General features: G+C 73.6%; 52 protein-coding genes and 1 tRNA gene (2 of these 53 cut by a window edge). 21 read left to right on the top strand and 32 right to left on the bottom strand.

What is annotated here, in order from left to right; genetic code table 11:
- From BJP25_RS29335 to BJP25_RS29360, 6 genes are all read left to right on the top strand, one after another.
- Positions 1–1,076, top strand: partial view of an NAD(P)/FAD-dependent oxidoreductase gene (locus tag BJP25_RS29335; protein WP_075978226.1) — the 3' portion only. The gene continues 250 nt to the left of window position 1, outside the view; 1,076 of the gene's 1,326 nt are visible here — the last part of the coding sequence; its start codon lies beyond the left edge, outside the window; its stop codon occupies positions 1,074–1,076.
- 90 nt (positions 1,077–1,166) lie between these two features.
- Positions 1,167–1,243, top strand: a tRNA-Leu gene (locus BJP25_RS29340).
- A 290-nt stretch (positions 1,244–1,533) separates the two neighbouring features.
- Positions 1,534–2,292 (top strand): MerR family transcriptional regulator, encoded by a 759-nt coding sequence (locus BJP25_RS29345; protein WP_075978227.1) that lies wholly within the window; start codon positions 1,534–1,536, stop codon positions 2,290–2,292.
- A 73-nt stretch (positions 2,293–2,365) separates the two neighbouring features.
- Positions 2,366–4,135, top strand: coding sequence for an SDR family oxidoreductase (locus BJP25_RS29350; protein WP_084794679.1), 1,770 nt, complete (start codon positions 2,366–2,368; stop codon positions 4,133–4,135).
- Between the two features lie 12 nt (positions 4,136–4,147).
- Positions 4,148–5,005 carry a metal-dependent hydrolase gene (locus tag BJP25_RS29355; protein WP_075978228.1) on the top strand — a complete coding sequence of 286 codons (858 nt, stop codon included), beginning with the start codon at positions 4,148–4,150 and terminating at the stop codon, positions 5,003–5,005.
- Positions 5,002–5,961 (top strand): PDR/VanB family oxidoreductase, encoded by a 960-nt coding sequence (locus tag BJP25_RS29360; RefSeq protein WP_075978229.1) that lies wholly within the window; start codon positions 5,002–5,004, stop codon positions 5,959–5,961. The genes BJP25_RS29355 and BJP25_RS29360 overlap by 4 nt, the downstream gene beginning before the upstream one ends.
- A 34-nt stretch (positions 5,962–5,995) precedes the next feature.
- Here the strand turns inward: BJP25_RS29360 and BJP25_RS29365 are convergent, their stop codons facing one another.
- From BJP25_RS29365 to BJP25_RS29385, 5 genes are all read right to left on the bottom strand, one after another.
- Complete coding sequence (locus tag BJP25_RS29365) at positions 5,996–6,394, bottom strand: hypothetical protein (protein WP_075978230.1); 399 nt, start codon at positions 6,392–6,394, stop codon at positions 5,996–5,998.
- 106 nt (positions 6,395–6,500) lie between these two features.
- A complete protein-coding gene (locus tag BJP25_RS29370; protein ID WP_075978231.1) occupies positions 6,501–7,448 on the bottom strand; it encodes a coiled-coil domain-containing protein in 948 nt (315 codons plus the stop codon).
- 150 nt (positions 7,449–7,598) lie between these two features.
- Positions 7,599–9,578 carry an SDR family oxidoreductase gene (locus BJP25_RS29375; protein ID WP_075978232.1) on the bottom strand — a complete coding sequence of 660 codons (1,980 nt, stop codon included), beginning with the start codon at positions 9,576–9,578 and terminating at the stop codon, positions 7,599–7,601.
- Between the two features lie 122 nt (positions 9,579–9,700).
- Positions 9,701–10,399, bottom strand: coding sequence for a class F sortase (locus BJP25_RS29380; RefSeq protein ID WP_233158328.1), 699 nt, complete (start codon positions 10,397–10,399; stop codon positions 9,701–9,703).
- A gap of 69 nt (positions 10,400–10,468) precedes the next feature.
- Complete coding sequence (locus BJP25_RS29385) at positions 10,469–11,923, bottom strand: SpaA isopeptide-forming pilin-related protein (protein WP_075978234.1); 1,455 nt, start codon at positions 11,921–11,923, stop codon at positions 10,469–10,471.
- A gap of 430 nt (positions 11,924–12,353) precedes the next feature.
- Between BJP25_RS29385 and BJP25_RS29390 the strand changes: the two genes are divergently transcribed.
- On the top strand, positions 12,354–13,160 hold the full coding sequence (locus BJP25_RS29390; RefSeq protein WP_075978235.1) for a Bax inhibitor-1/YccA family protein: 807 nt from the start codon (positions 12,354–12,356) through the stop codon (positions 13,158–13,160).
- Positions 13,161–13,556: 396 nt separating this feature from the next.
- Here BJP25_RS29390 and BJP25_RS29395 read toward each other — a convergent pair whose 3' ends face one another.
- Positions 13,557–14,777, bottom strand: coding sequence for an acetyl-CoA C-acetyltransferase (locus tag BJP25_RS29395; protein WP_075978236.1), 1,221 nt, complete (start codon positions 14,775–14,777; stop codon positions 13,557–13,559).
- A 95-nt stretch (positions 14,778–14,872) separates the two neighbouring features.
- Positions 14,873–15,688 (bottom strand): SGNH/GDSL hydrolase family protein, encoded by an 816-nt coding sequence (locus tag BJP25_RS29400; RefSeq protein ID WP_075978237.1) that lies wholly within the window; start codon positions 15,686–15,688, stop codon positions 14,873–14,875.
- Positions 15,689–15,843: 155 nt separating this feature from the next.
- Here BJP25_RS29400 and BJP25_RS29405 point away from each other — a divergent pair, with 155 nt between their 5' ends.
- The 3 genes from BJP25_RS29405 (at position 15,844) to BJP25_RS29415 (ending at position 19,890) form a co-directional block, all read left to right on the top strand.
- The gene (locus BJP25_RS29405) at positions 15,844–17,220 is read left to right on the top strand and encodes a cystathionine beta-synthase (RefSeq protein WP_075978238.1); all 1,377 of its coding nucleotides are present in this window, start codon (positions 15,844–15,846) and stop codon (positions 17,218–17,220) included.
- 130 nt (positions 17,221–17,350) lie between these two features.
- On the top strand, positions 17,351–18,601 hold the full coding sequence (locus BJP25_RS35135; protein ID WP_075978239.1) for a hypothetical protein: 1,251 nt from the start codon (positions 17,351–17,353) through the stop codon (positions 18,599–18,601).
- Positions 18,602–18,732: 131 nt separating this feature from the next.
- Positions 18,733–19,890 carry a cystathionine gamma-synthase gene (locus BJP25_RS29415; RefSeq protein WP_075978240.1) on the top strand — a complete coding sequence of 386 codons (1,158 nt, stop codon included), beginning with the start codon at positions 18,733–18,735 and terminating at the stop codon, positions 19,888–19,890.
- A gap of 796 nt (positions 19,891–20,686) precedes the next feature.
- Here the strand turns inward: BJP25_RS29415 and BJP25_RS29420 are convergent.
- Positions 20,687–20,965: a hypothetical protein gene (locus tag BJP25_RS29420; RefSeq protein WP_075978241.1), complete on the bottom strand. Its 279-nt coding sequence runs from the start codon at positions 20,963–20,965 to the stop codon at positions 20,687–20,689.
- A gap of 275 nt (positions 20,966–21,240) precedes the next feature.
- Positions 21,241–22,410 carry a 4-hydroxyphenylpyruvate dioxygenase gene (gene hppD, locus BJP25_RS29425; RefSeq protein ID WP_075978242.1) on the bottom strand — a complete coding sequence of 390 codons (1,170 nt, stop codon included), beginning with the start codon at positions 22,408–22,410 and terminating at the stop codon, positions 21,241–21,243.
- A gap of 158 nt (positions 22,411–22,568) precedes the next feature.
- Between hppD and BJP25_RS29430 the strand changes: the two genes are divergently transcribed.
- Entirely contained in the window at positions 22,569–23,027 is a 459-nt protein-coding gene (locus BJP25_RS29430) for an Lrp/AsnC family transcriptional regulator (RefSeq protein WP_456318649.1), read from the top strand.
- Between the two features lie 64 nt (positions 23,028–23,091).
- On the opposite strand, the gene greA is transcribed toward BJP25_RS29430, so the two are convergent.
- Positions 23,092–23,586, bottom strand: a complete 495-nt coding sequence (gene greA / locus BJP25_RS29435; RefSeq protein WP_075978244.1) for a transcription elongation factor GreA — start codon at positions 23,584–23,586, stop codon at positions 23,092–23,094.
- Between the two features lie 155 nt (positions 23,587–23,741).
- Complete coding sequence (locus BJP25_RS29440) at positions 23,742–24,182, bottom strand: DUF4307 domain-containing protein (protein WP_075978245.1); 441 nt, start codon at positions 24,180–24,182, stop codon at positions 23,742–23,744.
- A 120-nt stretch (positions 24,183–24,302) separates the two neighbouring features.
- Between BJP25_RS29440 and mca the strand changes: the two genes are divergently transcribed.
- Together mca and BJP25_RS29450 are read left to right on the top strand one after the other, a co-directional pair.
- The gene (gene mca, locus BJP25_RS29445) at positions 24,303–25,184 is read left to right on the top strand and encodes a mycothiol conjugate amidase Mca (RefSeq protein WP_075978246.1); all 882 of its coding nucleotides are present in this window, start codon (positions 24,303–24,305) and stop codon (positions 25,182–25,184) included.
- Positions 25,181–25,504: a hypothetical protein gene (locus BJP25_RS29450; protein ID WP_408607231.1), complete on the top strand. Its 324-nt coding sequence runs from the start codon at positions 25,181–25,183 to the stop codon at positions 25,502–25,504. The genes mca and BJP25_RS29450 overlap by 4 nt, the downstream gene beginning before the upstream one ends.
- 40 nt (positions 25,505–25,544) lie before the next feature.
- Here BJP25_RS29450 and BJP25_RS29455 read toward each other — a convergent pair whose 3' ends face one another.
- Both BJP25_RS29455 and BJP25_RS29460 read right to left on the bottom strand, forming a co-directional pair.
- The gene (locus BJP25_RS29455; RefSeq protein WP_075978247.1) at positions 25,545–28,052 is read right to left on the bottom strand and encodes a polynucleotide kinase-phosphatase; all 2,508 of its coding nucleotides are present in this window, start codon (positions 28,050–28,052) and stop codon (positions 25,545–25,547) included.
- Positions 28,052–29,434, bottom strand: a complete 1,383-nt coding sequence (locus tag BJP25_RS29460) for a 3' terminal RNA ribose 2'-O-methyltransferase Hen1 (protein ID WP_075978248.1) — start codon at positions 29,432–29,434, stop codon at positions 28,052–28,054. Before BJP25_RS29460 ends, BJP25_RS29455 begins: the two co-directional genes overlap by 1 nt.
- 57 nt (positions 29,435–29,491) lie before the next feature.
- Here BJP25_RS29460 and BJP25_RS29465 point away from each other — a divergent pair, with 57 nt between their 5' ends.
- The gene (locus BJP25_RS29465) at positions 29,492–31,477 is read left to right on the top strand and encodes a thioredoxin domain-containing protein (protein WP_075978249.1); all 1,986 of its coding nucleotides are present in this window, start codon (positions 29,492–29,494) and stop codon (positions 31,475–31,477) included.
- Here BJP25_RS29465 and BJP25_RS29470 read toward each other — a convergent pair.
- Entirely contained in the window at positions 31,428–32,318 is an 891-nt protein-coding gene (locus BJP25_RS29470) for a class I SAM-dependent methyltransferase (protein ID WP_075978250.1), read from the bottom strand. The two genes, BJP25_RS29465 and BJP25_RS29470, sit on opposite strands and share 50 nt — an antisense overlap.
- Positions 32,319–32,430: 112 nt before the next feature.
- Between BJP25_RS29470 and BJP25_RS29475 the strand changes: the two genes are divergently transcribed.
- Both BJP25_RS29475 and BJP25_RS29480 read left to right on the top strand, forming a co-directional pair.
- Entirely contained in the window at positions 32,431–32,964 is a 534-nt protein-coding gene (locus BJP25_RS29475; protein WP_143219370.1) for a hypothetical protein, read from the top strand.
- Between the two features lie 91 nt (positions 32,965–33,055).
- Positions 33,056–33,595: a GNAT family N-acetyltransferase gene (locus tag BJP25_RS29480; protein WP_075978252.1), complete on the top strand. Its 540-nt coding sequence runs from the start codon at positions 33,056–33,058 to the stop codon at positions 33,593–33,595.
- 46 nt (positions 33,596–33,641) lie between these two features.
- Here BJP25_RS29480 and trhA read toward each other — a convergent pair whose 3' ends face one another.
- Positions 33,642–34,313 carry a PAQR family membrane homeostasis protein TrhA gene (trhA, locus tag BJP25_RS29485; protein WP_269844589.1) on the bottom strand — a complete coding sequence of 224 codons (672 nt, stop codon included), beginning with the start codon at positions 34,311–34,313 and terminating at the stop codon, positions 33,642–33,644.
- Positions 34,314–34,382: 69 nt separating this feature from the next.
- A complete protein-coding gene (locus tag BJP25_RS29490; protein ID WP_075978253.1) occupies positions 34,383–34,811 on the bottom strand; it encodes a CoA-binding protein in 429 nt (142 codons plus the stop codon).
- Positions 34,812–34,869: 58 nt separating this feature from the next.
- Here BJP25_RS29490 and BJP25_RS29495 point away from each other — a divergent pair, with 58 nt between their 5' ends.
- Positions 34,870–35,649 (top strand): isoprenyl transferase, encoded by a 780-nt coding sequence (locus BJP25_RS29495; RefSeq protein WP_075978254.1) that lies wholly within the window; start codon positions 34,870–34,872, stop codon positions 35,647–35,649.
- Between the two features lie 69 nt (positions 35,650–35,718).
- Here BJP25_RS29495 and BJP25_RS29500 read toward each other — a convergent pair whose 3' ends face one another.
- The gene (locus BJP25_RS29500; protein WP_075978255.1) at positions 35,719–35,997 is read right to left on the bottom strand and encodes a hypothetical protein; all 279 of its coding nucleotides are present in this window, start codon (positions 35,995–35,997) and stop codon (positions 35,719–35,721) included.
- Positions 35,998–36,639: 642 nt separating this feature from the next.
- Between BJP25_RS29500 and BJP25_RS29505 the strand changes: the two genes are divergently transcribed.
- On the top strand, positions 36,640–37,986 hold the full coding sequence (locus BJP25_RS29505; protein ID WP_143219371.1) for a PhoH family protein: 1,347 nt from the start codon (positions 36,640–36,642) through the stop codon (positions 37,984–37,986).
- A 126-nt stretch (positions 37,987–38,112) separates the two neighbouring features.
- The gene (locus tag BJP25_RS29510; protein ID WP_075978257.1) at positions 38,113–38,973 is read left to right on the top strand and encodes an SGNH/GDSL hydrolase family protein; all 861 of its coding nucleotides are present in this window, start codon (positions 38,113–38,115) and stop codon (positions 38,971–38,973) included.
- A gap of 504 nt (positions 38,974–39,477) precedes the next feature.
- On the opposite strand, the gene BJP25_RS29515 is transcribed toward BJP25_RS29510, so the two are convergent.
- The 8 genes from BJP25_RS29515 to BJP25_RS29550 form a co-directional block, all read right to left on the bottom strand.
- Positions 39,478–40,281: an ABC transporter permease gene (locus BJP25_RS29515; RefSeq protein WP_075978258.1), complete on the bottom strand. Its 804-nt coding sequence runs from the start codon at positions 40,279–40,281 to the stop codon at positions 39,478–39,480.
- Positions 40,278–41,336 carry an ABC transporter ATP-binding protein gene (locus BJP25_RS29520; RefSeq protein ID WP_075978259.1) on the bottom strand — a complete coding sequence of 353 codons (1,059 nt, stop codon included), beginning with the start codon at positions 41,334–41,336 and terminating at the stop codon, positions 40,278–40,280. The genes BJP25_RS29515 and BJP25_RS29520 overlap by 4 nt, the downstream gene beginning before the upstream one ends.
- Before the next feature lie 116 nt (positions 41,337–41,452).
- Positions 41,453–42,880 (bottom strand): GMP reductase, encoded by a 1,428-nt coding sequence (gene guaB1, locus BJP25_RS29525; protein WP_075978260.1) that lies wholly within the window; start codon positions 42,878–42,880, stop codon positions 41,453–41,455.
- 54 nt (positions 42,881–42,934) lie between these two features.
- Positions 42,935–44,455 carry an ATP-dependent DNA ligase gene (locus BJP25_RS29530; protein WP_075978532.1) on the bottom strand — a complete coding sequence of 507 codons (1,521 nt, stop codon included), beginning with the start codon at positions 44,453–44,455 and terminating at the stop codon, positions 42,935–42,937.
- A gap of 58 nt (positions 44,456–44,513) precedes the next feature.
- A complete protein-coding gene (locus BJP25_RS29535; RefSeq protein ID WP_075978261.1) occupies positions 44,514–45,134 on the bottom strand; it encodes a VC0807 family protein in 621 nt (206 codons plus the stop codon).
- Positions 45,131–45,757: a TetR/AcrR family transcriptional regulator gene (locus BJP25_RS29540; RefSeq protein ID WP_075978262.1), complete on the bottom strand. Its 627-nt coding sequence runs from the start codon at positions 45,755–45,757 to the stop codon at positions 45,131–45,133. The genes BJP25_RS29535 and BJP25_RS29540 overlap by 4 nt, the downstream gene beginning before the upstream one ends.
- 103 nt (positions 45,758–45,860) lie before the next feature.
- Positions 45,861–48,206 carry a M4 family metallopeptidase gene (locus BJP25_RS29545; protein ID WP_075978263.1) on the bottom strand — a complete coding sequence of 782 codons (2,346 nt, stop codon included), beginning with the start codon at positions 48,204–48,206 and terminating at the stop codon, positions 45,861–45,863.
- Positions 48,207–48,459: 253 nt separating this feature from the next.
- Positions 48,460–49,848, bottom strand: a complete 1,389-nt coding sequence (locus BJP25_RS29550; RefSeq protein WP_075978264.1) for a class II fumarate hydratase — start codon at positions 49,846–49,848, stop codon at positions 48,460–48,462.
- A gap of 99 nt (positions 49,849–49,947) precedes the next feature.
- On the opposite strand from BJP25_RS29550, the gene BJP25_RS29555 reads away from it, so the two are divergent.
- Positions 49,948–50,934, top strand: a complete 987-nt coding sequence (locus BJP25_RS29555; RefSeq protein WP_075978265.1) for an NAD(P)/FAD-dependent oxidoreductase — start codon at positions 49,948–49,950, stop codon at positions 50,932–50,934.
- A gap of 37 nt (positions 50,935–50,971) precedes the next feature.
- Here BJP25_RS29555 and BJP25_RS29560 read toward each other — a convergent pair whose 3' ends face one another.
- Both BJP25_RS29560 and glpX read right to left on the bottom strand, forming a co-directional pair.
- Entirely contained in the window at positions 50,972–51,616 is a 645-nt protein-coding gene (locus BJP25_RS29560) for a L,D-transpeptidase (RefSeq protein ID WP_075978266.1), read from the bottom strand.
- 156 nt (positions 51,617–51,772) lie between these two features.
- A complete protein-coding gene (glpX, locus tag BJP25_RS29565) occupies positions 51,773–52,831 on the bottom strand; it encodes a class II fructose-bisphosphatase (protein WP_075978267.1) in 1,059 nt (352 codons plus the stop codon).
- Between the two features lie 102 nt (positions 52,832–52,933).
- On the opposite strand from glpX, the gene BJP25_RS29570 reads away from it, so the two are divergent.
- Complete coding sequence (locus BJP25_RS29570; protein WP_143219372.1) at positions 52,934–53,527, top strand: DUF4245 domain-containing protein; 594 nt, start codon at positions 52,934–52,936, stop codon at positions 53,525–53,527.
- 137 nt (positions 53,528–53,664) lie between these two features.
- Here BJP25_RS29570 and BJP25_RS29575 read toward each other — a convergent pair whose 3' ends face one another.
- The 5 genes from BJP25_RS29575 to BJP25_RS29595 all read right to left on the bottom strand — a co-directional run.
- A complete protein-coding gene (locus BJP25_RS29575) occupies positions 53,665–54,345 on the bottom strand; it encodes a TetR/AcrR family transcriptional regulator (RefSeq protein WP_233158330.1) in 681 nt (226 codons plus the stop codon).
- Positions 54,346–54,438: 93 nt separating this feature from the next.
- Complete coding sequence (locus BJP25_RS29580) at positions 54,439–54,645, bottom strand: exodeoxyribonuclease VII small subunit (RefSeq protein ID WP_075978269.1); 207 nt, start codon at positions 54,643–54,645, stop codon at positions 54,439–54,441.
- The gene (locus BJP25_RS29585; protein ID WP_084794688.1) at positions 54,642–55,019 is read right to left on the bottom strand and encodes a hypothetical protein; all 378 of its coding nucleotides are present in this window, start codon (positions 55,017–55,019) and stop codon (positions 54,642–54,644) included. The genes BJP25_RS29580 and BJP25_RS29585 overlap by 4 nt, the downstream gene beginning before the upstream one ends.
- On the bottom strand, positions 55,019–56,284 hold the full coding sequence (gene xseA / locus BJP25_RS29590) for an exodeoxyribonuclease VII large subunit (RefSeq protein ID WP_075978271.1): 1,266 nt from the start codon (positions 56,282–56,284) through the stop codon (positions 55,019–55,021). Before xseA ends, BJP25_RS29585 begins: the two co-directional genes overlap by 1 nt.
- Positions 56,281–56,499: the final stretch of a lipid droplet-associated protein gene (locus BJP25_RS29595; RefSeq protein WP_075978272.1), read on the bottom strand. It continues 531 nt past the right edge of the window; only the last 219 of its 750 coding nucleotides appear in the window; the start codon falls outside the window, past its right edge; the stop codon is at positions 56,281–56,283. The genes xseA and BJP25_RS29595 overlap by 4 nt, the downstream gene beginning before the upstream one ends.

Raw genomic sequence — 56,499 nt, forward strand, 5'->3', positions numbered from 1 at the left:
TCACCGGCATCGAGCACGCCCGCAAGGTCGTCACGATCGAGGCGCCCGACGGCCACGTCGAGGAGCTCGGCTACGACGTGCTGGTCGTGGCGCTGGGCTCGGTCGCCCGGCTGCTGCCCATCCCCGGCCTGGTCGAGCACGGCATCACCTTCCGCACCATCGGTGAGGCCATCTACCTGCGCAACCACGTGATGAGCAAGCTCGACGAGGCCGACTCCACGCTGGACCCCGAGCTGCGCAAGCGGCTGCTGACCTTCACCTTCGTCGGCGGCGGCTTCGCGGGCATCGAGGCGCTGGCCGAGCTGGAGGACATGGCCCGCTTCGCCACCCAGTACTACAAGAACGTCGCCCCCGAGGACCTGCGCTTCGTCATGGTCGAGGCCGCGGGCCGGATCCTGCCCGAGGTGCGCGAGAGCCTGGGCGTCTACACGGTGCTGGAGCTGGAGAAGCGCGGCATCGAGGTCTACCTGTCGACGCTGGCCAAGTCGTTCGAGGGCGGGCGCGTGGTGCTCTCCGACGGCACCGAGTTCGACAGCGACACCATCGTCTGGACCGCGGGCGTGAAGTCCAACCCGGTGCTCGCGGGCTCGGACCTGCCGCTGACCAAGCAGGGCCGCCTGCGCGCCACCGCCGCCATGCGCGTGGAGGGCCTGCCCGACGCGTGGACCGCCGGTGACTGCGCCGCGGTGCCCGACCTGTCGCGCACCAAGGACGACCCGGGCGCCATCTGCGCCCCCAACGCCCAGAACGCGGTGCGCCAGGCCAGGCTGCTGGCCAAGAACATCGTCACCGCGCTGCGCGGCGGCGAGCCCAAGGACTACTACCACAAGAACATCGGCTCGGTGGCCAGCCTGGGCCTGCACCACGGCGTCGGCGACGTCTTCAACGTCAAGGCCAAGGGCTTCGTGGCCTGGGCGATGCACCGCGCCTACCACGTCAAGGCGATGCCGACCTTCAACCGCAAGGTCCGGATCACCATCGACTGGTTAACGGGGGGCCTGTTCCGGCGCGAGGTGATCTCCATGGGCCAGATCAACGACCCCAAGGCCGAGTTCGCCAGGGTTTCCAAGGCCTGATTCGGCGGAACGGCCCATCGCGGTGGGCCAGCCGGGCGGAATCGCGCCAATCCGGTCCCGATCGCCTTTATCGCGCCATAGGCTGCGTTCGCCCCCGTAGCCCAACAGGCAGAGGCAGCCCCCTTAAAAGGGGTGGAGTGCCGGTTCGAATCCGGTCGGGGGCACCAGACCTGGGCGTTGCACGCACAGTCATCCCACGTCACGCACCGCACGACGGCAGCGGCGCGGACCGCTCGGCGGGTCCGCGCCGCTGCCGTGTGCGGGCCTTGTGTGCAGGTCACCGCCTATTGGTGAACTGACGTGAAAAAATGTCCTGAACCGGCCACGGTCGCTATTCCGGTTGCGCAGAGCGATATCGTGCGAGCGGGGTGTGCCTGTGAATCGGCGTCCGCCGAACAGCCCGCCCGGCCATTCCCCGACCCGGCGGGCCCGCGCGGGCGTTGGCTAAGGTGCTGCGGTGGCTGAGTACCGCATCGACGAGCTGGCCAGGGCGGCGGGCACCTCGGTCCGCAACGTCCGGGTGTACCAGGACCGCGAGCTGCTGGAGCCGCCGGTGCGCCGCGGCCGCACGGCCATCTACGGCGACGGGCACCTGTCCCGGCTGCGGCTGGTGCTCAACATGCTCGACCGCGGCTACGCCTTCGCCCAGATCAAGGAAATGCTCGACGCCTGGCGCCGCGGCCACAGCCTCGCCGACGTGCTGGGCCTGGAGGAGGCCACCGGCGCCGCCTGGTCGCACGAGGCCCCCGCGGTGGTGCCGATGCGCGAGCTGGTGCGGATGTTCGGCACCCAGCTCACCCCGGCCAACATCCGCCGCGCCCTGGACCTGGGCATCCTGGAGCGGCGCGGCGCCCAGTTCGTCGCGCCCAGCCCCCGGCTGCTGCAGGCCGGGCACGAGCTGGTGCGGCTGGACGTGCCGCTGGCCGAGGCGCTGGCCCTGGCCGCCGAGCTCCAGTCCGAGACCGACCGGATCACCGGGCTGCTGGTCGGGGTGGTGCGCAAGTACGTGCTGGACCCCAAGGGCGCGGACTGGCTGCCCTCCGGCGAGGAGCTGCCGCACTACGCCGACGTGATCTCCCGGCTGCACCCGCTGGTGATGTCGGCGCTGTCGGCCGCGGTCGACCGCTCCGCGCGCCGGGTGATCCCGGAGATCATGGGCGACCGGCTCATCGCCCTGGCCGAGCGCGCGGCGGAGCGGCCGCCCCTTGAACCTTGACAACGCACGTTGTAACGTTCCGCCCTGACGTGTAACGCCGTTCACATCCGGTCGAGGACGCCCAGGAGCCGCCGTGCGCACCCACCCCACCCCCCTGCCCAGCGGCAGCCGCGACCGGGTCGTGCACCGCGACGGGGTGGACCTGTTCACCGTCGAGCAGGGCGACCCCGGCGACCCCACCGTGCTGCTCGTGCACGGCTACCCCGACACCCACGCCATGTGGGACGAGGTCGCCGACCTGCTGGCCGAGGACCACCACGTCGTCCGCTACGACACCCGCGGCGCGGGCCGCTCCACCGCCCCCCGCGGCCTGGCCGCCTACCGGCTGGCCGAGCTGGCCGAGGACCTGTTCGCCGTCGTCGACGCGGTCAGCCCGCACGCCCCCGTGCACGTCGTGGCCCACGACTGGGGCTCCATCCAGGCCTGGGAGGCCGTCACCGACCGGCGCGCGGCCACCCGCCTGGCCTCCTTCACCTCGATCTCCGGGCCGTGCCTGGACCACGTCGGCCACTGGCTGCGCCGCCGGTTCACCGCCCCCACCCCGCGCAACCTCCGCCAAGCCCTCGGGCAGCTGCTGCACTCCTGGTACATCTACGCCTTCCACGTGCCCGTGCTGCCCGGCCTGCTCTGGCGCACCGTCCTCGGACCCCGCTGGGGCGGCCTGCTCCAGCGGGTCGAGGGCGTGCCCCGGCGCCCCGGCCACCCCGCCCCCAGCATCTCCCGCGACGCGGCCAACGGCGTCGCCCTCTACCGCGCCAACGTCTTCCCCCGCCTCGGCGCGCCCCGGGCGCGCACCGCCCAGGTCCCGGTGCAGGTGGTCGTGCCCACCCGCGACCGCTACGTCACCCCGCAGCTCGCGGAGGACCTGGAGCGCTGGGTGCCCCGGCTGTGGCGGCGCACCGCGCAGGCGGGCCACTGGTTCCCCGCCACCCACCCCGCCGCCGTCGCCCGCATGGTCGAGGAGTTCACCGACCACGTCGACGGCGCCCCGATGACCCGCGGCCTCCAGCGCGCCCGGCACGGCTCCCCGGACACCGGGTTCGGCAACCGGCTCGTCGTGGTCACCGGCGCGGGCCGGGGCATCGGGCGGGCCACCGCCGCCGCCTTCGCCGCCCGCGGCGCGGAGGTCGTCGTCGCCGACATCGACCTCGACGCCGCCGAGCGCACCGCCGCCGAGATCGGCCCCGCCGCCTACGCCTACCACCTCGACGTGGCCGACGAGGCCGCCGTCGCCGCCTTCGCCGAGGAGGTCGAGGGCGAGCACGGCGTGCCCGACGTCCTGGTCAACAACGCGGGCATCGGCGTCGCCGGGCCGTTCCTGGCCACCTCCGGCGCCGACTGGCGGCGCGTGGTGGACGTCAACCTGCTCGGCGTGGTCAACGGCTGCCGGGCCTTCGGCGCCCTGATGGCCCAGCGCGGCGAGGGCGGCCACATCGTCAACCTGTCCTCGGCCGCCGCCTTCGCCCACTCCCGCTCGCTGCCCGCCTACTCCGCCACCAAGGCCGCCGTGCTGGCGCTGTCGGAGTCGCTGCGCGCCGACCTGGCCCGCGACGGCATCGGCGTCACCGCGATCTGCCCCGGCGTCGTGGCCACCGACATCACCGCCACCACCCGGTTCACCGGCGTGGACGAGGTGGAGCAGCAGCGCCTGCGGCACAAGGCCACCGCCGCCTACGCCCGCCGCGGCTTCGGCCCCGAGAAGGTCGCCGAGGAGATCGTGCGCGCCGTCGAGCGCAACGCCGCGGTCGTCCCGGTGACCCCGGAGGCCAAGGTCGCGCGCGTCGTGTCCCGGTTCGCCCCCGGCCTGGCGCGCGCGCTGGGCCGGGTCGACGTCGTGCGCTGAGAGGGGAACCCCGTGCTGCCCGAACCCGCCCCCGTGCTCGCCGCCAGGGACGTCGCCTTCGACTGGACCGCGGTGCCCCTGCACTGGGTGCCCGGCGAACCGCTGGTCACGCACGTGATGAACACCCTGCACCTGGTGCTGCCCGAGGGCGAGCGCTGGTTCGTCGAGGTGTTCGGCCACGCCCTGCCGCACATCCGCGACGACGCGCTGCGCGCCGACGTCCTGGGCTTCATCGGCCAGGAGGCCGTGCACGCCGAGGCCCACCAGGGCGCCGCCGACCACCTCGCCGCGCAGGGCGTGGACCCGGAGCCGTTCGTGGCCCAGGTGCGCTGGTTGTTCCGCGTCCTGCTGGGCGACCGCGACCTGCCCGCCCCGGTCGCCCACCAGTGGCTGCTGGAGCGGCTGGCGATCATCGCCGCGATCGAGCACTTCACCGCCGTGCTGGGCCGCTGGGTGCTGCGCGCCCCGCTGGACCGCGCGGGCGCCGACCCCACCATGCTCGACCTGCTGCGCTGGCACGGCGCCGAGGAGGTCGAGCACCGCTCGGTCGCCTTCGACCTCTACCAGCACCTCGACGGCCGCCCGCTGCGCCGGGTGCGGGCCATGGCGGTCGCGGGCCCGGTGCTGCTGTGGCTGTTCGCCCGCTCGGCCCGCTGGCTCATGGCCCAGGATCCGACCCGCCCCGGCCGCCCGACCTGGCGCGCCGCCCGCCGGGCCGCCCGCCTCGGCCTGCTGCCCGACCTGGGTGAGCTGCTGGTCGCGGGCCTGCGGTACCTGCCGCGCTCCTACCACCCGGCCGACGACGGCAGCACCGACGAGGCCACCGCCTACCTCGCCACGTCCCCCGCGGCCCGCGCGGCGGCCCGATGACCCCGCCGGACCTCTACGGCCGCCCCCGCCCGGACCGCATGTACCGGTTGCTCGAACCGGTGGTGGCCGCGCACCTGTGGCTGAGCAGGCGCGGCGTCCGCGGCTTCCGCCCGCCGCGCCCGGTCGACCGCGACCTGCCCGTGCGCGTGGTCGACCGCCGCGCGGAGGCCGACGGCGTCGTCTCGCTCCGCTTCGCCGCCCGGCGCGGCGCGCTGCCCCCGTGGCGCCCCGGTTGCCACGTCGACGTCGTGCTCCCCTCGGGCCAGGTCCGCCAGTACTCCCTGTGCGGCGACCCGGGCGAGGACACCTACCGCATCGCGGTCCGGTTGGTGGGCGCGGGATCCCGGGAGGTCCACACCGCCCTGGGCGTGGGCACCGACCTGGTGCTGCGCGGCCCCCGCACGGCCTTCCCCCTGGTCGGCCCGGGCCCGTTCCTGTTCATCGCCGGGGGCATCGGCATCACCCCGCTGCTGCCCATGCTGCGCACCACCGCCGACTGGCGCCTGCTGTACGCGGGCCGCAGCCGCGCCACCATGCCCTTCCTCGACGAACTGGCCCAGCACGGCCCCCGGGTGCGGGTCATCGAGGGCCAACCGGACGTCCCCGCCCTGCTGGCGGGCGTGGCACCCCACACCCAGGTCTACGCCTGCGGCCCGCCCCCGCTGGTCGACGCCGTCCGCGCCGCCTGGCCCGGCCCCCTGCACTCCGAGCGCTTCTCCCCGCCACCCCTGGTCGACGCGGAACCCTTCACCGTCCGCCTGGGCCGGTCGGGCCCGGTCATCCCGGTCTCCGGAACGGAAACGGCGCTGACGGCCGTGCTGCGCGAACGCCCGCTGCGCTACTCGTGCAGGCAGGGCTTCTGCGGCACCTGCCGGGTCGGCGTCCTCGACTCCGATGTGGACTCGATGCTGCTGTGCACCGACCGCCCCGCGGGCGAGACCACCCTGGACCTGTAGCCGCCGCAACTCCCGGGGGCCGGTGTCCCGGGGGCTACTGCCGCGCCCGCAGGTGCACCGGCCGCAGCGCCGTCCCGATCAGCACGGCCAGGCTCCCGCACACCGCGTTCCACAACCCGGCCTGCAAGTCCCCCAGCGGCATCACGGCCTTGGCCTGCAACACCCACCCGTACACCACCACGACCAGGAGCACGGCCCCCAGGAACGCCATGCCCTTGGACGTGAACATCCCCGACACCGCGAGCAGCGCCGCGATCACCACCGGCACCACCATCGACCCGATGAACACGGCGGTGTCCCCGTCGATCCCCCGGAACAGGTCCAGCAACGGCAACCCCGGGGCCGTCCGCCCGTCGACCCAGGGCAGCACCAGCCCGAACCCCACCCCGACCAACCCGGCCAACACCACGACCCAAGCCACCACGATGCGCACACCGGGATGCTACGGCTCCCGCAGACCCCGGTGTGGATGAAATCCCACGCCCTCGACCCCGCTGCTCCCGGTGCCGTCGGGGCCCAGCGTCAGGGTGGGGTGGACGTCAGCGGGACGGCTCCGGGTGCGGACGCGCCGCGCCGCCGGGGGAGGGCTTGCCGCCAGGGGAGGGCTGGCCGGTGTTGGGGCCGGGGCCCGCTGGGCCGGGGGTCGGCGCGCCGGGGGCGTCGAAGGAGAACTCGCCCTCGGCCTCCAGGGGTTCGAGCAGGGTGACGCTGCGGGTGAGCAGGTCGTTGGTGCCGCGCAGGCGGTCGGCGAGCTGCTCGCGCAGGGCGGTGAGGCGCTCGACGACGCTGGTGGCGTGGGCGATCCGCTTGTCGGCCTCGTCCTGGGCCTCGGTGACGATGCGCTCGGCCTCCTGCTCGGCGGCGGCGCGCTGGGTGGTGATCTCCTCGTCGAGCGCCGCGCGGCGCTGGGCCTGCTGGTCCTGGAACTGCTGCTCCAGCCGCTGGCGCTCGCGCTCGGCGCGGTCGTCGACCTCCTTCTGCCGGGCGTCGGCCTGCCGGGTCATCTCGTCGACCTTGGCGCGGGCCTGGTCCATGACCACCTGGTGCGCGGCGTGGATCTCGGTGTGCTGGGCCTCCAGGTCCGCGATCAACCGCCGGTACCGCTCGGCCAGCGCCTGCGAGGCCTCCTCCGCCGACGCCCACGCCGTCTCGGCCGCGGCCTGCGCCCGCGCGGTGACCTCCCCGGCCTGCGCCTTGGCGACCACCACCGCCCGCGCCGCCCGCTCGGCGGCGTTGGGCGCGCTGGCCGCCGCGGCCGCGGTGCCGATCTTGTCCAGCCGCTGGGTCAGCGCGTCGATCTCCCGCCGCGCCAGCTCCAGCTGCCCGGACAGCTCCGCCACCTCGCCCTGGGCCTCCCGCAGCTGCGCCGAGGTCCGCTCCGTCCCCGCCTCCGCCGCCCGCACGTACTCGCGCACCTGGGCCCGGTCGAACCCGTTGCGCACGACGGTGAACCCCGGGTCGGAGTCGTGTCCCTGCTGGAAGGCCATGGGCAAGACGGTACCCGTGCGCGGGGGGTGCTGTGCGCGGGGTGAGCTTCACCCGACGAGGTGACGGCAGGGGCCCCGGAGGCACCAGTCCGACAGGGGTGTCCTGGCTGGTCCAGGGCCTCGCCCCGACCGCCCAGACCGCCCCGACCGCTACCAGTGGAAGCCGTTGGTGAGGCGGGCGAGGGCCTTGGCGGCGGCGGTGAGGTTGCGCTCGCCCTTGCCGAGGCGCGGGGTGGGGGTGGGGGCGCCCGCGGCGGCGGTGGAGTCGGGGAAGAGGCGGTAGGCCTGGTGGGCGATGGCGTCGACGAGGGTGGGGGTGAGGGCGTAGGCGAGCTGGATGGCCTGGCCGGTGGGGGTGCCGATGTGCTTGGGGCGGTCGAGCAGGGCGCGCAGGACCAGGTCGGCGGCCTGCTCGGGGGTCTTGGCGGGGAAGGCGTCGTAGAGCTTGGTGGGGGTGATCATGGGAGTGCGCACCAGGGGCATGTGCACGGTGGTGAAGGTGACGCCCGCGCCGTGGGTCTCGGTGGCGACGATCTTGCTGAAGTGGTCGAGGGCGGCCTTGGAGGCCACGTAGGCCGAGAACCGGGGCGCGATGCCCTGCACGCCGATGGACGACACGTTGACGACGTGGCCGAAGCGGCGCTCGGTCATGTGCGGCAGCAGGGCCAGGATCAGCCGCACGGCGCCGAAGTAGTTGATGGCCATGGCGCGCTCGTAGTCGTGCATGCGGTCGTAGGACAGCCGCACCGAGCGCCGGATGGACCGGCCCGCGTTGTTGACCAGCATGTCCACCGAGGGCTGCTCGCGCAGCATCGCCGCCACGACCTCGGCCACCGAGTCGTCGTCGGTGAGGTCGCAGGGGTAGGCGTGCGCCTCGCCGCCCGCCGCCGCGATCTCCGCCCGGACCTGCTCCAGCTCCGCCTCGCGGCGGGCCACCAGCAGCGGGATCCCGCCCGCCGCCGCGACCCGCAGCGCGGTGGCCCGGCCGATCCCCGACGACGCTCCGGTGATCACCACCCGCCGCCCGCGCAGCCCCTCGCCGCGGCCCGCGCGGAACGGGTCGAGGTGCTCGGCCCAGTACGTCCACAGCACCGGCGCGTAGTCCGCCAGCTCCGGCACCTCGATGCCCGACCCGGACAGCGCCCGCCGGGTGGCGGTGGAGTCGAACACCGGGTTGAACGTCAGGGTCGACAGCAGCACCGGCGGGATGCCCAACCGGTCGAGCACCGCGTCGAAGCCCAGCGACACCCCCGGCACGTTCTCCGCCGCGCGGGCCAGCGCCAGCAGCGGCGCGCTCACCCCGCGCGGCAGCGACACCCTGGCCCGCGGCGCGCCCGCGGGCCGGGCGAAGGCGTTGTAGACCTCCATCGCGGACTGCGGGCGCGGCGACACCAGGTGGAACACCCGCCGGTCCAGCCCCGGCTCGTGCACCAGGTGCGCCATGGCCTTGGCGACGTAGTCGACCGGCACCACGTTGGTGTCCCCGATGTCGGGGAAGGCCAGCGGCAGCGCGCGCAGGCCGCGCAGCCTCGCCAGCGCGGGCAGCAGGTAGTACGGGCCGTCGACCTTGTCCATCTCGCCGGTCTTGGAGTGCCCCACCACGACCGCGGGCCGGTACACCCGCCAGGGCACCCCGCCCTGGGACCGCACGATGCGCTCGGACTCGAACTTGGTGCGGTGGTAGGGCGTCACCAGCTTCTGGCCCGCGTCGAACATGTCCTCGGTGAACCGGCCGCGGTAGTCGCCCGCCACCGCCACCGACGACACGTGGTGCAGGCACCCCGCCCGCAGCGCCGTGGCCGCCTGCACGACGTTGCGCGTGCCCTCGACGTTGGCCAGCACGCTGGCCTCGTCGTCGGCGGTGACGTCGTAGAGGGCGGCCAGGTGCACCACGTGGTCCACCCCGGCCAGCTCGGCGCGGTCGGCGTCGGTCAGGCCCAGTTCCGGCTCGGCGATGTCGCCGACGAGCAGCCGCACCCGCTCCGAGCCCGCCCACGCCCGCTCGGCCCGCTCCAGCGAGGACGCCCGCACGAGCAGCCACACCCGGGGGTCGCCGCCCCTGGCCAGCAGCTCCCGGACGAGGTGTCGCCCGATCAGCCCGGTGCCCCCGGTGACCAGGTAGGTCGTCATCGTCCCCGCCCCCTCCGCTCGACGTCGGGTTCGAGGATGTCACCGACCGCCGACGACCGCGAACGGTTGTCCACAGGCCCCAATGATGGCTTGGGCAGTGGCGGGCTCGGGCAGCGGCGGGCTCAGGCGGGGACGGCGGTGACGACCAGGTTCGACTCGTAGCCGTCGTGCCCGCCGACCCAGCGCCCACCGCAGGTCACCAGCACCAACCGGTGCGGCCCGGTCTGGCCGAACAGCTCCTCGGCGCGCTGCGGCAGCCCCTCCTTGCGCACCTCGTCGACCTTGGCGATCCGGTAGGCGTAGGTGCGCCCGTCCGCGCCGACCACCGACACCGCGTCACCGACCTTGGCCGCCCACAGCTCCGCGAACGGGCCCACCTGCCCGCGCCAGTTGACGTGCCCGGCGAGCACGGTCGCCCCGGTGCCGGAGTCCAGGCCTGCGCCCCACCAGGTCGCCTCGCGCAGCGAGGTCGGCACCGGCAGCGTCGCGTCCGGGCCGAGCTCCTGGCGCACCAGGGTCGCGGTGCCGCCGTGCGCGAGCCGCACGGTGCCCGGCTTCTGCCCGGCGGGCTGGCGCGCGGGCGGGGCGGCGGGCGCCTGGAGCGTCGTCGCGGGGGCCGCGGGCGAGGGCTGCGCGGCCGGGGGCTGCGCTGCCGGGGGAGCGGGCGCGGTCGTGCGGCCCGCCAGCTCCGCGCGGCTGCGCTCGGCGGCCTGCCGCACGTCCGGCTTCTGCTGGGGCGCGGCGACCGGGCCGGGCGCGGCGTAGGGGATGCCCTCCACCACCGTGCTCGGCCCCGACAGCGACAGGGCGCCGATCAGCATGACCAGCGCACCCGCCCCACCCGCGAACGCGGGTGGGGCGTAGCGAGAACCGCGGCGTGCCATCGGCGGTCAGTGCCCCCAGTCGCGGCGCATGCTCCGGCTGACCACGCGCTTGCCCCGCGCGGTCCTGACCAGGAAGCCACCGGCGCCCGCGGCCAGCAGCAGCAGCGCGCCCAGCGACACCAGCAGCCCGGTGGAGGGCCCGCTCACCGACGCGGCGGCGGTCCTCACCGGCGCGTCACCCGCGGGGATCTCGCGCGGGACGGTGGGGGTGTTGGGCGTGTTCGTCAGCTGCACCGCCAGCGTCTTGCCCGGTTCGAGCTTGCCGCAGGTCACCGGGGGTGCTTCGGGGCTGAACGACTGCTCGTAGCCGGGCGCGGCGGCGACCTCGGTCACGCACACGTCCTGCGGGGTCTTCAGGTTCGGCACGTCGGCGGTGCCGTCGGCGCCGGTGGTCACCACCAGCGGCTTGCCGTCCTCGCCCACCAGCGGCTTGCCGTCCTGGCCGACGGCGGGGGCCTGCTTGTCCGCGCCGGTGACCCGCAGCTGCACGCCCGCGATGCCCTGCCCGGTCTTGGCGTCGAGCTTGGCGACCTTGACCGCGCCGGGGGCGGTGACCGCGGTGGTCTTCTCCACCGCCGTCAGCTGCTTCTCACCGCCGGTGCTCACCACGCGCTGCGTGTTGAGCTGCACCGCCTGCTGCACCACCGGCCGGTCGGCCGGGCTCAGCAGGGAGATCGACAGCGACGGGTTCGCCCCGGTCGGCACGACCGCCAGGTCGATGCCCGCGCCCTCGGCGGTGGTGGGCAGGGTCACCTCGGACTTGCCGCCGACGGTGGCGTCGGTGAGCTTGATCGTCACCGGCACGGCGGCCACGCCCTTGCCCGCGGCGTTGCGCACCTCGACCGTCCAGGTGGCCGGGGTGCCGATGACCTGGGCCTGCGCCGGCTTGGTGATCTTGGTCGTCCACGGGCCGTGGTTGGCGGTGGCGTCGGCCTTGAGCCGGTCCACCGCCTGCTGCGCGCCCGGCGGCAGCTTCGGCAGGTGGAAGGCGGCGTCGTAGGCGATCGTGCGGAAGGTGTTGTCCGGGGTGAGCTGCCCCGGGTTCTGCGGCGCCGCGGTCCAGCTGTGCAGCAGGTGCGCCAGCGCGGCGGCCTCGTCGGCGCTCTTGGTGCTGGTGTAGCGCAGCAGCAGGTAGGAGATGTCCGCGGCGACGTCGGCGGGCAGGTCCGTGCCCCACTTCGTCTTCAGCGGCTCACCGGGCCGGTACTGCTCGTCGGTGTTGGGCGCGAGGAACGCGTACTGCACGCACCACACCTGCTTGCCGTTGACGACGTAGGAGCCGAGCCAGTCCGACGGGTCCGGGTTGCCCTGGTACGGCTGGGCCGGGGACGTGGCGTAGCCCAAGCCCTCCTGGATGGCGGCGCTGGCGGCAGGCGCGCCCGCGACCAGGGCGGCACCGGCGAGCAGGGCGGCGCCGGACACCCCCGCGATCAGCCGGGCGGCGAGTGAGGATCGCCCCATGGTGAGAATCGGCTCCTTGCCGCGCCCCGGCAGCGCACGCCGCGGCGCTCGACGTCAGGGAAGAGCGGGCGCGCGCGGGGGAGTCACCCGCGACTGGGGCGTCGGCGGGGGACACGGGGAGCGCACCGCCGACCACCTTGCTGCCTCCACCTGATCGGCACAATCCACCGGCAGAGGGAACTCGGCAGGCGGTCGGTGGCGCATTTCCGCTGGTCAGGCCGCTGATGTGGGCCGCGTTACGGCACGGACGGGTCAGCGTGCGCCCGACCGGGGTACGCCGCGGCCGGGTGGCGGTCACCGGCCGCACCCGGCGGGTCCCCGCCACCCCGGGTGTGATGTGGGTAAAGTGGCTTTTACCAACGGGAACCGGATGGCACCGGCGATCGTTGTTCCCGTCGAAGGCGCCAGCAAGGCCCCTATGGAGGAACAGGTGCGTTCTAGCAGCAACCCCGCGTTCCGCAACCTGCCGAACACCGGCGGATACGCGGGCTTCCAGACTCAGCCCGGCTACCACCAGGGCGGGCCCGGGTTCGGCGGCTACCAGCAGCCGGTGTCCCAGGAACGCCCGATGACCGTGGACGACGTGGTCACCAAGACCGCGCTGACCCTCGGCACCGCGCTCGTGGTCGGCGCCATCACCGCCGTCCTGGTGCTCGGCGGCTCGATCAGCCCCTACCCGCCGATGATCATCGGCTTGATCGCGGGCCTCGTGCTGTCCCTGGTCGTCATCTTCAAGCGCACCCCGAACCCGGCACTGGTGCTGGGCTACTCGGCGGCCGAGGGCCTGTTCCTCGGCGCGATCACCGGGGTGTTCGAGGCGTTCGTCCCCGGCATCGCCATCCAGGCCATCCTCGGCACGTTCCTGGTCTTCGGCGCCATGCTGGTCGTCTACAAGACCGGTGCGGTCAAGGTCACCCCCCGCCTGACCAAGTGGATCATCGGCGCCACCGCCGGTGCCGCTGGCCTGATCCTGGTGAACCTGGTCCTGTCGCTGTTCGGCGTGGACCTGGGCCTGCGCAGCAACGAGGCCACCCCGCTGGCGGTGGGCATCAGCCTGCTGTTCATCGGCATCGCGGCCTTCAACTTCCTGCTCGACTTCGACCAGGCGGACCAGATGATCCGCCAGGGCACCCCGGCCAAGTACGCCTGGTACGTGGCGTTCGGCCTGATGACCACCCTGGTGTGGCTCTACCTGGAGATCCTGCGGCTGCTCTACATGTTCCAGTCCAGCGACTGACGCACGACGGGCACCGCTTCCCGGGGCAGGGCGTTCGGCATCGGCCGAACGCCCTGTTTCACGTCCGGGGCCCGGAGGTGGCTCAGCACCACCTCCGAGCAGCGTGTACTCAGCGAGCAGTACCGGGTCTCCGCGTGGCCGTGGGGCGGTCCGGCCGCCCCTGACTTCGCGCCGCTACGGCGACGAGTTCGGGCTCACCAACCCCGACGCGCTCCAGCAGGTTGAGGCGCGCGTGGCGGCACTGCGCGACGCACAGGTCGCCGCCGCAATCCCACACCGGCGCCACTGCGCACCTCGTGCAGGTGCTCGGTCCCGTGGTGGTCGAGGTGGGGAAGCCGCGGACGTGAGACGGCCCCGCCCCCGGGTCGGGGACGGGGCCGCTGGTCGTGCCGCGGGTCAGCTCAGGCGCTCCAGGATCATCGCCATGCCCTGGCCGCCGCCGACGCACATGGTCTCCAGGCCGAACTGCTTGTCGTGCCACTGGAGGCCGTTGATCAGCGTGGTGGCGATGCGGGCGCCGGTCATGCCGAACGGGTGGCCCACCGCGATGGCGCCGCCGTTGACGTTGAGCTTGTCCTCGGGGATGCCCAGGTCGCGCGCGGACGGGATGACCTGCGCGGCGAACGCCTCGTTGATCTCCACCAGGTCGATGTCGCCGATGGACATGCCCGCCAGCTCCAGCGCCCGCTGCGAGGCCTCGACCGGGCCGTAGCCCATGATCTCCGGCGACAGCCCGGACACGCCGGTCGCGACGATCCGCGCCAGCGGGGTCAGGCCCAGTTGCTTGGCCTTGGTGTCGGACATGACGACCAGGGCGGCGGCGCCGTCGTTGAGCGGGCAGGCGTTGCCCGCGGTGATGCGGCCGTCGGGGCGGAACACCGGCTTGAGCGAGGCCGTCTTCTCGTAGGTGACCCCCGGCCGCGGGCCGTCGTCGGCCGACACCACGGTGCCGTCCGGCAGGGTCACCGGGGTGATCTCGCGCTCCCAGAAGCCCTTCGCGATGGCCTCCTCGGCCAGGTTCTGCGAGCGCACGCCGAAGCGGTCCATCTCCTCGCGGGAGACGTCCTTGTACCGGGCCAGGTTCTCCGCGGTCTGCCCCATGGCGATGTAGGCGTCGGGCAGCAGCCCGTCCTCGCGCGGGTCGTGCCACTCGTCGGTGGCCTGCTGCGCGGTCGCGGCGGTGCGCGCCACGGCGTCGTCGAACAGCGGGTTCTGGGTGTCCGGCCAGGAGTCGGAGCTGCCCCGGGCGAAGCTCGACACCGACTCCACGCCCGCGGAGATGAACACCTCGCCCTCACCGGCCTTGATCGCGTGCAGGGCCATCCTGGTCGTCTGCAGCGACGAGGCGCAGTAGCGGGTCACGGTGCACCCGGGCAGGTGGTCGAAGCCCGCCAGCACCGCCACGATCCGCCCCAGGTTGAACCCCTGCTCACCGCCGGGCAGGCCGCAGCCCAGCATCAGGTCGTCGATCTCGGTCGGGTCCAGCTCCGGCACCTTGGCCAGGGCGGCCTTGACCATCTGCGCGGCCAGGTCGTCGGGGCGCACGCCCACCAGCGACCCCTTGCCCGCGCGCCCGATCGGGGAGCGGGCGGTGGCGACGATGACGGCCTCTGGCATGGCGTGCTCCGTTCGACGGGGGTCCTCGACGACCGCGATGTTACTCGCAGGTAACCGCCTGGTGGGTGTGGTGCGCGTCCCGTCCGCCGAACGGGTCACGACCGGCCGCGGAACACCCCCGACGCCGCGCACACCGGCGCCAGCAGCACCTCCGCCGCCAGCGCGTACCCCGCCCCGTTCGGGTGGAACCGGTCATCGCTGAACAGGTCCTGCGGGCGGGCCAGGAAGTGCGGCGACAGCAGCGCCGCCAGCGGCACCGACGTCGCCCCCGTCCCCGCCAGCTCCCGCGCCTGCGCCCTGGCCAGCGCCAGGCTCCACCGCCGGGCCACCGTCCGCAGCGGCTGCGGGATCGGCATCACCGCCCCCAGGTCCGGGCACGTGCCCACCACCACGGCCGTCCCCGCCGCCAGCAGCCGCCGCACCTGCTCGGCCAGCAGCGCCGCCGAGGTGTGCACCCCCATCCTGGCGGTCACGTCGTTGCCGCCCACGATCACCACCGCGGTCGCGGGCGGCGCCAGCAGCACCTCGTCGACCTGCGCCTCCAGGCCCGTGGTGCGCGCACCGCTCACCGCGTGCGTCGACAACCGCACCGGCCTGCCCGACTCCTCCGCCAACCCGCGCGCCAACCGCACCCCCGGCAGCGCCTCCGGCACCTCCGCCCCCAACCCCGCCGCGCTCGAATCGCCCAGCACCGCCAGGGTCAGCAGGTCCCGCGCCTCCGCCAGCGGGAACGGCCCCGACCCGTCCGGCAGGTAGAACCCGTCGGCGTTCAACGGCGCGTCCACCGGCGTCCCGATCACCGACCGCGCCTGCCGCGACTGGCTGTTCAACAAGGAGTACGCCGCACCGGACAACCCACCCACCGAGCACGCCGCCAGCGCCAGCGCCCGGAGACCGCTCAGCCCGCCCATGGCCCTCCCCCTCCCGTGCCGGGTGTCCTGTCCTGACGTATAGCCCCCGTCCGCGGTTCCGCGTTACCCCCAACCCCGTCCCGGGGGTGTCCCGCGCCCGCTGCGGATAGGGTGTCCGCAGGTCCGCGCCGTGTAGCACAGCACAGGAGGAACCGGTGGACTACGCCGAGCACGTCATCGACCTGGTGGGCAACACCCCCCTGGTCAAGCTGAACTCGATGGCGGCGGGGCTGCGGCCCACGGTGCTCGCCAAGGTCGAGTACTTCAACCCCGGCGGCAGCGTCAAGGACCGCATCGCCCTGCGCATGGTCGAGGCGGCCGAGCGCTCCGGCGAACTGCGCCCCGGCGGCACCATCGTCGAGCCCACCTCGGGCAACACCGGCGTCGGCCTGGCCCTGGTCGCCCAGCGCCGCGGCTACAAGTGCGTGTTCGTCTGCCCGGACAAGGTCAGCGAGGACAAGCGCAACGTCCTCAAGGCCTACGGCGCCGAGGTCGTGGTCTGCCCCACCTCCGTCGCCCCCGAGCACCCGGACTCCTACTACAACGTCTCCGACCGGCTCGTCCGCGAGATCGAGGGCGCCTGGAAGCCCAACCAGTACGCCAACCCGGAGAACCCGGCCAGCCACTACCACTCCACCGGCCCCGAGCTGTGGGAGCAGACCGGCGGCCGCATCACCCACTTCGTCGCGGGCGTCGGCACCGGCGGCACCATCTCCGGCACCGGCCGCTACCTCAAGGAGGTCTCCGGCGGGAAGGTCCAGGTCATCGGCGCCGACCCCGAGGGCTCGGTGTACTCCGGCGGCTCCGGGCGCCCCTACCTGGTCGAGGGCGTCGGCGAGGACTTCTGGCCGACCACCTACGACAAGGAGGTCGCCGACGAGATCATCGCCGTCAGCGACCGCGAGTCTTTCGAGACCACCCGCCGCCTCGCCCGCGAGGAGGGCCTGCTCGTCGGCGGCTCCTGCGGCATGGCCGCCGCCGCCGCGCTGCGCCTGGCCGAGCGCCTCGGCCCCGACGACGTGGTCGTCGTCCTGCTGCCCGACGGCGGCCGCGGCTACCTGTCCAAGGTCTTCAGCGACCCGTGGATGACCCAGTACGGCTTCCTGCCGCCCGCGCACTCCGGCGCCACCATCGGCGACGTGCTGCGCGGCAAGGGCAGGGGCAACGCCCTGCCCGACTTCATCCACGGCCACCCCACCGAGACCGTCGCCGACGCGGTGGCCATCCTGCGCGAGTACGGCGTCAGCCAGATGCCCGTCGTCAACGCCGAACCCCCGGTCATGGCCGCCGAGGTCGTCGGCGCGGTCAACGAGAAGGACCTGCTCGACGCGCTGTTCGCCGGCAAGGCCGCGCTCGCCGACACCCTCGACCGGCACATGGGCGACCCGCTGCCCACCATCGGCGCGGGCGAGAGCGTCGACTCGGCCATGGCCGCCCTCGCCGCCGCCGACGCCGCCCTCGTCCTCGACGACGGCAAGCCCGCCGGCGTGGTGACCAGGCAAGACCTGCTCGGCTTCCTCGCCGGGCGGTGACCGCCCCGGCCCGCCCCAGCGCGAACACCCAGCGTGGCGTTCGCGGTGGAGCGGGCACCCGGACGGCCCATCCGATAGCGTTAACGATCAGACAGTCCGATGTTCCAGGTCACAAGGGGTGGGAAACCCGATGAGCGCTCCCCAGCCGCCCAATCCGCCGTGGCAGGGCGGTCAACCCCAGGATCCGGGGCAGTCCGGTCCTGAGTACACCGCTCCGCCCGGCGACACCGCCGGGGCCGACGGCGTCGAGCGCACCCAGGCCATCCGCCCGGGCCAGCCCGCCCCCGGCCAGGACGACTCGGCCGACAAGACCCAGGTGGTGCGCCCCGGCCAGACCGGCGGGTCCGGCTCGGGCACCGACGCCACCCAGATGGTGCCGCCGGGCAGCGTCCCCCAGTCGCCGCCCTACGCCCCGCCGCCGAGCGCCACCGACTCGCCCGCGGGCGGGTTCGGGCAGCCGCAGAACCCCTACGGCCAGCCCCAGCCCGGCTACGGCCAGCAGCCGCCCCCGCCGCCCGGCTACGGCCAGCCCGGCGCGTACGGCCAGCCGCAGAACCCGTATGGCCAGCCCCAGGGCGGCTTCGGCCAGCCCGCCGGAGCCGTGGCGAGGGAGGCCCAGGCCACCAACCCCGGCCTGATCGCCACGATCATCCAGGGCAGCGTCGCGCTGCTCGGCCTGGTCAGCCTCATCCTGTCGATCATCGCGCTGTCCGCGGCGATCAGCGCGGCCTCCTACGACCCGGCCGATCGCTGCGACACCATCGAACCGGAGTTGCGCGCGGCGTGCGTCGACGCGGTCAGCCAGTACTCCAGCGACAGCAGCGGCGCCAGCGCGCTCAGCGTCATCATCGCCATCGTGCTGCTGCTCGCCTCCGCCGCGGCCATCGCGGGCGCGGTGCTGCTGTTCATGAAGAAGACCAACTACGGGCACCTGCTCGTCGTCGGCGGCGGTGGCGCGATGCTGCTGCTGTCGATCATCCTGGGCATCTCCTACACCTTCCTCGGCAGCGTCACCACGATCCTGGTGTTCGGCCTGCTCATCGCGGCCGCCGGTGCCCTGTGGTTCTTCCCGCAGACCAAGCCGTTCATCTCCGCCAACGAGCCCATGGGCGGCTTCAGCGGCTCCGGCGGCGGCCCCGGCCAGGGCGGCCCCGGTGGCTTCGGCCAGCAGCAGCACAACCCGTACGGCCAGCCGCAGAACCCGTACGGCCAGCCCCAGCAGCCCGGCCCCTACGGCCAGCCCCCGCAGCAGCAGCCCGGCCAGTACGGCCAGCCGCAGCAGCCGGGCCCCTACGGCCAGCCCCCGCAGCAGCCCGGCCCCTACGGCCAGCCGCCCGCGGGCGGTCAGCAGCAGCCGCCGCAGCAGCAGTGGCCCTCCTGATGACCTAGAACGACCCCCGCAGGCCCCGACCGCACGCTGGTCGGGGCCTGCGGCGTTCCCACCCCTATTCCCCATAGTGGGATGAATCCCGGATTGTGGACAGCACCGGCGTACCCTCTAACCTGGATCACATGGCTGATGACACGTCGCGCTGGGGGTTCGAGACCCGGGCCATCCACGCCGGTCAGGAACCCGACCCCCGCACCGGGTCGGTGATCGTCCCCATCTACGCCACCTCCACCTTCGCCCAGGACGGCGTCGGCGGGCTGCGCGACGGCGGCTACGAGTACTCGCGGTCGGCCAACCCCACCCGCACCGCCCTGGAGCAGGCCCTGGCCTCCCTGGAGGGCGGCCGCCACGGCCTCGCCTTCGCCTCCGGCATGGCCGCCGCCGACGTCGCCCTGCGCAGCCTGACCCGCCCCGGCGACCACGTCATCCTCGGCAACGACGCCTACGGCGGCACCTTCCGCCTGCTCGACAAGGTCCTCAAGCTCTGGGGCGTCGAGCACACCGCCGTCGACCTCGCCGACCTCGCCGCCACCCGCGCCGCGGTCCGCCCCACCACCCGGGTCATCTGGGCCGAGACCCCGACCAACCCGCTGCTGGGCATCACCGACATCGCGGGCCTGGCCACCGTCGCCGCCGAGGCGGGCGCGAAGCTCGTCATCGACAACACCTTCGCCACCCCGTACCTGCAATCCCCCCTCGGCCTGGGCGCCGACGTCGTCCTGCACTCCACCACCAAGTACCTCGGCGGCCACTCCGACGTCGTCGGCGGCGCCCTCATCACCTCCGACGACGAGCTCAACGACGCCTTCGCCTTCCTCCGCAACGCCTCCGGCGCCGTCCCCGGCCCCTTCGACTCCTGGCTCGTCCTGCGCGGCGCCAAGACCCTCGCCCTGCGCATGGAGCGCCACAGCGACAACGCCGAACGCGTCGTCGAGGCCCTCACCACCCACCCCCGCGTCACCCGCGTCTACTACCCCGGCCTCCCCGACCACCCCGGCCACGAGATCGCCGCCAAGCAGATGCGCCGCTTCGGCGGCATGGTCTCCTTCGCCGTCGACGGCGGCGAACAAGCCGCCCTCGACGTCGTCAGCCGCACCAAGCTCTTCACCCTCGCCGAATCCCTCGGCGGCATCGAATCCCTCATCGAGCACCCCGGCAAGATGACCCACGCCAGCGCCGCGGGCTCCCCCCTCCAGGTCCCCCCGGACGTCATCCGCGCCTCCGTCGGCATCGAAGACCCCACCGACCTGGTCCAGGACCTCCTCCAGGCCCTCGACTGACCTGCCCGGTCGTCCCCCGCCCCGGCAGCCGGCTCATGCCCGGCTGCCGGGGTTCCTGCGCTCGCTGCGGTCCCGGCACGCTGGTTCGGCCGAAGTGGGCTCGGATCCGTTTCTGATTCGGCCGGGTCCTTGCTGGTGCGGGCTTGGGTTCGCTCGCTGGTTCGGTTGGGTGCTGTCGGCGCAGGGCTCAGGTTCGGCGCCAGTTCGGCTGGTCGCTTCTGGCGCGGGTTGGAGTTCGCGCACTGCTTCGGCCCGGCGCCGTTGTTGCGGGCTCGACTGCTGCGGTCCAGCGCCGTTGTTGCGGACCCGGGTGCGGCACGAGGCCGGGCACGGGTGAGGGCTGGTCCGACGCTGGCCATGCCCAGGAGTTCCGGTCTGATTGTCCGTGCGCCAGCGGTAAGCAGCCGGTCCACTTCGGACCTGTCCGCTCGGTGCGTCTGTTGCGCCTGCGACCGCAACGCCTGACGTCCGCTTGGTTGAGCATCATCGGCTCGGGAGAGCCGAGTGGGCCGAGCACGCCGCGCGCGTGCGTTTCCAGTTCCGGGTGGGGAATGGCGGGTCGGGATGGGTCCGTGGTGGTGTGGGTGGGGTGGCGGGTGAGGGGTGGAGGTCCGCCCCCGCGCGCCGTTCCTATTGCTCTAGCTTAACGATGGGGACCGACAGGAAATGGGCCGTCGGAGCGGTTGTCCACAACCCGGTCGAGTGAATCTTGGGGGTGTTGGGAAGTGCTGATCGGGAGAGTAGTGGGGCCCACCGACAAAGCAGCCTCCCCGGGGAATGGGGAGGCTGGGGGTGGCTAGGGGCTGACCTGGCGGATGCGGTCTATGCCGGAGCCGGGGTCGCCCGCCGGGGCGTGGTGGTCGGGGGCCGCGGGGGGTTGGGGGGCGGCCGGGAGGTCTTGGGTGTCGAGGCAGCTGCCGACGAGTTCGATGTCGGGGCCGCGCTGGACGTATTCGCCCGCGTCGGCGCAGCCTGCGCTGGAGACGGTGAAGAAGGCGACGGCGGCGAGGGTGAGGGCGGCGGCGGCTGCGGAGGCGACGGCCACTGCCCCCGTCGAGCGCGTGCCGCGTGCCATTGTGATCTCCCGGTGTGGTTCGGCCTCCGTCGAGCAGCCTACTCCCCGGTTGGTTGGGGCACCTGAGGACGGGCTGAGACGGGGGTGCCGTTCTGCCTGGGGAGACGGGCGGGGGCTGGTTCTTGGCAAGCGGTGACAGTTGTTCGGGTCAGGGGTGCTGAATTGCGCGGTTGGGGAGCCGGAGGGGCTGATCGGCGTGAGCGCAGCCACCAGCACGGGAACCCGGGCACGGCTGTGGGGCGGACCCGCGGGCCCGCCCCACAGCTTCAGGGACGTCAGAGGTTGCCGCGGCGGTCCTGCTCGCGCTCGATGGCCTCGAAGAGGGCCTTGAAGTTGCCCTTGCCGAAGCCGAGGGAGCCGTGGCGCTCGATCATCTCGTAGAAGACGGTGGGGCGGTCGCCGACGGGCTTGGTGAAGATCTGGAGGAGGTAGCCGTCCTCGTCGCGGTCGACGAGGATGGCGTTCTCCTTGAGGACCTCGATGGGGACGCGGACCTGGCCGATGCGGGCGCGCAGCTCGGGGTCCTCGTAGTAGGAGTCGGGGACGTCGAGGAACTCGACGCCCGCGGCGCGCATGGCGCGGACGGTGGCGATGATGTCGTTGGTGGCCAGCGCGATGTGCTGGCAGCCGGGGCCGCCGTAGAACTCCAGGTACTCGTCGATCTGGGACTTCTTCTGGGCGATGGCGGGCTCGTTGAGCGGGAACTTGACCCGGTGGTTGCCGTTGGAGACGACCTTGCTCATCAGCGCCGAGTACTCGGTGGCGATGTCGTCGCCGACGAACTCCGCCATGTTCACGAAGCCCATGACGCGGTTGTACCAGTCCACCCAGTAGTCCATCTTGCCCAGCTCGACGTTGCCGACGCAGTGGTCGATGGCCTGGAAGAGGCGCTTGGGGGCGTCGGCGGGGCGCTGGAGGGTGCCCTGCCTGGCGACGTAGCCGGGCAGGTAGGGGCCGTGGTAGCGGGAGCGGTCGACCAGGGTGTGCCGGGTCTTGCCGTAGGTGGCGATGGCGGCCACCCGGACGGTGCCGTGCTCGTCGGAGACCTCGTGCGGCTCGTCGAGGACGGTGGCGCCCTGCGCGCGGGCGTGGGCGACGCACTTGTCGACGTCGGCGACCTCCAGGGCGAGGTCGGTGATGCCGTCGCCGTGGGCGCGGTGGTGGTCGAGCAGCGGGGAGGACGGGTCGACCCCGCCGGAGATGACGAACCGGGCGCCGCCGGAGGTCAGCACGAACGACTTGTGGTCGCGGTTGCCGGTCTCCGGGCCGGAGTAGGCGACCAGGTTCATCCCGAACGCGGCCTGGTAGAACAGCGCGGTCTGGGTGGCGTTGCCCACCACGAACACGACCGCGTCCATGGCCTTGACCGGGAAGGGGTCGCGGCTCTCGTCGTACTCGACGAGCCCCACGAGCTGGCGCAGCTGGTCGAAGCTCACCTCGTCCATCGCACGGGTCACGGCGATCCTCCCTCTCCGGTGTCGGTGGACCCAGCGTGCGGCCGCCAGGGCAGCTTGTGCAAGGGATGCGATTTCGCCTGTGCAGGTTGTAGGGTCTTGACCCGTCCCCGCCGGGCAGGGTGGGCAGTCTGTTCAGGAGGTTCGTGGTGGATGCACTGGATGCGCGCCTGCTGCTGTTGCTGACCGACGAGCCGCGCCTGGGCGTGCTGGAGTGCTCCCGGCGGCTGGGGGTGGCCCGGGGCACGGTGCAGGCGCGGATGGACCGGCTGGAGGAGCGCGGGGTGCTGACCGGGTTCCCGCCCGCGCTCGACCTCGCCGCGATGGGCTACGGGCTGACCGCGTTCGCCGTGCTGGAGATCGCCCAGGGCAAGCGGGCCCCGGTGACGGCCAGGCTGGGGGAGATCCCGGAGGTGTGCGAGGTGCACGCGACCACCGGCGAGGGCGACCTGCTCATCCGCGTGGTGGCCAGGGACAACGACGACCTGCAGCGGGTGATCGATCAGGTGGTGGAGATCGAGTGGGTGCGCCGCACCTCGACCTCGATCGCCCTGTCGACCCCGGTGGCGCCGCGGGTGCGCCCGCTGCTGGAGCGGGTGCTGCGCTGAGGGGTGGGCACGCGCGAGACCCCCGCCCGGTGCTCCGGGCGGGGGTCTCGGTGAGCCGTGGGGGTCAGCCCGAGTAGGGCTCGGCCTTGTTCAGGGTGACCTTCTGGGTCTTGCCGTTGGGCAGCTCGTACTCGCGGGTCTCGCCCTCCTTGGCGCCCAGCAGGGCCTTGCCCAGGGGGGACTCCGGCGAGTAGACCTCGATGGCGCCCTCGCCGCCCTCCTCGCGGGTGGCCAGCAGGAAGGTCTCGTCCTCGTCGTCGCCCTCGTAGCGGACGGTGAGCACCATGCCCGGGCCCGCGATGCCGTTGGCGGCGGGGGTCTCGCCGACCTTGGCGCCGCGCAGCAGCTCCTGCAGGTGGCGGATGCGGGCCTCCTGCTGGCCCTGCTCCTCGCGGGCGGCGTGGTAGCCGCCGTTCTCCTTGAGGTCACCCTCCTCGCGGGAGGTGTTGATCTTCTGCGCGATGACCGGGCGGTTCTCGATGAGCTCGTCGAGCTCGCTCTTGAGCCGGTTGTAGGCCTCCTGGGTCAGCCAGGTCACCTGGGTGTCGCTCACGGTCACCAACTCCTCGTCGTACCAGGGCAGTCCCCGGGCAGAACACACCCGGGATGTGAAAAACACGGCCCTCCTAGGGGCCGTGCCGGTAGTCGAGAATACCACGAACACCCGTGCTAAAACGTCCGAAAAGTCCGTTTCCGGCCCGTCGGGCGCGGAGTTCACCCCGATGGCGGCCGCTGCGTGGACAGGTATGCGGGCACCTGGTAAGAGCAGCCGAACACGTCCGCGGTCACCGGCTCGGTCCCGCTGGTGATGACGGTCGACACCCGGGTCGGGGAGCTGCCCGGCGGCACGTAGACCTCCTTGCGGCCGCCCTCCTGCCCGTCGATCCCGCGGGTGCGCACCACGCACACCGCGGCCTGCTCCGGGGTGCGGCGGGTGACGTCGAAGGCGAACTCCATCCGGTTGCCCGGCAGGTTCGCGAACGTCGCCCGCTCCGCCTCGATCGGCGCGGACCCCAGGTTGCGGTAGGCCACCCACGTGACCCCGCCGCCGACCACCAACCCCGCGGCGACCAGCGCCACCACCGCGGGCCGGGAGAGCCTGCCCCGGGGCGTGCCGTAGCGGCCCTCGGGGACCTGCCGGGCTGCCGTGGTCATACGGGGGGCCTCCTGCCGGTGCCGGTCCTGGCGGCGGGAACAATGGGACCCGCGCGGTGGTTGCCCATCGAGTATCCGCCGCGCGCGGGAGCACAGACCACGAGGGGGCCGGGAGAGTCGATGGCGGAGAAGCTGCGGTTGATGGCGGTGCACGCCCACCCCGACGACGAGTCGTCCAAGGGCGCGGCCACCATGGCCAAGTACGTCGCCGAGGGCCACGAGGTCATGGTCGTCACCTGCACCGGCGGGGAGCGCGGCGACATCCTCAACCCGGCGATGGACCGCCCCGAGGTGACCGCCGACATCCCGGCCGTGCGCAGGCAGGAGATGGCCAAGGCCGCCGAGATCCTCGGCGTCGAGCACCGCTGGCTGGGCTTCGTCGACTCGGGCCTGCCCGAGGGCGACCCCAAGCCGCCGCTGCCCGAGGGCTGCTTCGCGCTGGTGCCGCTGGCGGAGTCGGTGCCGCCGCTGGTCCGCGAGATCCGCGCGTTCCGCCCGCACGTGGTGATCACCTACGACGAGAACGGCGGCTACCCGCACCCTGACCACATCCGCTGCCACGAGGTGTCCGTCGCGGCCTTCGACGCCGCCGCCGACCCCGACCAGCACCCCGAGCTGGGGGAGCCGTGGCAGGCGCTCAAGCTGTACTACTCGCACGGCTTCTCCCGCCAGCGCCTGGTGGCCATCCACGAGGCGCTGCTGGCCGCGGGCCTGGAGTCGCCCTACGAGGAGTGGCTGAAGAACTGGGACGCCTCGCGCGGCGACAACGCCGACCGGGTCACCACCAAGGTCGAGTGCGCGGAGTACTTCGAGGTCCGCGACGCCGCGCTGCTGGCCCACGCCACCCAGATCGACCCGAACAGCCGGTGGTTCGCCGTGCCGCTGGACATCCAGCGCCAGGTGTGGCCGGTCGAGGAGTACGAGCTGGTCCGCTCCCTGGTCGACAGCACCCTGCCCGAGGACGACCTGTTCTCCGGGCTGCGCGAGAAGGCCGCGTTGTGACCAGCTCCCCCCTCGACACCGCCCTCGACGCCGCGGTGCCCGCCCCGGACGCCTCGCTGCACCTGGCCCAGACCAGCGTCGCCCCGCCGCCCGGGCCCGCCGACCCCGGCGGGCAGGGGGAGGACTTCGGCAAGTCCTCCCCGCTGGGCTTCCTCATCCTGGTGCTGTTCTTCATCGCGGTCGCGTTCCTGATCCGGTCCATGACCAAGCACCTCAAGCGCCTGCCCGAGTCGTTCGACGACAAGCCGGCGGGCGAGGACGCGGGGGCGGTGGACGACGCCGACGGCGCGCCGTCCCCCACCCCCGACACCAAGCCCTGACCGGGCCGGGCCGCACAACCCCGGTCTCACGGCCCCGGTCTCACAGCCGCGGGTCCACCGGTTCGGACTCCATGGCCAGCACGGCGAACACGCACTCGTGCACCCGCCACAGGGGTTCGCCCGCCGCGGCCCGGTCGAGCGCTTCCAGGCCGAGGGCGTACTCGCGCAGGGCCAGGGAGCACTTGTGGCCGAGGTTGCGCTTGCGCAGCCGCGGCAGGTGCTGGAGGTAGTCCGGGCCGTAGATGAGCCGCAGGTACTCCGGCCCGCGGACCTTGATCCCCGGCTGCACCAGCTCGCGCCCGGACCCGGTGAGGTTGGCCGCGGGCTTGACGACCATCCCCTCCCCGCCCGCGGCCACCAGCGCCTCCCACCACGCCACGCCCTCGTCCACCGAGCCGGGCGCCACCACCAGCCTGCGGGTGGGCGCGAACAGCGGGTCCGCCGCGCACAGCTGGTCGGCGACGGACAGGTGCCACAGGTGCGGTTCGCGGGCGTAGCTGCGGCCCTCGGACGCCAGCACCTGGAACGGGGCCAGCCGCACACCGTCCAAACCGGACGTCGGCGCGCAGTAGCGGCGGTAGGCGTCGCGGAAGGCGCCGACGTTGTCCGAGCGCAGCGCCGTGCGCGCGAGCAGGTCGCCCACGTCGACCCCGCGGGCGGCGGCGGCCGACAGCTCCGACACCGCCGCGGGCAGCACGGCGGCACCTGCGGCGCCGACGGCCGCGTACTGGCCGTTGATCAGCTCCTGGGCCTTGGCGTTCCACGGCACCAGCTCGGCGTCGAGCAGCAGCCAGTCGGTGCCCAGCGACTCCCACAGGCCCGCCGCCGCCACCGCCGCGCGCACCCGCGCCAGCAGCTCGGCGGTCAGCTCGGGGCCGAAGAACGGCCTGCCCGTGCGGGTGTGCACGGCGCCGTCGCCCTCGATGTCGAACCGGCGGGGCGCCACGGCGGCGTCCCGGGTCACCAGGACGACCGCCCGGGAACCCATGTGCTTCTCCTCGCACACGACCTCCGGCACGCCGCGGGAGAACAGCGCCGCGAACGCGCTCGCCGGGTGCTCCAGGACGTCGCCGGAGTCGGCGGTGTCGGTGGGCGCCATGGTCGGCGGCAGGTAGAGCAGCCACCGCGGGTCCACCGCGAACCGGCTCATCACCTCCAGCGCCGCCGCGGCCTGGTCGCCGCGCACGGTGACCAGGCCGAGCGACGAGGTCTCCACCGCGCGCCTGCCCAGCACGTCGTCCAGGGCGAGCCCGCGCGGGGCGTGCCGGGCGACCGCCAGCGGCTTCACCGGCTCGTACCAGGTCTGGTGCGCCGGGACCGACACCACCTGCCGCTCGGGGTAGCGCAGTGCGGTCAGCTTGCCGCCGAACACCACACCCGTGTCCAGGCACATGGTGTTGTTCACCCACTCCGCCTCGGGGGTGGGGGTGTGCCCGTAGAGGACCATCGCCCGGCCGCGGTAGTCCTCCGCCCACGGGTAGCGCACCGGCAGCCCGTACTCGTCGGTCTCGCCCGTGGTGTCGCCGTAGAGCGCGAAGCTGCGCACCTTGCCCGACGCGCGGCGGTGGTAGTGCTCGGGCAGGCCCGCGTGCGCGACCACCAGCCGCCCGCCGTCGAGGACGTAGTGGGCGATGAGGCCGTCGCAGAACGCGCGGGCGCGCTGGGTGAACTCCGGGCCCTCGGCCGCCAGCTGCTCCAGGGACTCCGCGAGGCCGTGGGAGGTGGTGACCTTGCGGCCGTTGAGCGCGCGCACCAGCTTCTGCTCGTGGTTGCCGCACACCGCGAACGCCGTGCCCGCCTCGACCATGCCCATCGCCAGGCGCAGCACGCCGGGGGTGTCCGGGCCGCGGTCGACGAGGTCCCCGACGAACACCGCCCGGCGGCCCGCCGGGTGCGCGGCGCCGGTCGCTCGGCCGTGGTCGTCGCGCTCGACCCGGTAGCCCAGCTCGTCGAGCAGCTCCTCCAGCTCGGCCCGGCAGCCGTGCACGTCACCGATGACGTCGAACGGGCCGGTCTCGTGCCGCAGGTCGTTGCGCAGCCGCTCGTAGCCGATGGTGGCGGCCGCGATCTCCTCCGGGCCGCGCAGGTGGAACACGCGGCGGAAGCCCTCGCGGTGCAGGTTCGGCAGCGACTTGCGCAGCTGGGTGAGGTGCCTGCGCACCACGTGCGGGCCGAAGTCGCGGTCGGGTCGGGCCGCGTTGCGCTCCAGGCACACCCGCTCCGGCACGTCGAGCACCACCGCGATCGGCAGCACGTGGTGCTCCTTGGCCAGCGCCAGCAGCTCCGCGCGCACCTCCCGCTGCACGTTGGTCGCGTCGACGACGGTGACGAGTCCGTTGCGCAAGCGCTTGCCCACGACGTAGTGCAGGACGTCGAAGGCGTCGCCGGAGGCCGCCTGGTCGTTCTCGTCGTCGCTGACCAGGCCGCGGAAGTAGTCGCTGGAGAGCACCTGCGTGGGCAGGAAGCGCTCGCGGGCGAAGGTGGACTTGCCCGAGCCGGAGGCGCCCACCAGCACCACCAGCGCCATGTCCGGGATCGTGATCTCCATCAGCCCTCCACCAGCGAGAAGATGGCCAGCTGCGTCGGCGGGCCGTGCACCGGGTCCTCGGGGCCGACGGGCAGGAACCGCGCGGTGTAGCCCATCCGCGCGCACACCCCGTCCGCCCACTCCCGGAACTGCGCGCGCGTCCACTCGAACCGGTGGTCGCGGTGGCGCAGGTGCCCGGCGGGCAGGGTCTCGAACAGCGCGTTGTGCTCGACGTTGGGGGTGGTGACGACGACGTGCCGGGGCCGGGCGACGCCGAACACCGCCTGCTCCAGCGCCCGGTGCCTGCTCAGGTCGACGTGCTCGACGACCTCCATCAGCACCGCGGCGTCGTACCCGGTCAGCGACGGGTCGGCGTAGGTCAGCGAGGACTGGCGCACCGACACCCGCGCGCGCACCCGGTCGGGCAACCGGTCGACCCGGCGCGCGGCGATGGCCACCGCCCCCGCGGCCACGTCCGTGCCGACGACCTCGGTGAAGGTCGGGTCGGCGGCCAGCGCGCGCAGCAGGGCCCCGCCGCCGCAGCCGAGGTCGAGCACCCGCCGGGCGCCGACCTCCTGCAGCGCGGCCAGCACCGCCCGCACCCTGGCGTGCGCCAGCGGTTCCCGGTCCGGCGCCGCCGACTCGGCCTCGGCCGCCGCGTCGTCCAGCTCCTCGGCGGGGCTGTTGTCCAGCTCGGCCAACCTGCCCAGCGCGGCGGCCACCAGCCGCGGCCGGTGCGCCAGGTAGCGGCGGGTGATCTGCTCCCTGAGCGGGTGGCCCGGCAGCCAGTCCGCGCCCGCGGCGAGCAGCTTGTCCACCTCGTCGTCGGCGAGCCGGTAGTGCTTGGCGCCGTCGAGCACCGGCAGCAGCACGTAGAGCTGGCGCAGCGCGTCGGCCACCCGGTGCTCGCCGGTGAGCACCAGGTCCAGGTGCGGCGCGTCGCCCCACTCCGGGAACGCCGGGTCCAGCGGCACCGGGGTCGCCGCGACCGCCCAGCCCAGCGGCTCGAACAGCTCCCGCGCCCGCCCGCCGCCGCGGCAGGCCACCGCGGGCAGGTGCACCCGCAGCGGGATGGCGGTCGCGGCCAGCTCCGGTCGGGCGTCGCAGCGGCCGGTCATGGCCGTGCGGAACACGTGCCGCAGCGCCACCGCGAGCATCGACCCCGCCGCGTAGGGGCGGTCGTTGACGTACTGGTCCAGCGTCGCCGCGGGGCCGCGCACCAGCGCCACCGGGTCGACCTCCACCAGCAGCGCGGCCGTGCAGGCCGCCTCGTCGGCGCGCGGGTAGAACACGTGCGCCCTCCCGCCCGCCGTGCCGAACGACTGCGCCTTGTCGGGATGCTTGAACAGCAGGAACCCGAGGTCGGTCGCCGGTCGGTGGGTGGTCGTCATGGTGAGCAGCACCGGACAAGTGTGGACCGCCGCCGTGCCCCGGGCCACGGGTTTTGGGACGCTGGGGGCATGCCCAACAGGTTGCGCGCGTCCACCAGCCCCTACCTGCAGCAGCACGCGGACAACCCCGTCGACTGGTGGGAGTGGGGGCAGGACGCGTTCGCCGAGGCCGCCCGCCGCGACGTCCCTGTCCTGCTCTCCATCGGGTACGCCGCCTGCCACTGGTGCCACGTCATGGCGCACGAGTCCTTCGAGGACCCCGAGGTCGCCGCGCTGATGAACGCGCGCTTCGTGTGCGTGAAGGTCGACCGCGAGGAGCGGCCCGACGTCGACGCCGTCTACATGACCGCCACCCAGGCGATGACCGGCCAGGGCGGGTGGCCGATGACCTGCTTCCTCACCCCGGCGGCCGAGCCGTTCCACTGCGGCACCTACTACCCGCCCGCGCCGCGCCCCGGGTTCCCCTCGTTCACCCAGCTGCTGGTGGCGGTGCACGAGGCGTGGTCGTCCCGCGACGCGGAGGTCCGCCAGGCCGGGGCGCTGGTCGTCGAGCAGCTGCGCGCCGAGACGGCCCCGCTGGATCCGTCCCCTGTGGACGGCACGGCGCTGGACGGCGCGGCGGCGTCGCTGCTCGGCGAGTACGACCGCACCCACGGCGGGTTCGGCGGGGCGCCGAAGTTCCCGCCCACGATGGTGCTGGAGTTCCTGCTGCGCCACCACGAGCGCACCGGGTCCCGCGAGGCGCTCTCCCTCGTCGAGCACACCGCCACCGCGATGGCGGACGGCGGCCTGAACGACCAGCTGGCCGGGGGGTTCGCCCGCTACAGCACGGACGCGGGCTGGGCGGTGCCGCACTTCGAGAAGATGTTGTACGACAACGCCCTCCTGCTCCGCCTCTACGGCCACCTGGCCCGCCGCACCGGTTCCGCCCGGTACCGCGAGGTCGCCGCCGACACGGCGCGGTTCCTGCTGGACGACCTGCGGGTGGGCAACGCCTTCGCGTCCTCCCTGGACGCGGATGCCGCCGGGGTCGAGGGGTCCACCTACGTCTGGACGCCCGCGCAGCTGGTGGAGGCGCTGGGGCCGGACGACGGGGTGTGGGCGGCGTCGGTGCTGGGCGTGACGGCGGTGGGCAACGTCGAGGGCGGCGCGTCGACCCTGCGGCGGGTGGGGGAGTTCGACGGGCGCTGGGAGCCGGTGCGCGGGCGGCTCTTGGCGGCGCGCGCGCAGCGGCCGCAGCCCGCGCGCGACGACAAGGTCGTCACGGCGTGGAACGGGCTGGCGGTCGCGGCCCTGGCGGAGGCGGGCGCCGCCCTGGGTGAGCCGTCCTGGGTGGACGCGGCGTCGCTGTGCGCGGCGCACGTCCTGGACCGGCACCTGGTCGACGGCAGGCTGCGCCGCGTGTCGCGGGACGGGCGGGTGGGCGCGCCCGCGGGCGTGCTGGAGGACTACGCGTGCCTGGCCGACGGGTTGCTGTCGCTGCACCAGGCGACGGCGGAAGTGGGCTGGCTGGACGCGGCGTGCGCGTTGCTGGACACGGCGGTGGTGCTGTTCGCGGGTGGGGAACCGGGCAGCTACCACGACACGGCGTTGGACGCGGACCCGTTGATCTGGCGCCCGGGTGACCCGGGGGACAACGCGACGCCCTCGGGGGCTTCGGCGTTGGCCGGGGCCCTGCTGACCGCCTCGGTGCTGGCGGGGCCGGAGAAGTCGGCCGGGTACCAGGAGGCCGCGGCGTCCGCCATCGCGCGCAACGGGCTGCTCGCCGCTCGGGCGCCCCGGTTCGCCGGGCACTGGCTGTCGGTGGCGGAGGCCGCCGCGACGGGCCCCGTGCAGGTGGCGGTGGCAGGCGGCGGGGAGTTGGCCGCGGTCGCGCGGGCCGTCGTGCCGGGCGGGGGAGTGGTGGTGGCGGGGGAGCCCGGGTCGGCTCCGCTGCTCGTGGACCGGCCGTTGATCGGCGGATCGCCCGCTGCTTACGTGTGCCGGGGCTACGTGTGCGACCGGCCTACCGCTGATGGTGAGGAGTTGCGCTCCGCGTTGACCCGGGGTCTTTGACCCAGTGGCCGATGAGCATCGACGGCCGGTTCCCGAACGCCGCGGCGGCGGCCTCCGGGACCATCGCCGCCAGGCTCCACGGCCACACGTCCCACGGGCCGTACTCCTGCGCGGCGTCCGCCACGGGCACGGGCGTGCGCAGTTCCTCCAGGCGCGCGACCTGCAACCCGACGCCCAGCCCCGCCCTGACGTAGTCGCCCACCAGGTGCTCGAACGCGGGCAGCCGCATCGGCCGACCGCCCTCGCCGCGCACCGGGGGGACCGAGCCGCGGGCGACGGCCTCCGGGTGGACGTCCGACACCAGCAGGCTCCCGCCCGGTCGCAGCACGCGGGCGAACTCGGTGAAGGCGGGCACCAGGGACTCCACGTGCGTCAGGGCCAGGGCGCAGGTCACCAGGTCGGTCGAGGCGTCCGGGAGCGGGAGCGCGCGCACCTCCCCGAGGGCGGTGGGGGCCGGGTTGTGGGCGAGCATCTCCGGGGACGGGTCGACGGCGGTCACCGCCCAGCCGCGGTCGAGGAGCAGGCGGGTCACCCGACCGGTGCCCGCGCCCGCGTCGACCGCCGCGGCGGGGGTGAGGGTGTCCAGGACCTCGGCCAGGACCGGGGTGTCGAGGAGGAAGGCGCTGTTGTCCTCGCCGTCGTAGGCCGCGGCCCAGATCCGGTAGCCCTCGGCGGCGGACGCGCGGGCCACGTCGACGGGGGTGGCGGGCAGGTCCAGGACCGCGCGCACCTCCGCGAGCCGGGCCGCGACGAAGGCGGCGTCGTGGTGCCCGGTGAACGAGCGCAGCAGGGCCGCGCCCTCCACCGCCAGCAGGTACGCGCGGGGGTCTTCGTGGATCACGCTGCCCGACCGTAGGGGGCCCGGGATTCACCTGCCAGCGAATTCGGTCGCCGCAGCGGCGGTAGCGACGTAACGTCGGATGCAAGGTAATCATGTAATCAAGGAGTCGAGCATGCGCAAGCACTGGACCCAGACCGAGCAGCCCTCCGCCGCCGACGCCGCGGCGTGGTTCACCGGGCGGCTGCCCGAGGGGTGGTTCACCGCCACCGAGGTCATCACCGACCGCGAGGAGATCACCGTCCTGGGCACCCTGCCCGACCTGCCCGACGAGTTCCCCGACGACGCGGCCAGAGCGGCCGCCGAGGCCGGCCGGATCGCCCGGTTCCGGGAGGAGACCCGCGAGCAGCGCATCGAGATCGCCCGCCAGGCCGAGCACCGCTACCAGCGCAAGGTCGCCTGGGGCGTGCGCCAGGGCGGCACCGAGGAGCTGTTCACCCACCTCGCCGCCCCGGTCATGACCCGCCTGCGCCAGCCGGAGCGCCAGGTCCTCGACACCCTCGTCGACGCGGGCGTCGCCCGCTCCCGCTCCGACGCCCTCGCCTGGGCCGTCCGCCTCGTCGGCAAGCACGCCGAGGAGTGGCTCGGTGAGCTGCGCAGCGCCCTGTCCAAGGTCGACGACCTGCGCACCCAGGGCCCCGACGCCTGACCGCCCGCCCACGTCCGCCGTCGCGGGCCGGTCCCACCGGTTGCCCGTCCTCCGCGCCCCGGCCAGTCTGGGACGCGGAGGGGAGGCGACGATGATCACCGGAGGCAAGGTCCGGCTCCGCCCGCTGGAGCCGGAGGACGTCGACGCGCTGTGGCGCTGGCACAACGACCCCGACGTCACCCGCTGGCTCACCGAGCGTTTCCCCGAGTCCCTGGCCGAGCTGCGCAAGCGCTTCGCCGAGCGCGGCCCCAACACCTACGAGCGGGTCATGCTGGGCATCCGCCAGCTCGCCGACGACCGCCTCATCGGCGTCTGCGCCCTGCACGGCGCCGACCCCCGCTTCGGCCGCGCCGAGCTCGACATCTACCTCGGTGAGAAGGACGCCTGGGGCCGGGGCAACGCCGCCGAGGCCATGCGGCTGCTCTGCGCCTACGGCTTCGACGAACTGCGCCTGCACTCCATCCAGCTCACCGTGGTCGCCGCCAACACCGACGCCCGCCGCCTCTACCGGCGCGTGGGCTTCCGGGAGGTCGGCACCACCCGCGAGGCCTTCCGCCGCGCGGGCCAGTGGCACGACGTCGTCGTCATGGACCTGCTCGAACCCAAGCTCGACCGCCACCGCCCCGACTAGTGCCCGGGCACCGGTGGCGGCCCGGGCACTAGTCGGGGCGGCGCGGTCAGGAGTAGAGGGTGAGCCAGATGGCGATGTAGTGGCTCAGCGCCGCCAGCACGGTGGCGGCGTGGAAGAACTCGTGGTGGCCGAAGGCGGGCCACGGGTTCGGCCACTTGGTCGCGTAGAACACCGCGCCCACGGTGTAGAAGGCGCCGCCGCAGAGCAGGAGCACGAAGGCGGCCGGGCCGACCTGGGTGAGCAGTTCGGGCAGCACGAAGACGGCCACCCAGCCCAGGGCGATGTAGATGGGGGTGCCCAGCCAGCGGGGGGCGTGCGGCCACAGCAGCTTGAGCGCCACGCCGAGCAGCGCGCCGGACCAGACGATCGCCAGGACCACGTAGCCGGTGGGCCGGGGCATGCCCAGGAGGCTGAACGGGGTGTAGGTGCCCGCGATGAACAGGAAGATCATCGAGTGGTCGAGGCGCTTCATCCACGTGCGCGCGCTCTCGGTCACCCACCACCGGCGGTGGTAGAGCGCGCTCACGCCGAACAGGCCGAGGACGGTGACCGAGTACACCGACGTGGCCAGCGCGGCCGTGCCGGAGACGGTGGTGGCCATGACGACCAGCACCGCTCCGGTGACCACGGAGACGAGGAAGGACCAGTAGTGGATGACGCCGCGCATCTTCGGCTTGTGGAAGCCGGGCGGCGGCCCCTGGAGGGTCGCTGAGGTCACGGACCGAGGTTACGGGACCGTAGGTTTGTCAACCACGTGCTGTGACCCCGACCACACGCCGCACTGGGGTCATGACCAGCCGACCACCTCGCGGTGCTCCACGGCCAGGCACCGGTCGACCACCACCGCCAGCCCCGCGTCCGCCGCCAGCTGGGCCGCGGCGGGGTTCACCACGCCCAGTTGGAACCACACCGCGCCCGCCCCCGCGGCGATGGCGTCGCGCACCACCGGCTCCACGTCGGCGGGCTTGCGGAACACGTCCACGACGTCGACGTGCTCGGGGACCTCCGCCAGCGACGGGTAGGCGGTCAGGCCCTGCCACGTCCGCAGCGCCGGGTTGACGGGGAACACCGTCAGCCCCGCGGCCACGAGGTAGCGGGCCACCCCGAAGCTGGGCCGCTCGGGGCGGTCGCTCAGGCCGACCACCGCGATCGTCCGCGATTCCCTGACCAGGCGTTCGATCGTGCCCAGGTCCTGCCATACCGGATCAACGCCCATGCGCTCCACCCGCCCAGTGTGCCCCCGCGGCGGGTGCGGCGGCGTACTGTGGTCGGCCGTGGTCAGTCTTCGCAGGCGAGTCGCCGACGTCGTGTACGGCCTCTACGAGAAGCGCCTGTTCCAGCAGGCGGGCGGGCAGATCCCGCGGCACGTGGGCATCATGCTCGACGGCAACCGGCGCTGGGCGCGGGAGGCCGGGTTCACCGACGTCAACGACGGCCACCGGGTCGGCGCCGAGCGGGTCGCGCAGTTCCTCGGCTGGTGCTCCGACGCCGGGGTGCAGGTGGCGACGCTGTGGCTGCTCTCGACCGACAACCTCAACCGGCCCGAGGCGGAGCTGGCGCCGCTGCTGGAGATCATCGCCGACGTCGTCGACGAGCTGGCCGAGCCGAGCCAGCCCTGGCGGCTGCGGGTGATCGGCGCGCTGGACATCCTGCCCGCGGCCACCGCGCAGCGGCTGACCTCGGCCGCGGCCAGGGCCGCGGGGCGCACCGGCATGGAGGTCAACATCGCCGTCGGCTACGGCGGGCGCCGGGAGATCGCCGACGCGGTGCGCAAGCTGCTCCAGCAGCACGCCGAGGCGGGCACGTCGATCGAGGAGCTGGCCGAGGTCCTCGACGTCGACCACATCGCCGAGCACCTCTACACCTCCGGCCAGCCGGACCCGGACCTGGTGATCAGGACCTCCGGCGAGCAGCGCCTGTCCGGCTTCCTGCTGTGGCAGTCGGCGCACTCGGAGTTCCACTTCTGCGAGGCCTACTGGCCCGATTTCCGCCGCACCGATTTCCTGCGCGCGCTGCGCGCCTACGGGATCCGCCACCGGCGGTTCGGCAGCTGAATGCGACAAAGGCCCGCGGGGATCGCCCGCGGGCCTTTGCCGCATTCCACTCGTCCCGCCCGGGAGGAGTCAGCCCCCGAGGCCGGGGATGGTGATGTCGCCGTCGCCGTCGAGCGAGTCCAGGATCAGCTCCGGGGTCAGCGCGATGCCGGTGTAGGCGCCCGCCACGGTGGCGGTGGCGCCGTAGCCCAGGGCCGCGCCACCGTCGGTGAACAGGTCGACCGCGTCGCCGAAGGACGGCTGGTCGGGGAAGTCGGAGGTGGCGCCGGTGTCCGCCGAGGCGAACGGGGCGGCGAGCAGGGACAGGCCGATGGCCGAGGAGGCGAGGAAGCCGACCTTCTTGAGCACGGGGTGGTTCTCCTTAATCGTCCGTCAGTCGGCACGAGCGGCATCCGGGGGGAATCGCGTTTCCCGAATGCGCCGAACCGGTTCGGTGGAAAACCTACCGGCGTCGGAAAAGACCCGCCTCGTCGAAACCGCGATCGTGTTACAGATTTTCGGGTGCTCCACCCGTTCGTGGGAGGAAACCATCCCTGCGTGAGTCACCCGGCGGGAAGTTGCGCAGCGTGACGGGGAGACGACCAGGCTGAGGGGTGCTCAAGCTCCTCTTCCGGGGTAATGCCTGCTCACGCTCCGTGTTATGTGGACTGACCTGGGCGAACGCGCCGTGACGTGGCGGGCCCGTGACGCGGCGGTGACGACTCCGAAAATCACCTGGCCGGCAGCCTGGCACGGGGTCGGTCCCCGCCGGTAGCGTCGGCGGTGTCGGGTCGTGACCACAGCGGCCCGGCCCGGGAGGCCCTGGTCGTGAGCGAGTCGAGCGCGAGGGGGCAGGCACCCGGCCCCCGTGGCGAGCGGGGGTGAGGCGGGGTCCCACCCGCCGCACCACCGCCGACCAGGCGGGGTCAGTGCCCGGCCCACCGAGGAGCGGACGCGGTGCCGCGTTCGCGAGGAGTTGCCGTGACCGCTTCGCGTTCCAGCGTTTCCTCAGTGCCCGACCACAGCTCGTCGACCGGCTCCGGATCGGAGTCCGACCCAGCCAGGCGCACCTTCGTCCTCGACACCTCGGTCCTGCTCTCCGACCCCTGGGCCGCCACCCGCTTCGCCGAGCACGCGGTGGTCGTCCCGCTGGTGGTCATCAGCGAACTGGAGGCCAAGCGGCACCACCCCGAGCTGGGCTGGTTCGCCCGGGAGACCCTGCGCCTGCTCGACGACCTGCGGCTGCGCCACGGCCGACTCGACAAGCCGCTGCCCATCGGCGAGGCGGGCGGGAGCCTGCACGTCGAGCTCAACCACTCCGACCCCTCGGTGCTGCCGCCCGGCTTCCGCACCGAGGGCAACGACGCGCGCATCCTCGCCTGCGCGCTGAACCTGGCCGCGGAGATCCCCGCGGTCACCCTGGTCACCAAGGACATCCCGCTGCGGGTCAAGGCGGGCGCGGTGGGCCTCGACGCCGAGGAGTACCGGGCGGGCGAGGTCGCCCCGTCCGGGTGGACCGGCATCGCCGAGGTCGAGGTGGAGCAGGCCGCGGTGGACGCGCTGTTCGCCGCGGGCAGCATCGACCCGGCCGAGCACGGCGTGGTCGCGGAGTTCCCGTGCAACACCGGGGTGAAGCTGCTGGCGGGCACCAGCCACGCCCTCGGCCGGGTCACCCCGGACAAGCGGGTGCGGCTGGTGCGCGGCGACCGGGAGGCCTTCGGCCTGCACGGCCGCTCCGCCGAGCAGCGCATCGCCCTGGACCTGCTGCTCGACCCCGAGGTCGGCATCGTGTCGCTGGGCGGGCGGGCGGGCACCGGCAAGTCCGCGCTGGCGCTGTGCGCGGGCCTGGAGGCGGTGATGGAGCGCGGCCTGCACAAGAAGGTCGTGGTGTTCCGCCCGATGTACGCGGTGGGCGGGCAGGACCTGGGCTACCTGCCCGGTTCCGAGAGCGAGAAGATGCAGCCCTGGGCGCAGGCGGTGTTCGACACCCTCGGCGCGCTCGCCGGGGGCGAGGTGATCGAGGAGGTCCTGCACCGGGGCATGCTCGAGGTGCTGCCGCTGACCCACATCCGCGGCCGGTCGCTGCACGACGCGTTCGTCATCGTCGACGAGGCGCAGTCGCTGGAGCGCAACGTGCTGCTGACCGTGCTGTCGCGGCTGGGCACCGGTTCGCGGGTGGTGCTCACCCACGACGTCGCCCAGCGCGACAACCTGCGGGTGGGCAGGCACGACGGGATCGCCGCGGTCATCGAGAAGCTCAAGGGCCACCCGCTGTTCGCCCACGTCACGCTGACCCGCTCGGAGCGCTCGCCGATCGCCGCGCTGGTCACCGAGATGTTGGAGGACAACGCCCCGTGAGTCCCACTTCGCCCGGGCGCCCCGCCCAGGGGCGCCCGGGCGTTGACACGGGTGGGCGAACGGCGTTATCCATCTAGGTGCCTACTTCCGAGTAGGTCCCCGTCCACGACGCCGTGAGGGAACCCGATGCCCCGTCGCCGCCTGCTCGCCGCCGCTGCCGCCGTCGCGGTGGCCGCCGCCGGGACGTTCGCGATCTCGAACTCCGCGAACGCCGCCGACCCGCTCGACTACGTCGCCCTGGGCGACTCCTACAGCGCCGCCTCCGGCGTCGCGCCGTCCGCGCCGGGCTCCCCGCCCCAGTGCCTGCGCTCGGCGCTGAACTACCCGAACGTCATCGCCAAGGCCACCGGCGCCAAGCTCACCGACGTCACCTGCGGCGCCGCCCAGGTCAAGGACTTCACCGAGAGCCAGTACCCGGGCCTGGCCCCGCAGGTCAACGCCCTCACCGCCGACACCGACGTGGTCACCATGACCATCGGCGGCAACGACAGCGGCATCTTCATCCGCGCCGCCGCCACCTGCGCCCTGGCGGGCTTCTTCACCGGCGGCAAGGGCAGCCCCTGCAAGGACCAGAACGGCTCGTCCTTCGAGGACACCGTCCGCAACGTCACCTACCCCGCCCTGGTCAAGGGCCTGCAGGCGGTCCGCGCCAAGGCCCCCAACGCCAAGATCGGCATCCTCGGCTACCCCTGGATCGTCCCCGCCGAGGGCGGCTGCTTCGACAAGATCCCCGTCGCCACCGGCGACATCCCCTACATGCGCTCCCTGCAGGCCACCCTCAACGACGCCGTCGGCCGCGCCGCCGCCGCCACCGGCGTCACCTACGTCGACCTCAACCAGCTCTCCGACGGCCACGACGTCTGCAAGCCCTCCGGCACCCGCTGGATCGAGCCCCCCATCAACGCCGAGAACTCCATCTTCGCCCACCCCAACGCCCTCGGCGAGAAGAACATGGCCGCCGCGGCCCGCGCCGCCCTCGGCTTCTGACCCCTCCGCTCGACCGACACCCCGGCGGGACCTCCCCGCCGGGGTGTTCGCTGTCTTCCCCCTGGCGCGAGCCCGCTCGACGCATGGTCACCCCGCGCGCGTGTGGCTCGCTTCGTCCACAGCCCACAGAGTTGTCCACAACCCTTTCGCCGGGGTCGAGTTCCGTCGCCCTCCGCCGGTAGCGTTGAAAACAGGGGTCCCAAGGCACCCAAGGCGACCACCCACACAAGCCGAGCCCGGACAGCGGGCACTGCCCGGTTGGGTGGATTCGCTTGGTCGGGGGTGACGATCATGTGCTACCCAACGGGACGGGCGGGCGTCTTTTCAGCCCGCCTTTTCCCCGCCCGACAGCACATGATCGTCATAGGGGCCCCGACCAAGCGGATCCACCCAACCGGGCCACCCACCCAAGCCCCCGCTCTTCAAGAGCCCCGCGCAGCGGCCCCGGCGCAGCCGGCCAAAAGCCCCGCGCAGCGGAAAGCCGAGCGCAGCGGGAAGAAGGGCTCAGTCGAGAGCGCGCCGCAAGAAACCCCGGATGCCGATGGCGCCGAAGAGCCCGCACGAACCGACCATGACCACGACGCAGATCCAGACGGGGATGTGCGGCACGGTCGGCACGAGCTCGGCGCGCATGGCCTCGCTGACGTAGGTGAGCGGGTTCAGCGCGCAGACCACCTGGAACCAGCGCAGGTGCTCCAGGCCGGTCCAGGGGAACTGGGTGCTGCCGGTGAACATCAGCGGCATCATGATGACGGCGAAGAGGATGTTGATGCGGGTGGGCGGGACCGAGGTGCCGATGACCATGCCGATGCAGCCGCCCACCAGCGAGCCCAGGACGATGATGAGGAAGACCGGCAGGTAGGCCGAGGCGGGCCAGCTGACGTCGTCGAGGATGAGGAAGCCGATGGGGACCATCAGCGCGGCGGCCACGACGCCGCGCAGGGCGCCGAAGAGGATCTTCTCGGCGGCGACCCAGGAGATCGGGATGGGGGCCAGCAGGCGGTCCTCGATCTCCTTGGTGAAGGAGAAGTCCATGATCAGCGGCATGGTGGTGTTCTGCAGCGCGCCGAGGAAGCCGTTGAGGGCGACCACGCCGGGCAGCAGGACCGCGGCGTAGTCACCGCCGACGTAGCCGATGCTGGTGAGCACCTTGCCGAAGATGAACAGGGTGAAGAACGGCTGGATGAGGACCTGGGCGAGGAAGGGCAGCAGCTCGCGGCCGGTGACGAACACGTCGCGCCAGAGCACCTGGCCGAAGGTGCGCAGGGTGGTGCCCAGGCCGACGGCCTCGGTGTCGGGGGTGGTCATCGCAGCTCCCGGCCGGTCAGGTGGATGAAGACGTCCTCAAGGCTGGGGGTGCCGATGGACAGGTCGGTGACCTCGCAGGACTCGTCGGTCAGGGCGCGCAGGACGGCGGGGAGCACTACCGCGGCCTCGTGCCCGGTGTAGAGGCGGTACTGGGCGGTGCCCGCGGCGGGTGCCCGGGTGGCCGCGGGGGCGCCCGCGCCCATGGCCGCCGCCAAGCCCGGCGGGAGGCCGCCCGGGGGCGCGCCCGGCGGGGGGCCGCCTGCGTTGACCCGCTCGACGCGCTCCACGCCCTCGAGCGCGCCGAGCACCGCCTCCACCCTGGCCGTCTCGGTGCCGCCGAGGCGCGCGGTGACGCTGACGGTGGTGCTGCCGGGCAGGGTGCGGGTGAGGGCCTGCGGGGTGTCGATGGCCAGCAGCGAGCCGTGGTCGACGATGCCGACGCGGTCGCAGAGCTTCTCGGCCTCGTCCATGTCGTGCGTGGTCAGCACGACGGTGACGCCCTGGCCGCGCAGCTCCGCGACCCGGTCGTGGACGAACAGCCGGGCCTGCGGGTCCAGGCCGGTGGCGGGTTCGTCGAGGAACATCACCCGCGGCCGGTGCATCAGCGCGCGGGCGATCATGATCCGCTGGGCCTGCCCGCCGGAGACGAGGTCGACCTTGCTGCCCGCCCGCTCGGCGAGCCCCATCCGCTCCAGGACCTCGTCGGCCAGCCGGGTGCGCTCGGCGCGCGGCACCCCGTGGTAGGCGGCGTGGAAGAGCAGGTTCTGGCGGATCGACAGGGACCGGTCGAGGTTGTTGCGCTGCGGCACCACGGCCAGCAGTTGCCGGGCGCGCTTGGCGTTGGCCACCACGTCGACCCCGTGCACCAGTGCCCGCCCGCCGGTGGGCAGCACCCGGGTGGTCAGCACGCCCACGGTGGTCGTCTTGCCCGCGCCGTTGGGGCCCAGCAGCCCGAACACCTCGCCCTGCTCGACGGCGAAGCTCAACCCGTCGACCGCGGGCTTGGGGTTCTTCCGGTACCGCTTCACCAGTTCGATGACTTCGACGGCGTTCACCCGGCCAGCGTAGCCACGCGGGCCGGGTGTCGACCGACATTTTCCGGCTTATCCGGTTTGCCGCGGAAGCGCCTTTCCCGGGCGCGGGAACCGTTGCGGCGCGGTGCTTCCGGTGCTCACCACCCGCTCGGCAGCGGCCGCCCCTCGGCGAACCCGGCGGCGGACTGCACGCCCACCACGGCCCGCTCGTGGAACTGCTCCAGCGTGCCCGCGCCCGCGTACGTGCACGCCGAGCGGACACCGCTGCAGATGCCGTCGATGAGGTCCTCCACGCTGGGGGCCTGCGGGTCCAGGCGCATCCGCGACGAGCTGATGCCCTCCTCGAACAGCGCCTTGCGCGCCCGGTCGAAGTCGCTGTCGGTGCGGGTGCGCGCGGAGACGGCCCGCTTGGAGGCCATGCCGAACGACTCCTTGTAGTACCGGCCCTGCTCGTCGCGCAGCAGGTCGCCGGGGGACTCGTAGGTGCCCGCGAACCAGGAGCCCACCATCACCGACGCCGCCCCCGCGGCCAGGGCGAGCGCGACGTCGCGGGGGTGGCGGACACCGCCGTCGGCCCACACGTGCCTGCCCAGTTCGCGCGCGGCGGCGGCGCACTCCAGGACGGCGGAGAACTGCGGGCGGCCCACGCCGGTCATCATCCGCGTGGTGCACATGGCGCCTGGGCCGACGCCGACCTTGACCACGTCGGCGCCCGCCGCCACCAGGTCGCGCACCCCGTCCGGGGTCACCACGTTGCCCGCGACCACCGGCACCCGCGGGTCCACCGCGCGCACGGCCTTCAACGCCGTGATCATCTTCTCCTGGTGCCCGTGCGCGGTGTCGACGACGAGCGCGTCCACCCCGGCGGCCAGCAGCGCGGCGGCCTTGGCCTCGACGTCGCCGTTGACGCCCACCGCCGCGGCGACCCGCAACCGCCCCCGCGCGTCGAGCGCCGGGCGGTAGATGTCCGCGCGCAGGGCGCCCTTGGTGGTGAGGACGCCGACGAGCCTGCCGTCCCCGTCGACGCCCACGGCGACCCCCGCGGTGGTCAGGCCGTTGAACACCTCGCGCGGCGGGGTGCCCACGGGCAGCACGTGCGCCGGGGTGAGCAGGTCGGCGAGCCGGGTGAACCGGTCGACGCCCAGGCAGGCCGCCTCGTCCACGGTGCCCAGCGGCCGCTGGTCGTCGTCGACGACCACCACGGCGCCGTGCCCGCGCTTGGGCAGCAGGTTGAGCGCGTCGGCCACCGCGTCGCCGGGGCGCAGCACCACCGGGGTGTCCCACACGGTGTCCCTGGCCTTGACCCAGGCGGCGATGTCGGCGACGGCGGCGGGGTCGACGTCCTGCGGCAGCACCACCAGCCCGCCCCGGCGCGCCACCGTCTCGGCCATCCGGCGCCCGGCGACCGCGGTCATGTTGGCCACCACCAGCGGGATCGTGGCCCCGGTACCGTCCGCTGTGGACAGGTCGACCTCGAACCGGCTCTCCACCGCCGACCGCGACGGCATGAGGAACACGTCGTCGTAGGTCAGGTCGTGCTCCGGCTGGGCGTGGTAGAAGCGCATGGCCCCCACCGTACGGTGCGGTGCTCGCGGGCGCGATGCCCGAACGGGCGCGGCTCAGCGGGGCAGCAGGGCGCGCACCTCGTCGATCGTGCTGGCCTCGGCGGGGGTCTTGTCCGGCCGGTAGCGCACCACCCGCGCGAAGCGCAGCGCCACCTGCCCGGGGTAGCGGGTGCTCACCTGCACCCCGTCGAGCGCGATCTCCACCACCACCGCGGGCTTGAGGTGCACCGCCCAGTCGTCGCGGTGCGACTCGTGCGCGGGGAACTCCTCGGTCTGCCACTGGAGCAGCTGGTCGGTGAGGCCCTTGAACGTCTTGCCCACCATGACCGGCGGTCCGCCGTCGGGGTCGCGCGCGCCCAGGTGCAGGTTCGACAGGTACCCGGTGCGCCGCCCGTGCCCCCACTCCGCGGCGAGCACCACCAGGTCGAGCGTGTGCACCGGCTTGACCTTCTGCCACGCCTTGCCGCGCCTGCCCGCCGCGTACGCGGAGTCCAGCGACTTGACCACCACGCCCTCGTGGCCCGCCGCCAGCGCGGCCTCGGTCAGCTCCTCGGCCTGCTCGGCGGTCGGCGCGAGCACGCCGGGCACGAGGTGCCCGCCCGCCGCCGCGCGCAGCTTCTCGCCGCGCACCCGCAGCGGCTCGTCGAGCAGGTCCTCGCCGTCGAGGTGCAGGCAGTCGAAGAACCACGGCCGCAGCAGCAGCGCCGCCACCTGCTCCTCGGCGGTGCTGCCGAAGCGCGACATCGTCTCCTGGAACGGCCGAGGCCGTCCGTCGTCGGTGAGCGCCAGCGTCTCCCCGTCGAGCACCACCGACTCGCACGGCAGCCCCGCCACCAGCTCCACCAGCTCCGGCACGCTGCCGGTGATCTCGCGCAGCGTCCGGGTGTAGACCGACACCCGGCCGCCGCCCTTGTGCACCTGGATGCGGGCCCCGTCGAGCTTGTACTCGACCGCGCACGGCGCCAGGTCGGCCACCGCCTCCTGCAACGACGACCCCGGCGAGGCCAGCATCGGGCGCACCGGGCGGTGCAGCTCCAGCCGGAACCCCTCCAGCGCCGCCACCCCGCCCGCCAGCGCCGCCCGCGCGGTCGCCGGGAGCCCGCCGGAGAGCATGAACGCCCGCCGCACGGCCGCGCTGGGCACCTCGGCGGCGGTGGCGATGGCCTCCAGCATCACGCCCTCCAGCGCGCCCTGGCGCAGCTCGCCGGTGAGCAGGGCGACCAGGAACCGCTGCTCGGCCTCGGTCGCCGCCCCCATCAGCCGCTCCAGCAGCTCGGCGCGCACCCCGGCCGAGCCCTTGCCGGAGGCGCCCGCCAGGGCGGTGAGCGCGGCGTCGACCCCGGCCGCGGTGAGCGTGGCGGACGCCGCGGGCGCGCCCGTGGCCGCCCGCAGCGTCCGCCAGCCCACGCCGACGCGCCCCTGCCGGGGTGTGCCCGACAGGAACGCGACCGCGATCTCCACCTCCTCGGGCCCGCGGGCCCGGTGGAGCAGTCCGGACAGCGCCGCCACCTTGGCGAGCCGGGACCGCGTCCGGCCGACCTCGGTGGACGCGGTGACGACATCGCTCAACGGCAGTTCGGGTGACTCGGGCACACCCCCATGGTGCCCCGGCGCCCCGGCGCTGTCCGGACGATCACCCCCGCAGCAGGCGCAGCGCACCGCTGCGCCACCCGTGCAGGAGCACGCCGCCCTGGGCGATGACGAGCAGGGCGACGAGCAGGAGGACCCCCAGCAGGGGGACCGAGTCCACCGGGAGGGTGTAGGCCATGACCACCCGGCCCGCCGCGTCGAGCACGAAGGCCAGGCCCCAGGCCCAGCACGCGCCGACCATCCACCGGTGGAAGACGGGGTCGCCGGTCCACAGCGCGTCGTAGCGGGCCGCGGTGCCCGGCGGGCTGATCTTGATGGCGATGTCGAGCAGGAACGGGCGGCGCAGCGCCATCGACACCAGCATCCACGCCCCGATCGCGCCGGTCACCCAGCTCTCCCTGGCCAGCAGCGCCCGCGGGTCGCCGGTGAACAGGGCGATGACCAGCGACAGCGCCATCGCGGCGATGACGAACACCGCCGTGGTGTCCAGGTGCCGGTCGCGCGCCCAGGTGAGCGCGATGGCGCCCGCGGGGGCGAGCACCCCGAGCACCAGCGCCAACCAGGGGTCCAGGCCCAGCGCCCGGGCGCCGTAGAACACCGCGAGCGGCGCCACCACGTCCAGGCCCAGGGTGAGCAGGGTGCGCGCCCCCGACGCCGCGCTCACGCGGGCACCCGCTTGGTCGCCCGGTCGAACAGCGCCACCAGCTCGGTGGTGTAGCGGTCGAGGTCCAGGTCGGGGATGGCGCTGAGCTGCGGCCCGATGGCGTCGATGGCCGCGCGGATGGTCATCGCCGTGGTGCGGGTGTCGAACGCGCAGAACAGGCCCTGCTCCTGCCCGCGGCGCAGGATGTCCTCCAGCGGCCGCAGGCTCTCCCCGTACACCGAGGCGTCGACCTCCCTGGCCCCGCCCCGCTCGTCGGTGTGGTTCATCGCGATCGCCACCAGCGCGGCGACCTCGGCCCGGTGGGTGGCGATGTAGTCGATGTTGGACTCCAGGTAGGCGCGCAGCTCGGCGGCCGGGTCGGCCTGCTCGGCGATCCGCTCGCCCATGTAGCGGGCGCCCTCGGTCAGCAGGGTCACCAGGACCTCGTTGACCAGCTCCTCCCGGTTGGCGAAGTGGTAGAAGATCGCCCCCTTGGTGATCCCCGCCCGCCGCGCGATCTCGGCCAGCGACGCCTTGCGCATCCCGACCTCCGCGATCGCCTCGACGGTGCAACGCACCAGCTGGGCCCGCCTGGCCGCGTCCACGAAGGTCCGCTGACCGTCCGGTGATTTTTCTGACCGCACGGTTAGACGGTAGCAGCGGGGCCCGGCGGTTGTCACCGCTTTCCCCGCGAACGGCAGCGCCCCCGGGAGCGGGGGCTCCCGGGGGCGCTGTGCCGGTGTCAGGTCAGCTGGTGGCGACCGCGACGTCGTCGATGACGAAGTTCGTGGCCAGCGAGCTGTCCTCGGTGCCGGTCCACTTCAGCACCGTGGCGCCCTTGCCCGCGAGCGAGCTCAGGTCGACGGTCCGCTGCTGGTAGCCCGACGCGCTGTTGGCGTTGCTGTAGCTGGCCAGCGTGGTGGTGCCCGCCGCCAGGGTCAGCTTGTCGTAGGCGGTGGTGCCCGACTCCTTGGTGTCGATGTGCAGCCAGTAGGTCAGCGTGGCGCGGCACCCGGTCGGGACGGTGATGGTCGTCGACAGGGTGTCGGTGTGCGTGGTGCCGTAGCCGTTGAGCCAGGCGATGCGGGTGCCGCCGTGCGCGGGCTCGGCCGTGGTGGCCGCGCTGAGCACGCCGGTCGAGGCGGTCCACGGGGTGGTGCCGGACTCGAACCCGCCGTTGCTGACCAGCTGCGCCGGGGTGCAGGTGCCGCCGCCGACCGGGTTCACGGTGAAGGTGAACGTCGCCGTCCCCGCGTTGCCCGCCGGGTCCTTCGCGGTGACCACGACGGTCGAGGTGCCCGCGGTGGTGGGGGTGCCGGAGATGCGGCCCGAGGTGGAGATCGACAGGCCCGCGGGCAGGCCGGTGGCGGTGAAGGTCACCGCGTCGCCCTGCGGGTCCGAGGCCGACAGCTGCAGGCTGACCGCCGTGCCGACGGTGCCGGTCTGCGAGCCCGGGTTCGTCACGACCGGGGCCTGGCCGCCGCCCGCGGTGCACCCGGGGTCGGTGCCGGTGACCGCGACGGCCTTCCACGCCGCGTTCACCGCGGCGCACTCGGTGCCCGCGCCGTAGAGGTCCTTGGCCGCGTTGATCGAGGCGGTGCGGGCCGCGGCGTAGTTGGTGTTGGAGGTCATGTAGGTCGTCAGCGCGCGGTACCAGATCTTCCCGGCCTTGTCGTTGCCGATGCCGGTGACCGCCGGGGCGCCCGAGCAGGTCGGGCTGTTGCCCCACTGCGAGGAGCCGGAGCCGACCGCGAGCAGGTAGAAGAAGTGGTTGCCCACGCCGGAGGAGTAGTGCACGTCGACGTTGCCGACGCCGCTGTACCAGCAGCCCTTGGACGCGCCGTCCTTGGTCGGGTCGTCCATGTAGCGCAGCGGGGAGCCGTTGCCGTTGATGTCGATCTTCTCGCCGATGAGGTAGTCCGGCGCGTCGGCCGGGCTGTTGGCGGTGAACTCGACCAGGGTGCCGAAGATGTCCGAAGTGGACTCGTTGAGGCCGCCGGACTCACCGGAGTAGGTGAGGTTCGCGGTGGCGCTGGTGACGCCGTGCGACATCTCGTGGCCCGCCACGTCCAGCGCGGTGAACGGCTTGGACCCGGGGGAGCCGTCGCCGTAGATCATGCAGAAGCAGGAGTCGTCCCAGCCCGCGTTGGCGTAGTTGGTGCCGTAGTGCACGTAGGACACCGCGCCGACGCCGTTGTTCTCGATCCCGTTGCGGCCGTGGGTGTTCTTGTAGTAGTCCCACGTCTTCATGATGCCGTAGTGCGCGTCGACGCCCACCGTGGCGCGGTTGGACAGGGTCCCGTCACCGAAGGTGTTGGTGGTCGAGGTGAACGAGACCCCCGAGTTGCTGGTGCGGTTCTGGGCGTCCTTGGTCTCGCCGCCGCCGCGGCCCGCGTCCTTGAGCGAGTACGTGGTGCCCGACTGCGTGGTGCCGACGGACACGGTGCCGACCTGGTAGCCCTTGCCGGTGCCGGTGTCGGCCTTCTCGAAGGTGTCCCAGCTCTGCCGCACGGCGCCGGTGGCGGCGTCGACGAGCACGTTGAGGTGGCTGGGCGACTGGTCGGGCGCGATGCCGTCGACGACGACCTGCCAGGCCAGGGTCGGGGTGGCGGAGGTGAACTCGTCCACCACCAGCTCCGACCGGGTGCCCGAGCGGGTGCCCGCGAACCGGCCCGCGGCGGTGCGCTGCGCGTCGGCCTGCGCCACCTTGGGCGTGGTCGACAGCGCCAGCGGGCTGGTCTGGGTCAGCGACGCCGCGCTGAACGCCCCGCCCGGCGCGTTGTGCACGACCACGTCGCCGCCCAGGACCTTCAGGCCCTTGTACGCGCGGTCGAAGTGGGTGTGCGTGGCGCCGTTCGGGTCGGTCGCGGTGGAGCTGACGGTGAACGTGTCGTCCGCCGAGGCGGCCAGCGCCGCGGGGTGCTGGGCGATGGCGGCGGTGGCGGCCTGCACGGCCCGTTCCGCGGCGCCGACCTGGGCAGGGGTGGTCGGGGCCGCGGTGGCGGTGCCGGTGGTGGCGACGAGCGCGCAGGCGACGACGGCAGTGCCGACGCCGCCCGCCACGAGCCGCCGACCCACGGGTGTGGATCGCATGGTGGGGTCCTCCTGGATGCGGGTACCGCCTACCGCCCTCAGGCAGGCGGGCACAGCGGCGGAAACGTAAGCGCCGCCGCCAGGGGTTCACCAGCGCGTGTCCGGGTAGTCGTTTTGCCAAATAACCAGACTGCTCCGAACGTGGGTACCACCGTGTCCGGATTTGTCGCAGTTAGTCCTGTCTTCGCAGGTCAGGCGGGAATATCGGCCCGCATCGGGAAAAGTCGAACATGGACAGACCCCACCGGAGGTGCTAGCGGTTGCCGCGCGCCATCCGCAGCAGGTCCAGGGCCTCGTCGAGCTGCTGCTCGGTGAGCTTGCCCGGCACGTGCCCGCGTTCGAGGACGACCTCGCGGATCGTCTTGCGCTCCTTGAGCGACTGCTTGGCGATCGAGGCGGCTTCCTCGTACCCGAGGTAGGTGTTGAGCGGGGTGACGATCGAGGCCGAGGACTCGGCGTGCTCGCGCATCCGCTCCACCTGCGGCTCCAGCCCGGCCACGACCTTCTCCGCCAGCAGCCCGGCCACGGCGGTCAGCAGCCGCGCGCTCTCCAGCACGTTGCGGGCGATCACCGGCAGCATCACGTTGAGCTGGAAGTTGCCCTGGGTGCCCGCGAACGCCACCGCCGCGTCGTTGCCGATCACCTGGGCCACCACCATCATCGTCGCCTCGGGGATGACCGGGTTGACCTTGCCCGGCATGATCGACGAACCCGGTTGCAGGTCCGGCAGGACCAGCTCGGCCAGGCCGGTGCGCGGCCCGGACCCCAGCCAGCGCAGGTCGTTGGCGACCTTGAACAGCGACACCGCGACCGTGCGCAGCGCCCCCGACGCCTCCACCACCGAGTCCTGGGTGGCCTGGGCCTCGAAGTGGTCGCGCGCCTCGGTCAGCGGCAGGCCGGTCACCGAGGCCAGCTCCGCGGCCACCGCCATGCCGAACCCGGACGGCGCGTTGAGCCCGCTGCCCACCGCCGTGCCGCCGATCGGCAGCTCCGCCAGCCGGGGCAGCACCGCCCACAGCCGCTCCACCCCGAAGCGCACCTGCGCCGCCCACGCCCCGGCCTCCTGGCCCAGGGTGATCGGCACCGCGTCCATCAGGTGCGTGCGGCCGGGCTTGACCACCTCGGCCCAGTCCTGCGCCTTGTCCTCCAGCGCCTCGGCCAGCCGCTCCAGGGCGGGCACCACCTCGTGCGCCACCGCCTCGGTCGCGGCCACCCGCAGCGTGGTGGGGAAGGTGTCGTTGGACGACTGGGAGGCGTTGACGTCGTCGTTGGGGTGCACGTCGCGGCCCAGCGCCCGGGTGGCCAGGGTGGCGATCACCTCGTTGGCGTTCATGTTCGACGAGGTCCCCGACCCGGTCTGGAACACGTCGATGGGGAACTGGTCGTCGTGCGCACCCGCGGCCACCTCGTCGGCGGCGGCGGCGATGGCGTCGGCCACGTCCTGCGCCAGCACCCCGAAGCGGGCGTTGACCCGCGCCGCGGCGGCCTTGAGCAGGCCGAGCGCGCGCACCTGCGAGCGCTCCAAGCCCCGCCCGGAGATGGGGAAGTTCGCCACGGCCCGCTGGGTCTGGGCGCGCCACAGCGCCGCCGCCGGGACCCGGACCTCGCCCATGGTGTCGTGCTCGATGCGGTAGTCGGCCATGCCCCCAGTCTTCCCCCGGAACCGGCCGCGCGCGTGCTGCGCAAGGTCGTCTTCGCCACATAGGGTTGGCGGCACCACCACGCCAGCCAGGGAGGACGCGTGACCCCTCCGACCACCCAGGACGTCGACCTGCTCATCGTCGGCGCCGGGCCCACCGGCCTCTACGCCGCCTACTACGCGGGCTTCCGCGAGCTGAGCACCGCCGTGGTCGACTCGCTGCCGGAACCGGGCGGGCAGGTCACCGCCATGTACCCGGAGAAGGTGATCTACGACGTGGCGGGCTTCCCCGCCGTGCGCGGCCGCGACCTGGTCGACGCCCTGGTCGCGCAGGCGGGCCAGTGGGGGCCCAGCTACCTGCTCGGCCGCCGCGCCCACGCGCTGACCCCCGACGGCGACGGCTACGCCGTCGGCCTCGACGGCGGCGCCACCGTGCGCGCCAGGGCGGTGCTCATCACCGCCGGGATCGGCGAGTTCACCCCGCGCCCGCTGCCCGCGGGCACCGGCTGGCTCGGCCGCGGCATGGTGCACTTCGTCCCGGCCCTCGAAGCCCACCGCGACCAGCACGTCGTGGTGGTCGGCGGCGGCGACTCGGCGTTCGACTGGGCGCTGGCCCTGCACCCGATCGCCCGGTCGGTGACCATCGTCCACCGGCGCGCCCGCTTCCGCGCCATGCCCGCCACGGTGCGCCAGGTGGAGGGGCTGGGGGTGCGGATCATCACCGACGCCGAGGTCACCGAGTTCCGCGGCGAGCCGGAGCTGGCGGGGGTGGCGGTGCTGCGCAAGGGCGAGACCGAGCCGGAGGTGCTGCCCGCCCACGCCGTCGTCGCCGCCCTCGGCTTCACCGCCGACCTCGGGCCCATCGAGTCCTGGGGCCTGGAGATCAGCCACCGCTCCATCGCGGTCGACTCGACCATGCGCACGGCGCGCGAGCGGGTGTACGCGGCGGGGGACGTGGCGTCCTACCCGGGCAAGGTCAAGCTCATCGCGACCGGGTTCGGGGAGGCGGCGACGGCGGTGAACAACATCGCGGTGGCGTTGGACCCCGACGCGCACTTGTTCCCGGGGCACTCCAGCGGCGGGGAGTGACAGGCGGCTGGGCTTCGGGGGCGGGGCACCCCCGTTGTCAGCGGACGACCTGGACGGTGTCGCCGACCTTGAGGGAGTTGTAGAACTGCTTGGCGGCCGCGGCGGAGAGGTGGATGCAGCCGTGGGACTTGACCTTGAGGCTGCCCTGGTGGAAGGCGATGCCGCCGTTGAAGAAGACCGAGTAGGGCATCGGGGCGTCGTCGAACTCGCTGCTCTTGTGGTCGATGTCCTTCCACTGCACGCGGAAGGTGCCCGGCGGGGTGAGGTAGCCGGGGCGGCCGCTGGTGATGGGGACGGGGCCGTAGACGACCTTGCCGCCGGAGAGCAGCCAGGACTGGTTCGCGCTGAGGTCGATGCAGGCGCGGGCGGCGGCCGAGCACGGGGTGCCCTCGGACGGGCCGGGCTTGGGGGTGGCCGTGGTGGGCTTCGGCTTCGGCTTGGTCGTGGTCGGCTTGGGCTTGGTCGTGGTGGTGGTGGGGGCGACCGTGGTGGTGGTCGTCGTGGGGGCGGCGGTGGTGGTCTGCACCACCGGGGCCACCGCCGTGGTGGTCGTGGTCGTGGCCGTCGTGCTCGACGTGGTGGGCACCTGCGCGGCCGCGTTCTCGGCCCCCTCGCTGGTCCCGCACGCGCCCAGCAGCCCCGCCGCCGCGACCGCCGCCAGTCCCGCCCTCAGCTTGCCCATGTTCACCGGCTCCTTGAGAACCCCCTGGCCAGCACGGCGCCGACCCGCTTGCGGGTGATTCCACCCCCCAAGACGGGTCGGCGCGAGTGGGGGTTGCCGGTCGCAACCGATCCGTGACCGTCAGCCGCGGGCGCGGCGAGGTCGTGCGCGCGACCGCTACGGCAGCGGCGGGATCTCCTCCGCGGCGTCCTCGCGGTCGAAGTCGACGTTGGCGTACTCGCGCAGCTTCGTCAGCCGGTGGAAGCCGTCGATCATGCGCACGGTGCCGGACTTGGAGCGCATGACGATCGACTGGGTGGTGCAGCCGCCGGAGCGGTAGTGCACGCCGCGCAGCAGGTCGCCGTCGGTGACCCCGGTGGCGCAGAAGAACACGTTGTCGCCGCGCACCAGGTCGTCGGTCAGCAGCACCCGGTCGAGGTCGTGGCCCGCGTCGAGCGCCTTCTGCCGCTCCTCGTCGTCCTTGGGCCACAGCTTGCCCTGGATCGCCCCGCCCATGCACTTGAGCGCCGCCGCGGCGATGATCCCCTCGGGGGTGCCGCCGATGCCGATGAGCATGTCGATGCCGGTGGTCGGGCGGGCGGCGGAGATCGCGCCCGCCACGTCGCCGTCGGAGATGAAGTGGATGCGCGCCCCCGCCTCGCGCACCTCCTTGACCAGCGACTCGTGCCGGGGCCGGTCGAGGATGCACACGGTGACGTCGGAGACCTCGGTCTCCTTGGCCTTGGCCACCCGGCGCACGTTCTCCGCGATCGGCGCGGTGATGTCGACGACGTCGGCGGCCTCCGGGCCCACCGCCAGCTTCTCCATGTAGAACACCGCGGACGGGTCGAACATCGCCCCGCGCTCGGCCACGGCGAGCACGGCCAGCGCGTTCGGCATGCCCTTGGCCATCAGCGTGGTGCCGTCGATCGGGTCGACCGCCACGTCGCAGGCCGGGCCCTGGCCGTTGCCGACCTCCTCGCCGTTGTAGAGCATCGGCGCCTCGTCCTTCTCGCCCTCGCCGATGACGACCACACCGCTCATGGTCACCGTGCCGATGAGCTTGCGCATGGCGTCCACGGCCGCGCCGTCGCCGCCGTTCTTGTCGCCGCGCCCGACCCAGCGGCCCGCGGCCATCGCCGCGGCCTCGGTGACCCGGACCAGTTCGAGTGCGAGGTTGCGGTCGGGCGCCTCCCGGCGCCGGGGGGAGCTGGTCATCGGTGCCTCCGTGCTCATCGCGACTGGACCACTGGGCATCTTCCCAGACCAGGCGCGGCGGCGGCGCCCGCGCGGCGCCGTGCCGCTCGTCACCCCGGCCCCCGGTGCGACGATGGGCGGGTGGCACACACCCCCGAACCCGCTGGTCCGCCGAAGAAGGACCGGTTGCAGCACGGCCTGCGCGACATGGTGCTGTCCCTGCTCGCCCTGCTGGTGATCATCGCCGCCTTGCTGCTGTTCAACCGCAGCTGCTCGTTCAGCCCCGGCGGCCCGGAGATCGATCCCTCCTCGGCGCCCACTGTGGACGTCCGACCGCAGTTCGAGCAGGTGGCGCGCACCGTCGACTTCTCCCTGAGGCTGCCCGCCGTCCCCGCGCGGTGGCGGGCGAACTCGACCACCACCAACCGCGCGGGCGCGGACTCGGTGGTGGTCCGAGCGGGCTGGCTCACACCGGACCGCTTCGTGGGCCTGAGCCAATCCCGCGCCGCCGCGCCCGAGCTGGTGGAGCTGGAGACCGGCGCGCGGGCCGAACCCACTGGATCGGTCGAGGTGGACGGGACACAGTGGACGGTCTACCCCGGCGTCCGCGCCGAGCGCGCCTGGGCCGCCGCCCTCGGCGGCACGACGACGCTGATCACGGGCACCGGGACCGAGGACGAGTTCCGCACCCTGGCCACCGCCGTGCAGGCCGCGCAACCCCTGCCCCGCAGCTGACTCCCACGATCAAGTGAACCGGTTCAGCGCCGCCACAACAGTTTCCGACGCAGCGTCAGCCACGCGCCCCACTCGGGGGAGGCGCGGTCCCGTTCGTCGTCGCGGTGGCGCGCCCGTCGCCATCCGGTGGTGCAGGCCTACTGGTGGGCGATGCGGTCCAGCCACTCGACCATCAGGGCGCCCTCGCGCGGCGTGAGCGCGTCCGTCCCCGGCAGCGCCGCGCGCAGGGTGATGGCCGCGCCCGCGGCACCGGGGGCCGCGGTGGGGGTGGCGTCGGTGGTGATGGCCGCGATCACCGCCTCCCGGGCCAAGTGGGACAGGGTCGTGTCCCGCCGGTCCTCCGGGAGGCCGATCTGGGTCAGGGTCATGCCGCAGCCCGCGGAGTGCACCAGGTGGGCCGCGTGCTCCTCGCTGACCCGCAGGCGCCCGGCCTCGGCGATGCGGCGCACCTGGCCCGCCAGCACCCGGGCCGCGGCCTCGGCCGCCGGGTTGGCCGCGCCGGGTCGGGGCTCGCCGTAGATCAGCGAGTACAGGGCGGGGTTGGCCAGCCCGAAGCCCACGTGCAGGTCCCAGCCGCGCCGTAGGTCGGCCACCGGGTCGTCGCTGGGGGGCAGGCCGGTCTTGCTGCTCAGGTACGCCTGGAAGCCGTCGAGGGCCACCGCGTCGAGCAGGCCCTGCTTGTCCCCGAACGCGCGGTAGATCGTCGGGGCCTGCACGCCCGCCGCCGCGCTCACCGCGCGGGTGGACACCGCCTCCCGCCCGCCCTCGCGCAGCAGCGCGGCCGCGGCGGCGACGATCCGCTCCCTGGTGCCGGTCACGACACCAACGATAACACCGATGTGTTAGCGCTGGTCCGTTCCGTGCGCGGCGGCGCGGGCTAGGCCGCTGTTGTGCCGGTGCCGGCGGGGGCTCTAGGGCGACTCGGCCTCGGCGGCGGCCAGCGCGGTCTCGACCCGCTCCCGGGCCCCCGCCAGGTGCTTGTCGCACGTGCGGGCCAGCGCCTCGCCGCGCTCCCAGAGCGCCAGCGACTCCTCCAGCGGCAGCCCGCCCGCCTCCAGCTTGGCGACCACGGCCACCAGTTCGTCGCGCGCCTGCTCGTAGCCCAGCTCTGCGGTCATCGGGTGGTGCTCTCCGTGCGGACCCTCGACTGCGCCAGCACAGTCGCGACCGCCTGGTCGTAGGCGACGAACGCCTCGGCGAAGTCGGCGCCGTCGCGGTCGGTGACGGCCTCGGTGATGCGGGCCAGCTCCCGGGTGACCCTGGTGCGCCCGGTGGCGGCGGGCGCGGCCAGCGCGGCGGCCGCGTCGTGCAGCTCGCGCAGGCGCCGGGGCAGCTGGTGGCGGCCGGTGTTGGCGCACCCGGCCAGCAGCGCCGCCCACGCCTCGGCGGCGGCGGCGTCGGCGCGCAGGGCGGCCCAGTGCACGTCGACGTCGAGGGTGCGCGAGGTGGTCAGCGTCAACGGCAGGAACGTCGGCTCGCGGGTGGTGCGCATCAGCCGTCTCCTTCCCGTCCGCCCGCCGTCGCGTGCAGGGCACCGTCCGCCAGCCGCACGCGCAGGGGGGTGCCCGCCGGGGCGTCGGAGACCGAGCGCAGGACGTGGGTGGTCCCGTCGTCGGCGGTGCGCTGCACGACCGCGTACCCCCGGGCAAGCGTGGCGGCTGGCCCCAGGGTCGTCAAGCGGGCGCGGGTGGCGGTCAGCGCCGTGGTCTCCTCCGCGAGCCTGCCCAGCACGGCCCGCCTGCCCCGCTCGGTGAGCGCCCGCACCTGCTCAGCGTGTCTGTCGAGCGGGCTGAGCGGGTCGGCCAGCACCGGCCTGCTGCGCAGCTGGGTGAGCACCCGCAGCTCGCGGTCCACCCACCCGTGCAGCGCGCGGCGGGCCCGGTCGCGCATCTGCCGCACCCGCAGCGACTCCTCCGCCACGTCCGGCACCACCCGCTTGCCCGCGTCGGTGGGCGTCGAGCAGCGCACGTCCGCGACGTGGTCGAGCAGCGGGGTGTCCGGCTCGTGGCCGATCGCGCTGAGCACCGGCGTGCGGCACTCGGCCACCGCCCGGCACAGCGCCTCGTCGGAGAACGGCAGCAGGTCCTCCACGCTCCCCCCGCCGCGGGCGATGACGATGACCTCCACGTCCGGGTCCCGGTCGAGCACCCGCAGCGCGTCGAGCACCTGCGGCACCGCCAGCGCGCCCTGCACGGCCACGTTCTCCACCCGGAACCGCACCGCGGGCCACCGCGCGGTCGCGTTGGCCAGCACGTCGTGCTCGGCCGCCGAGGCCCGCCCGGTGATCAGCCCCACCACCTTGGGCAGGAACGGCGGGCGCCGCTTGCGCCGCGGGTCGAACAGGCCCTCGGCGGCCAGCAGCCGCCGCAGCCGCTCGATGCGGGCCAGCAGCTCCCCGATGCCCACCGCGCGGATCTCCGCCGCGCGCAGGCTCAGCGTGCCGCGGTTCATGAAGAAGGTGGGCTTGGCGTGCACCACCACGCGGGTGCCGTCGGTCAGCGGCGGCTCGTGCCTGCGCAGCACGTCCGCGGCGCAGGTGACCGTCATGGACACGTCGGCGGCCGGGTCGCGCAGGGTGAGGAACGCGGTCCCGGTGCCCGGGCGCGCCGAGATCTGGGTGAGCTGGCCCTCCACCCACACCGCGCCGAGCCGGTTGATCCACTCCGCGATCTTGCGGGCCACCGTCCGCACCGGCCAGGGCTCCTCCGGGGTGGACCCGGCCTTGGCCGCGGGGGCCTGCTGGGGCTGCTCGGTCACTGCTGGGCGCGGACCGTCTCGATGCGCCGGACCAGCATCCCGGTGAACGACGCCCGGTTCTCCCCGGCGCGCTCGTAGGCCAGCAGCTCCTCCAGTTCCGCGATGGAGAACACGCGCAGCCGCGCCCGCAGCTGCGGCAGCGACAGCTCGTCGTAGTTGGGCACCGCGGCGGGGGCGCCCGCGATCGCCTTCTGCTCCTGCTCCCACGGGTCGGC

The sequence above is a fragment of the Actinokineospora bangkokensis genome (assembly GCF_001940455.1).
Lineage (GTDB): Bacteria > Actinomycetota > Actinomycetes > Mycobacteriales > Pseudonocardiaceae > Actinokineospora > Actinokineospora bangkokensis.

What these genes read in the sequence shown, in the direction of transcription:
- BJP25_RS29360 (WP_075978229.1), top strand. Translation starts at nt 5,002, where the DNA reads ATGACCCCGCCGGACCTCTACGGCCGCCCCCGCCCGGACCGCATGTAC.
- BJP25_RS29370 (WP_075978231.1), bottom strand. Translation starts at nt 7,448, where the DNA reads ATGGCCTTCCAGCAGGGACACGACTCCGACCCGGGGTTCACCGTCGTG.
- BJP25_RS29375 (WP_075978232.1), bottom strand. Translation starts at nt 9,578, where the DNA reads ATGACGACCTACCTGGTCACCGGGGGCACCGGGCTGATCGGGCGACAC.
- BJP25_RS29380 (WP_233158328.1), bottom strand. Translation starts at nt 10,399, where the DNA reads ATGCTGATCGGCGCCCTGTCGCTGTCGGGGCCGAGCACGGTGGTGGAG.
- BJP25_RS29385 (WP_075978234.1), bottom strand. Translation starts at nt 11,923, where the DNA reads ATGGGGCGATCCTCACTCGCCGCCCGGCTGATCGCGGGGGTGTCCGGC.
- BJP25_RS29395 (WP_075978236.1), bottom strand. Translation starts at nt 14,777, where the DNA reads ATGCCAGAGGCCGTCATCGTCGCCACCGCCCGCTCCCCGATCGGGCGC.
- BJP25_RS29400 (WP_075978237.1), bottom strand. Translation starts at nt 15,688, where the DNA reads ATGGGCGGGCTGAGCGGTCTCCGGGCGCTGGCGCTGGCGGCGTGCTCG.
- BJP25_RS35135 (WP_075978239.1), top strand. Translation starts at nt 17,351, where the DNA reads ATGAGCGCTCCCCAGCCGCCCAATCCGCCGTGGCAGGGCGGTCAACCC.
- BJP25_RS29415 (WP_075978240.1), top strand. Translation starts at nt 18,733, where the DNA reads ATGGCTGATGACACGTCGCGCTGGGGGTTCGAGACCCGGGCCATCCAC.
- BJP25_RS29420 (WP_075978241.1), bottom strand. Translation starts at nt 20,965, where the DNA reads ATGGCACGCGGCACGCGCTCGACGGGGGCAGTGGCCGTCGCCTCCGCA.
- hppD (WP_075978242.1), bottom strand. Translation starts at nt 22,410, where the DNA reads ATGGACGAGGTGAGCTTCGACCAGCTGCGCCAGCTCGTGGGGCTCGTC.
- BJP25_RS29440 (WP_075978245.1), bottom strand. Translation starts at nt 24,182, where the DNA reads ATGACCACGGCAGCCCGGCAGGTCCCCGAGGGCCGCTACGGCACGCCC.
- mca (WP_075978246.1), top strand. Translation starts at nt 24,303, where the DNA reads ATGGCGGAGAAGCTGCGGTTGATGGCGGTGCACGCCCACCCCGACGAC.
- BJP25_RS29455 (WP_075978247.1), bottom strand. Translation starts at nt 28,052, where the DNA reads ATGGAGATCACGATCCCGGACATGGCGCTGGTGGTGCTGGTGGGCGCC.
- BJP25_RS29465 (WP_075978249.1), top strand. Translation starts at nt 29,492, where the DNA reads ATGCCCAACAGGTTGCGCGCGTCCACCAGCCCCTACCTGCAGCAGCAC.
- BJP25_RS29475 (WP_143219370.1), top strand. Translation starts at nt 32,431, where the DNA reads ATGCGCAAGCACTGGACCCAGACCGAGCAGCCCTCCGCCGCCGACGCC.
- BJP25_RS29480 (WP_075978252.1), top strand. Translation starts at nt 33,056, where the DNA reads ATGATCACCGGAGGCAAGGTCCGGCTCCGCCCGCTGGAGCCGGAGGAC.
- BJP25_RS29490 (WP_075978253.1), bottom strand. Translation starts at nt 34,811, where the DNA reads ATGGGCGTTGATCCGGTATGGCAGGACCTGGGCACGATCGAACGCCTG.
- BJP25_RS29510 (WP_075978257.1), top strand. Translation starts at nt 38,113, where the DNA reads ATGCCCCGTCGCCGCCTGCTCGCCGCCGCTGCCGCCGTCGCGGTGGCC.
- BJP25_RS29515 (WP_075978258.1), bottom strand. Translation starts at nt 40,281, where the DNA reads ATGACCACCCCCGACACCGAGGCCGTCGGCCTGGGCACCACCCTGCGC.
- guaB1 (WP_075978260.1), bottom strand. Translation starts at nt 42,880, where the DNA reads ATGCGCTTCTACCACGCCCAGCCGGAGCACGACCTGACCTACGACGAC.
- BJP25_RS29545 (WP_075978263.1), bottom strand. Translation starts at nt 48,206, where the DNA reads ATGCGATCCACACCCGTGGGTCGGCGGCTCGTGGCGGGCGGCGTCGGC.
- BJP25_RS29550 (WP_075978264.1), bottom strand. Translation starts at nt 49,848, where the DNA reads ATGGCCGACTACCGCATCGAGCACGACACCATGGGCGAGGTCCGGGTC.
- BJP25_RS29560 (WP_075978266.1), bottom strand. Translation starts at nt 51,616, where the DNA reads ATGGGCAAGCTGAGGGCGGGACTGGCGGCGGTCGCGGCGGCGGGGCTG.
- glpX (WP_075978267.1), bottom strand. Translation starts at nt 52,831, where the DNA reads ATGAGCACGGAGGCACCGATGACCAGCTCCCCCCGGCGCCGGGAGGCG.
- BJP25_RS29580 (WP_075978269.1), bottom strand. Translation starts at nt 54,645, where the DNA reads ATGACCGCAGAGCTGGGCTACGAGCAGGCGCGCGACGAACTGGTGGCC.
- BJP25_RS29585 (WP_084794688.1), bottom strand. Translation starts at nt 55,019, where the DNA reads ATGCGCACCACCCGCGAGCCGACGTTCCTGCCGTTGACGCTGACCACC.